The organism is Providencia sp. (assembly GCF_052096715.1).
Classification (GTDB): domain Bacteria; phylum Pseudomonadota; class Gammaproteobacteria; order Enterobacterales; family Enterobacteriaceae; genus Providencia.
In genome coordinates this window covers 1-57,671 of sequence record NZ_JBQDNB010000025.1, presented here as the reverse complement: position 1 = coordinate 57,671, position 57,671 = coordinate 1, and the positions used below count along the sequence as shown (strand labels likewise).

The 57,671-nt window shown below is 37.7% G+C and carries 52 protein-coding genes and 2 tRNA genes (1 of these 54 running past the window's edge); 30 read left to right on the top strand and 24 right to left on the bottom strand.

Annotated features, from left to right (window positions below; translation table 11 throughout):
- Nucleotides 1-805 carry the final stretch of a phosphoenolpyruvate synthase gene (ppsA, locus tag ACTH6U_RS16695; RefSeq protein ID WP_441832678.1) on the top strand. It extends 1,574 nt beyond the left edge of the window, so 805 of the gene's 2,379 nt are visible here — the last part of the coding sequence; its start codon lies off the left edge, out of view; the stop codon is at nucleotides 803-805.
- 718 nt (nucleotides 806-1,523) lie between these two features.
- Here ppsA and ydiK read toward each other — a convergent pair.
- Complete coding sequence (ydiK, locus tag ACTH6U_RS16690) at nucleotides 1,524-2,639, bottom strand: AI-2E family transporter YdiK (protein ID WP_294107384.1); 1,116 nt, start codon at nucleotides 2,637-2,639, stop codon at nucleotides 1,524-1,526.
- 305 nt (nucleotides 2,640-2,944) lie between these two features.
- Between ydiK and ydiJ the strand changes: the two genes are divergently transcribed.
- The 9 genes from ydiJ (at nucleotide 2,945) to ACTH6U_RS16645 (ending at nucleotide 13,805) form a co-directional block, all read left to right on the top strand.
- Nucleotides 2,945-6,019 carry a D-2-hydroxyglutarate dehydrogenase YdiJ gene (gene ydiJ / locus ACTH6U_RS16685; RefSeq protein ID WP_441832677.1) on the top strand — a complete coding sequence of 1,025 codons (3,075 nt, stop codon included), beginning with the start codon at nucleotides 2,945-2,947 and terminating at the stop codon, nucleotides 6,017-6,019.
- A complete protein-coding gene (locus ACTH6U_RS16680; protein WP_294107380.1) occupies nucleotides 5,997-6,413 on the top strand; it encodes a hotdog fold thioesterase in 417 nt (138 codons plus the stop codon). Before ydiJ ends, ACTH6U_RS16680 begins: the two co-directional genes overlap by 23 nt.
- Before the next feature lie 391 nt (nucleotides 6,414-6,804).
- Nucleotides 6,805-7,173, top strand: a complete 369-nt coding sequence (gene sufA / locus ACTH6U_RS16675; protein ID WP_441832676.1) for a Fe-S cluster assembly scaffold SufA — start codon at nucleotides 6,805-6,807, stop codon at nucleotides 7,171-7,173.
- 15 nt (nucleotides 7,174-7,188) lie between these two features.
- The gene (gene sufB, locus ACTH6U_RS16670; protein WP_336430818.1) at nucleotides 7,189-8,688 is read left to right on the top strand and encodes a Fe-S cluster assembly protein SufB; all 1,500 of its coding nucleotides are present in this window, start codon (nucleotides 7,189-7,191) and stop codon (nucleotides 8,686-8,688) included.
- Between the two features lie 45 nt (nucleotides 8,689-8,733).
- Complete coding sequence (sufC, locus tag ACTH6U_RS16665) at nucleotides 8,734-9,480, top strand: Fe-S cluster assembly ATPase SufC (protein WP_336430817.1); 747 nt, start codon at nucleotides 8,734-8,736, stop codon at nucleotides 9,478-9,480.
- Nucleotides 9,455-10,762, top strand: a complete 1,308-nt coding sequence (gene sufD, locus ACTH6U_RS16660) for a Fe-S cluster assembly protein SufD (protein WP_441832675.1) — start codon at nucleotides 9,455-9,457, stop codon at nucleotides 10,760-10,762. Before sufC ends, sufD begins: the two co-directional genes overlap by 26 nt.
- Nucleotides 10,763-10,769: 7 nt before the next feature.
- A complete protein-coding gene (sufS, locus tag ACTH6U_RS16655) occupies nucleotides 10,770-12,011 on the top strand; it encodes a cysteine desulfurase SufS (RefSeq protein ID WP_441832674.1) in 1,242 nt (413 codons plus the stop codon).
- A gap of 38 nt (nucleotides 12,012-12,049) precedes the next feature.
- A complete protein-coding gene (gene sufE, locus ACTH6U_RS16650; protein WP_441832673.1) occupies nucleotides 12,050-12,466 on the top strand; it encodes a cysteine desulfuration protein SufE in 417 nt (138 codons plus the stop codon).
- A gap of 277 nt (nucleotides 12,467-12,743) precedes the next feature.
- Nucleotides 12,744-13,805 carry a L,D-transpeptidase family protein gene (locus ACTH6U_RS16645; protein WP_441832672.1) on the top strand — a complete coding sequence of 354 codons (1,062 nt, stop codon included), beginning with the start codon at nucleotides 12,744-12,746 and terminating at the stop codon, nucleotides 13,803-13,805.
- 107 nt (nucleotides 13,806-13,912) lie between these two features.
- Here the strand turns inward: ACTH6U_RS16645 and ACTH6U_RS16640 are convergent, their stop codons facing one another.
- The 5 genes from ACTH6U_RS16640 to ACTH6U_RS16620 form a co-directional block, all read right to left on the bottom strand.
- Complete coding sequence (locus ACTH6U_RS16640) at nucleotides 13,913-14,149, bottom strand: major outer membrane lipoprotein (protein ID WP_294107364.1); 237 nt, start codon at nucleotides 14,147-14,149, stop codon at nucleotides 13,913-13,915.
- A 413-nt stretch (nucleotides 14,150-14,562) separates the two neighbouring features.
- Nucleotides 14,563-15,975 carry a pyruvate kinase PykF gene (gene pykF, locus ACTH6U_RS16635; protein WP_294107362.1) on the bottom strand — a complete coding sequence of 471 codons (1,413 nt, stop codon included), beginning with the start codon at nucleotides 15,973-15,975 and terminating at the stop codon, nucleotides 14,563-14,565.
- Nucleotides 15,976-16,371: 396 nt separating this feature from the next.
- Nucleotides 16,372-16,448: transfer RNA gene (locus tag ACTH6U_RS16630), tRNA-Val, on the bottom strand.
- 42 nt (nucleotides 16,449-16,490) lie between these two features.
- Nucleotides 16,491-16,567: transfer RNA gene (locus tag ACTH6U_RS16625), tRNA-Val, on the bottom strand.
- Between the two features lie 175 nt (nucleotides 16,568-16,742).
- On the bottom strand, nucleotides 16,743-18,116 hold the full coding sequence (locus ACTH6U_RS16620; protein WP_294110931.1) for an MATE family efflux transporter: 1,374 nt from the start codon (nucleotides 18,114-18,116) through the stop codon (nucleotides 16,743-16,745).
- 408 nt (nucleotides 18,117-18,524) lie between these two features.
- Between ACTH6U_RS16620 and ACTH6U_RS16615 the strand changes: the two genes are divergently transcribed.
- Entirely contained in the window at nucleotides 18,525-19,193 is a 669-nt protein-coding gene (locus tag ACTH6U_RS16615; RefSeq protein ID WP_294110929.1) for a riboflavin synthase subunit alpha, read from the top strand.
- Nucleotides 19,194-19,370: 177 nt separating this feature from the next.
- Here the strand turns inward: ACTH6U_RS16615 and ACTH6U_RS16610 are convergent, their stop codons facing one another.
- The 3 genes from ACTH6U_RS16610 to punC all read right to left on the bottom strand — a co-directional run bounded on the left by ACTH6U_RS16610 (nucleotide 19,371) and on the right by punC (nucleotide 22,028).
- A complete protein-coding gene (locus ACTH6U_RS16610; RefSeq protein ID WP_294110927.1) occupies nucleotides 19,371-19,646 on the bottom strand; it encodes a putative quinol monooxygenase in 276 nt (91 codons plus the stop codon).
- Nucleotides 19,647-19,670: 24 nt separating this feature from the next.
- Nucleotides 19,671-20,426, bottom strand: a complete 756-nt coding sequence (locus ACTH6U_RS16605) for a helix-turn-helix transcriptional regulator (RefSeq protein WP_294110925.1) — start codon at nucleotides 20,424-20,426, stop codon at nucleotides 19,671-19,673.
- 378 nt (nucleotides 20,427-20,804) lie between these two features.
- On the bottom strand, nucleotides 20,805-22,028 hold the full coding sequence (gene punC, locus ACTH6U_RS16600; RefSeq protein WP_441832671.1) for a purine nucleoside transporter PunC: 1,224 nt from the start codon (nucleotides 22,026-22,028) through the stop codon (nucleotides 20,805-20,807).
- Between the two features lie 123 nt (nucleotides 22,029-22,151).
- Between punC and punR the strand changes: the two genes are divergently transcribed.
- Nucleotides 22,152-23,057 carry a DNA-binding transcriptional activator PunR gene (punR, locus tag ACTH6U_RS16595; protein ID WP_294110921.1) on the top strand — a complete coding sequence of 302 codons (906 nt, stop codon included), beginning with the start codon at nucleotides 22,152-22,154 and terminating at the stop codon, nucleotides 23,055-23,057.
- Nucleotide 23,058: 1 nt separating this feature from the next.
- Here punR and purR read toward each other — a convergent pair whose 3' ends face one another.
- Nucleotides 23,059-24,084, bottom strand: coding sequence for an HTH-type transcriptional repressor PurR (gene purR, locus ACTH6U_RS16590; protein WP_434718826.1), 1,026 nt, complete (start codon nucleotides 24,082-24,084; stop codon nucleotides 23,059-23,061).
- 431 nt (nucleotides 24,085-24,515) lie between these two features.
- Nucleotides 24,516-25,094 (bottom strand): superoxide dismutase [Fe], encoded by a 579-nt coding sequence (gene sodB / locus ACTH6U_RS16585; protein ID WP_294110918.1) that lies wholly within the window; start codon nucleotides 25,092-25,094, stop codon nucleotides 24,516-24,518.
- Nucleotides 25,095-25,759: 665 nt separating this feature from the next.
- Between sodB and ACTH6U_RS16580 the strand changes: the two genes are divergently transcribed.
- The gene (locus tag ACTH6U_RS16580) at nucleotides 25,760-26,107 is read left to right on the top strand and encodes a Grx4 family monothiol glutaredoxin (protein ID WP_294110916.1); all 348 of its coding nucleotides are present in this window, start codon (nucleotides 25,760-25,762) and stop codon (nucleotides 26,105-26,107) included.
- Between the two features lie 77 nt (nucleotides 26,108-26,184).
- Here the strand turns inward: ACTH6U_RS16580 and rnt are convergent, their stop codons facing one another.
- Together rnt and gloA are read right to left on the bottom strand one after the other, a co-directional pair.
- Complete coding sequence (rnt, locus tag ACTH6U_RS16575; protein WP_294110914.1) at nucleotides 26,185-26,835, bottom strand: ribonuclease T; 651 nt, start codon at nucleotides 26,833-26,835, stop codon at nucleotides 26,185-26,187.
- 125 nt (nucleotides 26,836-26,960) lie between these two features.
- Nucleotides 26,961-27,368 carry a lactoylglutathione lyase gene (gloA, locus tag ACTH6U_RS16570; RefSeq protein ID WP_294110912.1) on the bottom strand — a complete coding sequence of 136 codons (408 nt, stop codon included), beginning with the start codon at nucleotides 27,366-27,368 and terminating at the stop codon, nucleotides 26,961-26,963.
- A 172-nt stretch (nucleotides 27,369-27,540) separates the two neighbouring features.
- On the opposite strand from gloA, the gene ACTH6U_RS16565 reads away from it, so the two are divergent.
- Both ACTH6U_RS16565 and slyA read left to right on the top strand, forming a co-directional pair.
- A complete protein-coding gene (locus tag ACTH6U_RS16565; protein ID WP_294110910.1) occupies nucleotides 27,541-27,780 on the top strand; it encodes a DUF1289 domain-containing protein in 240 nt (79 codons plus the stop codon).
- Between the two features lie 537 nt (nucleotides 27,781-28,317).
- Nucleotides 28,318-28,752, top strand: a complete 435-nt coding sequence (gene slyA, locus ACTH6U_RS16560; protein ID WP_294110908.1) for a transcriptional regulator SlyA — start codon at nucleotides 28,318-28,320, stop codon at nucleotides 28,750-28,752.
- 510 nt (nucleotides 28,753-29,262) lie between these two features.
- On the opposite strand, the gene ACTH6U_RS16555 is transcribed toward slyA, so the two are convergent.
- The gene (locus ACTH6U_RS16555; protein WP_294110904.1) at nucleotides 29,263-29,730 is read right to left on the bottom strand and encodes a glycine zipper 2TM domain-containing protein; all 468 of its coding nucleotides are present in this window, start codon (nucleotides 29,728-29,730) and stop codon (nucleotides 29,263-29,265) included.
- A 521-nt stretch (nucleotides 29,731-30,251) separates the two neighbouring features.
- On the opposite strand from ACTH6U_RS16555, the gene anmK reads away from it, so the two are divergent.
- From anmK to pdxY, 4 genes are all read left to right on the top strand, one after another.
- A complete protein-coding gene (gene anmK / locus ACTH6U_RS16550; RefSeq protein ID WP_294110902.1) occupies nucleotides 30,252-31,373 on the top strand; it encodes an anhydro-N-acetylmuramic acid kinase in 1,122 nt (373 codons plus the stop codon).
- A 34-nt stretch (nucleotides 31,374-31,407) separates the two neighbouring features.
- A complete protein-coding gene (pdxH, locus tag ACTH6U_RS16545; protein WP_441832670.1) occupies nucleotides 31,408-32,061 on the top strand; it encodes a pyridoxamine 5'-phosphate oxidase in 654 nt (217 codons plus the stop codon).
- A 155-nt stretch (nucleotides 32,062-32,216) separates the two neighbouring features.
- Entirely contained in the window at nucleotides 32,217-33,491 is a 1,275-nt protein-coding gene (gene tyrS / locus ACTH6U_RS16540; protein WP_434718827.1) for a tyrosine--tRNA ligase, read from the top strand.
- A 103-nt stretch (nucleotides 33,492-33,594) separates the two neighbouring features.
- Nucleotides 33,595-34,458 (top strand): pyridoxal kinase PdxY, encoded by an 864-nt coding sequence (gene pdxY, locus ACTH6U_RS16535; protein WP_441832669.1) that lies wholly within the window; start codon nucleotides 33,595-33,597, stop codon nucleotides 34,456-34,458.
- Nucleotides 34,459-34,533: 75 nt separating this feature from the next.
- On the opposite strand, the gene gstA is transcribed toward pdxY, so the two are convergent.
- On the bottom strand, nucleotides 34,534-35,139 hold the full coding sequence (gene gstA / locus ACTH6U_RS16530) for a glutathione transferase GstA (protein WP_441832682.1): 606 nt from the start codon (nucleotides 35,137-35,139) through the stop codon (nucleotides 34,534-34,536).
- Nucleotides 35,140-35,507: 368 nt separating this feature from the next.
- Between gstA and ACTH6U_RS16525 the strand changes: the two genes are divergently transcribed.
- Nucleotides 35,508-36,320 carry a DUF817 domain-containing protein gene (locus tag ACTH6U_RS16525; protein WP_434718829.1) on the top strand — a complete coding sequence of 271 codons (813 nt, stop codon included), beginning with the start codon at nucleotides 35,508-35,510 and terminating at the stop codon, nucleotides 36,318-36,320.
- A 35-nt stretch (nucleotides 36,321-36,355) separates the two neighbouring features.
- Here the strand turns inward: ACTH6U_RS16525 and sapF are convergent, their stop codons facing one another.
- The 6 genes from sapF to pspF form a co-directional block, all read right to left on the bottom strand.
- The gene (gene sapF / locus ACTH6U_RS16520) at nucleotides 36,356-37,162 is read right to left on the bottom strand and encodes a putrescine export ABC transporter ATP-binding protein SapF (RefSeq protein ID WP_294110890.1); all 807 of its coding nucleotides are present in this window, start codon (nucleotides 37,160-37,162) and stop codon (nucleotides 36,356-36,358) included.
- Complete coding sequence (sapD, locus tag ACTH6U_RS16515; protein ID WP_336431078.1) at nucleotides 37,159-38,154, bottom strand: putrescine export ABC transporter ATP-binding protein SapD; 996 nt, start codon at nucleotides 38,152-38,154, stop codon at nucleotides 37,159-37,161. Before sapD ends, sapF begins: the two co-directional genes overlap by 4 nt.
- The gene (sapC, locus tag ACTH6U_RS16510; protein ID WP_294110888.1) at nucleotides 38,154-39,044 is read right to left on the bottom strand and encodes a putrescine export ABC transporter permease SapC; all 891 of its coding nucleotides are present in this window, start codon (nucleotides 39,042-39,044) and stop codon (nucleotides 38,154-38,156) included. The genes sapD and sapC overlap by 1 nt, the downstream gene beginning before the upstream one ends.
- Nucleotides 39,031-39,996, bottom strand: a complete 966-nt coding sequence (gene sapB / locus ACTH6U_RS16505) for a putrescine export ABC transporter permease SapB (protein WP_294110886.1) — start codon at nucleotides 39,994-39,996, stop codon at nucleotides 39,031-39,033. Before sapB ends, sapC begins: the two co-directional genes overlap by 14 nt.
- Nucleotides 39,993-41,678 (bottom strand): ABC transporter substrate-binding protein SapA, encoded by a 1,686-nt coding sequence (gene sapA, locus ACTH6U_RS16500; protein ID WP_336431077.1) that lies wholly within the window; start codon nucleotides 41,676-41,678, stop codon nucleotides 39,993-39,995. The genes sapB and sapA overlap by 4 nt, the downstream gene beginning before the upstream one ends.
- A gap of 426 nt (nucleotides 41,679-42,104) precedes the next feature.
- Entirely contained in the window at nucleotides 42,105-43,100 is a 996-nt protein-coding gene (pspF, locus tag ACTH6U_RS16495; protein WP_294110883.1) for a phage shock protein operon transcriptional activator, read from the bottom strand.
- A 254-nt stretch (nucleotides 43,101-43,354) separates the two neighbouring features.
- Here pspF and pspA point away from each other — a divergent pair, with 254 nt between their 5' ends.
- The 8 genes from pspA (at nucleotide 43,355) to ACTH6U_RS16455 (ending at nucleotide 50,460) form a co-directional block, all read left to right on the top strand.
- The gene (gene pspA, locus ACTH6U_RS16490) at nucleotides 43,355-44,020 is read left to right on the top strand and encodes a phage shock protein PspA (protein ID WP_294110881.1); all 666 of its coding nucleotides are present in this window, start codon (nucleotides 43,355-43,357) and stop codon (nucleotides 44,018-44,020) included.
- Between the two features lie 86 nt (nucleotides 44,021-44,106).
- Nucleotides 44,107-44,337 (top strand): envelope stress response membrane protein PspB, encoded by a 231-nt coding sequence (pspB, locus tag ACTH6U_RS16485; protein ID WP_294110877.1) that lies wholly within the window; start codon nucleotides 44,107-44,109, stop codon nucleotides 44,335-44,337.
- Complete coding sequence (gene pspC / locus ACTH6U_RS16480; protein ID WP_294110876.1) at nucleotides 44,337-44,693, top strand: envelope stress response membrane protein PspC; 357 nt, start codon at nucleotides 44,337-44,339, stop codon at nucleotides 44,691-44,693. Before pspB ends, pspC begins: the two co-directional genes overlap by 1 nt.
- A gap of 413 nt (nucleotides 44,694-45,106) precedes the next feature.
- On the top strand, nucleotides 45,107-46,504 hold the full coding sequence (locus ACTH6U_RS16475) for a YcjX family protein (protein WP_441832668.1): 1,398 nt from the start codon (nucleotides 45,107-45,109) through the stop codon (nucleotides 46,502-46,504).
- On the top strand, nucleotides 46,501-47,556 hold the full coding sequence (locus ACTH6U_RS16470) for a YcjF family protein (protein WP_294110872.1): 1,056 nt from the start codon (nucleotides 46,501-46,503) through the stop codon (nucleotides 47,554-47,556). Before ACTH6U_RS16475 ends, ACTH6U_RS16470 begins: the two co-directional genes overlap by 4 nt.
- A 238-nt stretch (nucleotides 47,557-47,794) precedes the next feature.
- Entirely contained in the window at nucleotides 47,795-49,354 is a 1,560-nt protein-coding gene (gene tyrR / locus ACTH6U_RS16465; RefSeq protein WP_294110868.1) for a transcriptional regulator TyrR, read from the top strand.
- Nucleotides 49,355-49,458: 104 nt separating this feature from the next.
- Entirely contained in the window at nucleotides 49,459-49,791 is a 333-nt protein-coding gene (locus ACTH6U_RS16460; RefSeq protein ID WP_441832667.1) for a hypothetical protein, read from the top strand.
- A 294-nt stretch (nucleotides 49,792-50,085) separates the two neighbouring features.
- Nucleotides 50,086-50,460: an ATP-binding protein gene (locus ACTH6U_RS16455; protein WP_336431075.1), complete on the top strand. Its 375-nt coding sequence runs from the start codon at nucleotides 50,086-50,088 to the stop codon at nucleotides 50,458-50,460.
- 92 nt (nucleotides 50,461-50,552) lie between these two features.
- On the opposite strand, the gene tpx is transcribed toward ACTH6U_RS16455, so the two are convergent.
- A complete protein-coding gene (gene tpx / locus ACTH6U_RS16450) occupies nucleotides 50,553-51,056 on the bottom strand; it encodes a thiol peroxidase (RefSeq protein WP_434718833.1) in 504 nt (167 codons plus the stop codon).
- 771 nt (nucleotides 51,057-51,827) lie between these two features.
- On the opposite strand from tpx, the gene ACTH6U_RS16445 reads away from it, so the two are divergent.
- Together ACTH6U_RS16445 and zntB are read left to right on the top strand one after the other, a co-directional pair.
- Nucleotides 51,828-53,447 (top strand): peptide ABC transporter substrate-binding protein, encoded by a 1,620-nt coding sequence (locus tag ACTH6U_RS16445; protein ID WP_441832666.1) that lies wholly within the window; start codon nucleotides 51,828-51,830, stop codon nucleotides 53,445-53,447.
- A gap of 389 nt (nucleotides 53,448-53,836) precedes the next feature.
- Nucleotides 53,837-54,820 (top strand): zinc transporter ZntB, encoded by a 984-nt coding sequence (gene zntB / locus ACTH6U_RS16440; RefSeq protein WP_294110859.1) that lies wholly within the window; start codon nucleotides 53,837-53,839, stop codon nucleotides 54,818-54,820.
- Nucleotides 54,821-55,138: 318 nt separating this feature from the next.
- On the opposite strand, the gene ttcA is transcribed toward zntB, so the two are convergent.
- Together ttcA and catA are read right to left on the bottom strand one after the other, a co-directional pair.
- Complete coding sequence (ttcA, locus tag ACTH6U_RS16435; protein WP_441832665.1) at nucleotides 55,139-56,053, bottom strand: tRNA 2-thiocytidine(32) synthetase TtcA; 915 nt, start codon at nucleotides 56,051-56,053, stop codon at nucleotides 55,139-55,141.
- 631 nt (nucleotides 56,054-56,684) lie between these two features.
- Complete coding sequence (gene catA, locus ACTH6U_RS16430) at nucleotides 56,685-57,326, bottom strand: type A chloramphenicol O-acetyltransferase (protein ID WP_294349912.1); 642 nt, start codon at nucleotides 57,324-57,326, stop codon at nucleotides 56,685-56,687.
- Nucleotides 57,327-57,671 lie beyond the last annotated feature (345 nt).

The window sequence follows — 57,671 nt, the reverse complement described above, 5'->3', positions numbered from 1 at the left end:
AAGAGCACTTTTAGAGTTCGATTCACAAACTCCTGAAATACAAAATGAAATACGAGCTATGATGGCGGGGTATGATGATCCGATAGAGTTCTATATTGGAAAATTGACTGAAGGTATTTCAACATTAGCCGCTGCCTTCTGGCCTAAACGGGTTATTGTTCGTTTATCTGACTTTAAATCTAATGAATATGCCAATCTAGTGGGTGGCGCTATTTATGAGCCAGAAGAAGAAAATCCAATGTTAGGCTTCCGTGGTGCGGGTCGCTATGTTTCAGATAGTTTCCGTGCGTGTTTCGCGCTTGAGTGTGAAGCTGTTAAGCGTGTTCGCAATGATATGGGACTGACAAATGTTGAAATTATGGTTCCATTTGTTCGTACTGTAGCACAGGCCGAAGCAGTTGTAGCTGAGCTAGCGAAGCATGATTTAAAACGCGGTGAGAATGATTTAAAGCTCATAATGATGTGCGAGATACCGTCTAATGCATTACTTGCCGATCAATTCCTTGAGCACTTTGATGGCTTCTCGATTGGCTCTAATGACATGACCCAGCTAACTTTGGGATTGGATAGGGACTCTGGCGTTGTATCTGAGCTATTTGATGAACGAAATGACGCCGTTAAAGCACTGTTGTCCATGGCAATTAAAGCGGCTAAGGCACAGAACAAATATGTCGGCATCTGTGGTCAAGGTCCATCCGATCATCCTGATTTTGCTCAGTGGTTAGTAGATGAAGGTATTGATAGTTTATCATTGAATCCTGATACTGTAGTACAAACATGGCTAATGATTGCAGAAAACCAATAAGCTAGGTATTTAGTTAAGCGAAAATGGTCAACATAGAAATACTTTGTTGGCCATTTTTATTAATTAAAAATATCAATTGATGAAATAGGTATTAGCTATCAATTATTTTTAGACTCTAGTCTCAAATATTAATTAGGGACTATCTGGAGTTAATATAAATAGAGTTGTGTTTAGGTTAATACACAAATAGAGAGTTTTTTGAAATGAGAGCAATCAAATCCTGATTAATTAATTGTGGTTAGGTGGGGGATTTAATTAAGTGCAATTACTCGCATGTTGTGTAATAAGGTGAGAGGTTAATAAAAGTAGTTTGAATAGTTATTTATAATGAATATGAATATTATTCATATTAAATAGCAGATAAAAAAAAAGCCTATCATGGGCTGACAGGCAAAGACTACACACAGCAATTTTGTTGATACAGCCAAGCTTTATAAAGAAAGCATGACCCAGATATTCATTTAATTCAAAGTAAATTCAATAAGTTGATAATAATCTAATCATATTGCTTAATCACTAAGAACACTCTTAATATATATTACTCATTATACTTAACAGGAATTGCATCCAGTTGTTTAATGGTATCACACATTAAGATAAAAACTAATTTTAGAATGTTAAATATTGTTTCTAAATATTAATGAGAATTATATCATGAAAGTTATGTAATAAAAAAGCATGTTTAATATCAAACATGCTCTTATAGATTAATTAAAAACTATTTCTTAATCAAAAATTCTTGTTCAAGAAACTTTTCTGTTTCAGCTAAGTTTTCATTTGGAACTGCAACTTCATTCATCCATGCATTAAGTAAGCTATAGGATACAGCAAGTACGACGGGCCCAATAAATAAACCAATCATACCGAATGAGAGTATACCACCAATAACACCAACAAGAATGAGAACCATCGGTAAGTCGGCGCCCATTTTAATTAGCCATGGCCTTAATACACCATCCATTGTTGCCACAACAGCAGCCCAAACCGTGAGTATAATTCCCCATGTGTTATCGCCTGTCCAAAAGAGCCAAATAACGGATGGGATCATAATAAGAAGAGGGCCTAATTGAGCGACACAACAAATAAAGAGTAAAACCGTTAGGATGGCCGCAAAACTTATACCTGAAAGTGCTAATCCTATCCCGCCGACAATGGCTTGAACGAGTGCTGTCACGACGACACCAAGAGCAACTGCACGAATAGATTGCGCAGCTAATATCACTGCCGCATCACCACGAATACCAGCTAAACGAATAGCAAAATGGCGAATAGCTAACATGACGGCTTCACCTTTGAGATACAGCAAACCACTAAACAAAAGCATTAACATCAGGTGGAAAATAAAGCGACCCGCATTAATAGCCTGTATGGCAAACCATCCGGCAGCTTGTCCTAAATAAGGTTGTACTTTTGCTAATAGGGCATTTCCGCCACTAGCTACTAGGCTGTGCCACGCATAGTAGGCTTTTTTACCCACCATTGGGATTTCGTTTAACCATTCTAAATTAGGTAGCGTTAAACTTGCAGGTGACTTTGCGATATCAAGTAAAGGGGAACTATTTTGGATAATACTACCAATAAGAATACCCAGTGGGATGACAAATAATAGCAATATTAATGAAACCATTGTTAATGCTGCTAACCAACGTTTATGCCACAACCGCGCTTCAATTTTTAAGAGTAAAGGCCAAGTGGCTATGACCATCATACCCGCCCAAACAAAACCAAGAATAAAAGGGCTAAGAACCCAAAAACAGGCTGCTATCATTAAAATAATCGATAACAGGCCAAAGATTAGTTTGGGAAGATCCAAACGTTTTTGCGATTTTTCCATTAATGATTAATCCTTAACAAATGAAAATTCTGCAGGTGTATTGCTTTTTTAGGTGAAAATAACGTAATTATTTTTCACGGTTAAAAAAAAGAATATTGTGATATGGTTTATCACTGACAATGTCGTCGGCGGTTGTACTTTCTTTATGGGCTTTACGGGGCCACAAGGGTGTTTTTTATATACCTAGGCACCATTGTGCTACTTATAAAAAAGTTGTGCTAGTTAAAATAAAGTCTACTTAGAATTATTAAAGATAGTACATAACGAGTAATGCGAACACTAAACAAATAAGAGTCATCGTAATAATGATCCCGCGTATATCTGAAGCACCTCACCTAAGTAAATTAGTTATCGAATTTTTGCATCAATTGCAAGAGCAGGGTTTCACTGGCGATAGTGGTACAAGCTATGCTGAGCGTTTATCGATGGCGACAGATAATAGTATTTACCAGTTGTTACCACAAGCGGTTGTTTTTCCTCGTTCTAGTGCAGATGTACAGATTATCACCCGAGTAGCAGGGCAAGATAAATTCAGAGAGTTAAGTTTTACTCCTCGCGGTGGCGGGACAGGAACCAATGGACAATCCTTGACGGAAGGGATTGTGGTTGATATGTCGCGTTATATGAATAGAATCTTAGAGATAAACCCTGAACAGGGTTGGGTAAAAGTTGAGGCTGGGGTAATAAAAGACCAGTTGAATCAGTTTTTAAAGCCTTATGGTTATTTTTTCTCGCCAGAACTTTCGACCAGTAATCGTGCAACTTTGGGTGGGATGATTAATACGGATGCTTCAGGGCAAGGTTCTTTAGTTTACGGTAAAACGTCTGACCACGTACTTGATGTTAAAGCGATGATATTGGGAGGCGACTGCATTGATACACGGGCTATGCCAATTGCACTCGCCCAAACGATTGCGTCAGAGGATTCGGTTGTTGGCCGTATCTATAAAACAGTGTTAGAACGTTGTTTAGTACAACGGCCTCTGATTGAAGCAAAGTTTCCTAAGTTAAATCGTTTTCTAACGGGATACGATTTACGACATGTTTTTAATGATGCACTTACTGAATTTGATCTTACCCGTATTCTAACCGGCTCAGAAGGATCACTAGCTTTTATAACGGAAGCAACACTTGATATTACGCCAATACCAAAAGCCCGCCGATTAGTAAATGTTAAATATGATTCATTTGAATCAGCCCTGCGTAATGCGCCTTTTATGGTGAATGCTAAAGCGCTTTCTGTTGAAACTGTTGATTCTAAAGTGTTGAATTTAGCTCGTGAAGATATTGTATGGCATTCGGTTAATTCGTTGATTACCGATGTTCCTAACAAAGAAATGTTAGGTTTGAATATTGTTGAATTCAGTGGTGATGATGTCGTTGAAATTGATCAATTAACCGATAGCCTATGTTTACGCCTCGATGACCTAATGGCAAATAATGAAGCAGGGATCATTGGTTATCAGACTTGTCATGACCTCGACGATATTACGCGTATCTATAATATGCGTAAAAAAGCAGTTGGCCTCTTAGGTAATAGCAAAGGGGCGGCAAAACCGATTCCTTTTGTCGAGGATACTTGTGTCCCACCAGAGCATCTTGCTGATTATATTGTTGAATTTAGAGCATTATTAGATAGTCATCAGCTGAATTATGGTATGTTTGGGCATGTGGATGCAGGGGTGCTGCATGTACGTCCTGCGCTTGATATGTGCGACCCAAAACAAGAAGTTTTAATGAAACAAATTTCAGATGAAATTGTGGCATTAACGGCTAAATATGGTGGACTTTTATGGGGCGAACATGGCAAGGGTTTTAGAGCACAATATAGTCCTGAGTTTTTTGGTGAAGAATTGTATGGCGAGCTACGTAAAATAAAAGCTGCATTTGACCCAGACAATCGTTTAAATCCAGGTAAAATTTGCCCACCGGCTGGACTTGATGCACCAATGAAGCAAGTTGATGCAATTAAGCGCGGAACTTTTGATAGGCAGATTCCAATTCAAATGCGTCAAGAGTTTCGCGGTGCCATGGACTGTAATGGTAATGGATTGTGCTTTAATTTTGATGTTACAAGCCCAATGTGCCCATCAATGAAAATTAGCGGTGAGCGTATTCATTCACCAAAAGGGCGAGCAACATTAGTGCGAGAATGGCTTCGTTTATTGTCAGAGCAAGGTGTTACACCTGAAAATCTCGAAAAAGGCATTAAACAAAATAAACCTTCGTTACGTGGCTTAATCGATAAAACTCGCAATTCTTGGCGAGCAAAACAGGGAGATTATGATTTCTCTCATGAAGTTAAAGCCTCGATGGCGGGTTGTTTAGCCTGTAAAGCGTGCTCAACTCAGTGCCCAATTAAAATTGATGTGCCATCATTTAGAGCTAAATTTTTAGCGCTGTACCATGGGCGTTACTTAAGGCCAATACGCGATCACATTGTTGCGAATGTTGAAGCAAGCGCGCCATTATTGTCAAAAGCACCTGCTATTTTTAATTTCTTTTTGCGTCAATCCGTTATTCAAAAATTGAGTGAGCGTACGATTGGCATGGTCGATTTGCCGTTATTTTCGCAACCTACTTTAAAACAAGAATTATCAGGGCATTCAGCAACCGCAGTGACACTCGAACAGCTCGAGAAGATGACGCCATCACAAAGAGAGCCGTATGTTTTAGTGGTACAAGATCCTTTTACTAGTTATTACGATGCCAAAGTGGTGGCTGATTTTGTTAGACTAATTGAAAAAATTGGTTTGAAACCCGTGTTATTACCCTTTTCGCCAAATGGTAAAGCTCAACATATTAAAGGTTTTCTGGCAAAGTTTGCTAAAACAGCAGGTAAGACAGCCGATTTTCTTAATCGAGTCGCAAAGCTACAGCTTCCTATGGTGGGAGTCGATCCCGCATTGGTACTGTGTTATCGAGATGAATACCAAGAGATTTTAGGTAAAGAACAGTGTCAATTCACTGTTATGCTTGCGCACGAATGGTTAATAACTTTACCAGAACCCGAGAATACCAGTGAAATAGCTGGGCAACCTTGGTATTTTTTGGGGCATTGCACAGAGTCTACTGCATTGCCAAATAGTGCAAATCAGTGGGCTACATTATTTGCTCGTTATGGACAAAAACTAACTAATGTCAGTGTTGGATGTTGTGGAATGGCGGGTACTTATGGCCATGAAATCGCCAATATTGAAAATTCAAAAGGGATCTATAATTTATCATGGAAGCCTGCATTAGATAAACTTCCTAAAGAACGTTGTTTAAGTTCTGGATATTCATGCCGTAGCCAGGTAAAACGTATGGAAAATACTATTATAAAGCACCCAATTCAGGCGCTGTTGGAGATATTTAATGATTTGGAGACGTCAGTTTAACTTGCAACAAATGTCAGAAATGGCAAAAGGCTGTATGTTAGGCCATCTTGGCATAGAAATAACCGCATTTGGCGACGATTTTCTTGAAGGAACAATGCCTGTTGATGAGCGCACTAAGCAACCTTTTGGGCTGCTGCATGGTGGTGCTTCAGTGGTATTAGCCGAGTCTTTAGGGTCTATCGCGGGCTATTTATGCAGTGAAGGTGAACAGCAAGTTGTCGGACTTGAAATTAATGCAAATCATATTCGTTCTGCACGAGAAGGGGTTGTGAAAGGGATTTGTCGACCGATTCATTTAGGGCGACGTCAACAAGTGTGGAATATTGATATTTATAACGAAAAAGGACAACTTTGTTGTACTTCTCGTTTGACCACCGCTGTGATTTCTGAGTAATAATATCGCCCTCAAGTTTAAATAGCTTGAGGGCATTCTGTTTGTTTTATTCTAAGTCTCATTCTAAGTTAATCACATTTTAAATTTTTATTGCGTTAATTAAGTTGTATAATTAATGCACCTTTATTAATTTGTGTCATTTAAGTGTATTTCTTAGTACAAAATCGAAATAAAAAGTCAACTTTATTTATCCTTTAATTTTTAATTGGTTACCACTTTATTTAACTGTATTTGTTCAAAAAACGAGCTCATAATGTATAAAAAAAGAACCGTGATAGCTATAACCTCTTAAAACAAATGGTTGAAGTACTATCGGTAATCATTACCATAGGGTAGACAGAGTTAATCTCTTGATAACAGGCTGAAAAGCCATGATAAATGTGGGGTCAATATGACTGACGGTGTAGAGACATTTTCATTTGATGAAAACAATTGGCAGGGTGTTAACCTGACCGATAGCGCTGCAAAACAAATTAAAAAACTGATGGTGCAAAACCCAAATACAAAAGGGCTTTCACTCGGCGTTAAACAGTCTGGCTGTGCAGGTTTTGGTTATGTATTTGAAATGATCGAAAACCCAATAGATAAACACCTACTATTTGAACTCGATGGTGCGCATCTTTATGTGCCAAAAGAAGCAATGCCATTTATTGATGGCACAGTCGTTGATTATGTCCAAGAAGGGCTAAATCAAATTTTCAAATTTAATAACCCGAAAGCGCAACATGCCTGTGGGTGTGGTGAAAGCTTCGGCGTTTAACATGTGAAATCTATTATGTCACAGAGCAATGTAGAAATTGGCGATGATGTCCAAAGTTGGCTTGATGACCAGCGCTATAAAGAAGGCTTTTTTACACAAGTCGCGACAGATGAAATGGCAAAAGGACTCAATGAAGATGTGGTCCGTGCTATTTCAGCAAAACGCAACGAACCCGAGTGGATGCTAAAATTCCGCCTTGATGCTTTTAATCATTGGAAAGGAATGGAAGAGCCACATTGGTTAAAAGCCAATTATCCTAATTTAGATTATCAAGATTACAGTTACTATTCTGCACCTTCGTGTGGTTCTTGCGATGATACTTGTGGTTCACAATCTGGTGCAACTCAAGCAACGGGTGTAACTGAAACGAATAACTATTTGACTGCTGAAATTGAAGAAGCATTTAATCAACTTGGTGTACCTGTACGTGAAGGTAAAGCAGTCGCGGTAGACGCTATTTTTGATTCAGTATCGGTTTCTACGACTTATCGTGAAGACCTCGCCAAACACGGCATTATTTTTTGTTCTTTTGGTGAAGCCATTCATGAGTATCCAGAACTGGTGCAAAAGTATCTTGGTACGGTCGTGTCTAGTTATGACAACTTTTTTGCTGCACTCAATGCAGCGGTAGCTTCAGATGGCACTTTTGTTTATATCCCAAAAGGTGTGCATTGTCCGATGGAGCTATCAACTTATTTCCGAATTAATGCAGCCAAAACTGGCCAATTCGAACGCACAATTCTTATCGCTGATGAAGGTAGTTATGTCAGTTATATCGAAGGGTGTTCAGCACCGGTTCGTGATAGTTATCAGCTTCATGCTGCGGTAGTTGAAGTCATCATTCATAAAGATGCGGAAGTCAAATACTCAACCGTACAAAATTGGTTTTCTGGTGGTGATAGCGAAGCTGGGGGGATACTCAATTTTGTAACCAAGCGTGCACTCTGTGAAGGTGAAAACTCTAAAATGTCGTGGACACAGTCTGAAACAGGCTCTGCGATTACATGGAAATACCCAAGTGTTATCCTAAAAGGTGATAACTCTGTAGGTGAATTTTTCTCTGTTGCACTGACTAACGGTAATCAACAAGCAGATACTGGTACAAAAATGATCCACATCGGGAAAAACACCCGCTCAACGATTATTTCTAAAGGGATTTCTGCCGGTAAAAGCCAAAATACTTATCGTGGTTTAGTCAAAATACTACCTAGTGCTCATAATGCTCGTAATTTTACGCAATGTGACTCGATGTTGATTGGTACACAATGCGGCGCTCACACATTTCCTTATGTGGAAGTGAAAAATAATACTGCTCATCTCGAACATGAAGCAACGACTTCACGTATAGGGGAAGACCAGTTATTTTACTGCTTACAGCGTGGAATTAGTGAAGATAATGCTATTTCTATGATTGTTAATGGGTTCTGTAAAGATGTGTTCTCAGAACTGCCATTAGAATTTGCGGTCGAAGCACAAAAATTACTGGCTATCAGTTTAGAACATAGTGTGGGTTGATCAAAACCAAGTTTATATGCGCTAAAGCGCTAAAGGCATGTTGATATGTTAAGTGTTAAAAATTTGCACGTTAGTGTAGAAGGTAATGAAATATTAAAAGGACTATCCCTAGAAGTTAAGCCGGGTGAAGTTCATGCGATTATGGGACCTAATGGTTCAGGTAAAAGTACTTTATCGGCAACACTTGCGGGTCGTGAAGAGTATGAAATCGATAGCGGCGAAGTGACGTTCAAAGGTAAAAACCTATTTGAATTAGATCCTGAAGAACGTGCAGGTGAAGGTATCTTTTTAGCTTTTCAATATCCAGTAGAAATACCAGGTGTTAGTAATCAATTCTTTTTGCAAACTGCGGTCAATGCAGTGAGAGAATATCGTCAACAAGAAGCATTAGATCGTTTTGATTTTCAAGATTTTATTGAAGATAAAATTGAATTACTTGATATGCCACAAGATTTACTGACTCGTTCAGTCAACGTCGGCTTCTCTGGCGGTGAAAAGAAACGTAATGATATTTTGCAAATGGCGGCACTTGAGCCTCAATTATGCATATTAGATGAAACTGACTCAGGTCTCGATATCGATGCATTAAAAGTGGTTGCTAATGGTGTCAATTCACTGCGCACGCCTGAACGTTCATTTATTATTGTGACTCACTATCAGCGTATTTTAGATTATGTAAAACCTGATTTTGTTCACGTGCTTTATCAAGGAAAAATCATCAAGTCAGGTGATTTCAGTTTAGCGAAAAAACTGGAGGAGCAGGGTTATGGCTGGCTTATTGACCAACAGTGATAAAGCAGAAAAACGTGCTAAAGTTGTTGCTCTTAATGAGAAAGCAATGGCACGTTTTACCGCTTTGTTCGAACAACGCTTAGGTGCAAATTCTCAACATGCTAAAATCCATTGGGATATAGCACAAAAAATAGGTTTACCTGTTTTTCGTCATGAAGATTGGCACTACACGCCATTAGATAAGCTGTTAAAAACAGAATATTGTTTTAGTGAAACGAGTCTTATCGAGCAAGAGTGCGAAGCACTTGCATTACAGATTGATGCATATCGTATTGTATTAATTGATGGTCGATATAGCTCGGCGCTTAGCTCAATTGATGTCGGTCCATTCCAAGTTGCCTTATTGGATAATCAAGACTTGTTGCCGGATGCTATCAATAGCGAAATATTTTTGCATTTGACTGAAAGCTTAGCAATACAGCCACTCGTGATCCATCTTGCAGCAAATGAAATTGCTGAAAAACCACTTTATTTATTAAATATATCAAGTGGTAATAGTGATGAACAGGCCGTGAATACGAGTCAATACCGTTATCACATAACGGTAGGTGCAAATAGTAAAGCTCAGGTCATTGAACACTTTGTGAGCTTAAATGAAAACACTCACATGACAGGTGGGCGTCTTACGGTTGAAGTGGGTGATAATGCACAATTTGACCACTATAAGCTCAATATAGAGAATGGCCAGTCACAGCATTTTGCGCATAATGATATTATTGTGGGTCGTGACTGTCAGGTAAAAAGCACCAGCTTTTTACTGGGCTCACTGCTTTCTCGTAGTCATACAAGTGCTCGCCTTGATGGTGAAAATAGTGAACTTGAACTCAATAGCTTATTATTACCAAAGGGTAATGAGATAGCTGATACACGTACATATCTTGAACATAACAAAGATCACTGTAATAGCCGCCAATCTCATAAAGTCATTGCGATGGACAGCAGTAAAGCCGTCTTTAATGGCATGATTAAAGTTGCACCAGCTGCACTTAAAACAGATGGTCAAATGAGTAATAATACTTTGTTATTAGGCGAAAAAGCAGAGATCGATACTAAACCTCAACTTGAAATCTATGCGGACGATGTAAAATGTGGGCATGGGGCAACGGTCGGGCGTATTGATGATGAGCAGTTGTTTTATTTGCGTTCAAGAGGTATTGATGGAAAATCGGCTAAGCATATGATCATCATCGCATTTGCAGCAGAATTAACAGAATCCATTGCATCTGAAGAATTAAAGCAAGCGGTGATGAAGAACATTCGCCAACGCTTAGCGGAGGTTTAAGACCACTATGTCATTTAATGTAACCGCTGTAAGGCAGGATTTTCCTGCTTTATCTCAATCTGTGAACAATCACCCACTAGTCTATCTAGACAGTGCTGCAAGTGCACAAAAGCCATTGCAGGTAGTTGAAAGAGAAAGTGAATTTACTTTACATCAATATGCGGCGGTTCACCGTGGAATTCATACGTTAAGTGCTAATGCAACGACAATGATGGAAGAAGTTCGCCAGAAAGCGGCGAATTTCATTCATGCTGCTTCGAGTGAAGAAATTGTTTTTGTTAAAGGAACGACTGAAGCGATCAATTTAGTTGCTAATAGCTTTGGACGTCAGTATTTACATGAGGGGGATAATATTATTATCACCCAAATGGAGCATCATGCGAATATTGTTCCTTGGTTTATGTTATCTGAATCTATTGGTTTTGAAATTCGTGTTTTACCCGTTTCTGATTGTGGCAAACTTGAAACGGGGAAACTCAATGATTTAATTGATGAGCGTACCCGTTTATTGAGTTTCACTCATATTTCTAATGTATTAGGTACCGTTAATCCTGTACAAGATATTATCAAGCATGCACGTGCAATTGCAGTATCTAAAAAAAATACACAATTAAAGGTGTTAATTGATGGTGCGCAGGGTGCAATGCATCAACAGGTAAATGTACAAACGCTAGATTGTGATTTTTATGCTTTTTCTGGTCACAAGCTTTATGGTCCCACAGGAATCGGTATTTTATATGGTAAAAAAGCACTACTAGATGCCATGCCACCTTGGGAAGGCGGCGGTGCGATGATCCGACAAGTCAGTTTGACCAAAGGTATTACTTTTGCAGATGCCCCGTGGCGTTTTGAAGCAGGGACACCCAATGTTAGTGCAATTATTGGGTTAGGTGCTGCATTTGATTACTTAACTGCTTTGGGAGTGGAAGATGCGTTTGCTCATGAAGCTAATGTCATGGCTTATGCTTCTGAAAAACTTAAAGATGTACCATCAATAATATTATATGGTAATGACCAGCGTGAAGGTGTTCTTGCCTTCAATTTAGGTCAGCACCATGCTTATGATGTTGGTTCCTTTTTAGATCAATACGGTATTGCTATTCGTACTGGTCATCATTGCGCTTTGCCCCTCATGGAGCGCTATAATGTTCCGGCGATGTGTCGTGCTTCGGTGGGAATTTATACCACTAAAGAAGAAATAGATTCTTTATTCAATGCATTACAACGCGTAAAAAAATTGTTAGGCTAGACATTATGAATGTTTAGATTTTAGTGAAGGAAAGAAGTATGCCTGCGTTACCCGATGAACAAAAACTGTTACGTAATTTTGCACGCTGCCACAATTGGGAAGAGCGCTATCTGTATATGATTGAGCTGGGCGGGTCTTTGCTTGAGTTAACGGCAACACAAAGAAGCGATAGTAATCTTATTGCTGGTTGCCAAAGCCAGGTGTGGATTGATATGCAAAAGCAGTCCGATGAGACGATTTTATTTGCAGGTGATAGCGATGCAAGTATTGTTAAAGGGTTAGTCGCGATAGTGATTATTCTTTTTCAAAATAAAACGGCACAACAAATTCTAGACGTTGATGTGAAATCATTTTTTCATCAATTAGCACTTGAGCAACACTTAACACCATCACGTACTCAGGGGCTAAATGCCATGATCCGCACTATTTTGGCTCGCGCTAACGAACTCGTATAATATATTGTTGGGAAACAACTTTTGTTTCCCTCTTTGATTTTATTTTCAATTCCCTCTCAATCTTAATGTCTATCTTACCTACCTTTAGTTCATTGTCTTTGTTACTAAGAATTATCATTTTATTGCGTAAAAATACTATGTTGAATATTATTAGCTAACTAAAATATTTATTAAGTATTAAAGATAGGAAAAATAGTTGCTATTATGTTCAACTATCTTTGAGTTCAATGGTTACTAAATTAATGTAACAACACTATTTTCTTTGGAGTAGGTAGGTATGAAGACAGCTTTGACGGTGGCAAGTTTGCTTGTCATGAGTGCATTAATGGCTCCGGCACATGCAAAAGAATATCCATTACCAGATAGCAATACGCGCCTAATCGGGGAAAACTTATCTTATGTTGTACCAAACGATGGGCGTTCTTTAGAAGCAATAGCGACTGAGTATGAGATTGGTCTGCTGGGTATGTTAGAAGCCAACCCAGGAACTGATCCTTATTTACCTGAAGCAGGTAAAGAGCTGATTATTCCTGCACAGATGTTATTACCATCGACGCCGAGAACAGGTATCGTGATTAACTTAGCTGAGCTGAGATTATATTATTATCCGGAAAATAGTGAAGAAGTCATTGTTTATCCTATTGGGATCGGCCAATTAGGGCGTGATACACCAGAAATGGTTACGTCAGTTAGTCAATCAATTAAAGACCCAACATGGACACCGACTGCTAATATCCGCAAAAATTATGCCAAAGAGGGTATTACATTACCGGCGGTTGTTCCTGCTGGCCCTAAGAATCCAATGGGGCTTTATGCATTACGTCTTTCTTATGGCCGTGGTGAATATTTAATCCATGGAACTAATGCTGACTTTGGTATTGGAATGCGTGTAAGTTCAGGTTGTATTCGTTTAAGACCAGATGATATTGAAGCACTATTTAAGACTGTACCAAAAGGAACTCGAGTCCAAGTTATTGATCAGCCTGTGAAATATTCTAAAGAAGCAGATGGAAGTCTCTACATTGAGGTACATCAGCCACTTTCGAGAAAAGACAGTGATGATCCACAAACGATGCCAATCAAGATCTCTGCTGATTTCCAGCGTTTTTTAGAGAATGAAGGCATTGACAGGGGATTAGTAGAAAAAGAGCTTAAAAGGCGTTCTGGGATGCCTGTGAGAGTAAATAATGATCAAGGTACAACTGAGCCTACGAATGATGAGCTTAAAAACTATCCTGATTTAACACCGATCGAGCCATTTTCGATTTCACAGCCACAGCCTGTTTACGAAGAAAAAATCGGCGCGCTATTACCTTCAAAGTATAAATCATATCAATAGTTTTATATCGTTAGCTTAACTAGCACAAAAATTAAGGGCCTATTTAATATAGGCCCTCATAAATATTAGCTTTGAAGAAGCTTCTTTCTAGCTAAAACGAGTTCGACTTATTTTTTGTAAGTACGGACTTGGTTGTCTAGACGTTGGTTTGCACGTGCTGCTTCTTCTTGAGCTGTTTGAACGTCAGAACGTAGTGACTGAACATCGTTGCTTAGTTGATCAACTTTACCATTCAGAGTTTGTACGTCTGAAGAGAGCTTTTGCACGTCAGTGCTGTTAGAACAACCCGCTAGTAATGCTGAAGCTAATACGATAGAGCCCAGTACAATTTTAGTACGAATCATTATTTTACCCTCTAGATTGATTTATATTGAAAATATAAAAAGTAAGCTACCAACTAATAATTCTAAGCAAAAATCTTAAAACTATCAATATCCCTTTAAAACAACCTAATGAAAATTAGGGTATGGCACTCACTTAGTCTTATGCTAGTACGTAATTTAAATATTTGCTAGAAATACTTTATATTTAGCAGTAGGAAAAAGAGGAAAAACTTAAAATTAAATTAAGAAAGGTTATTATTTAACCAAGGTGAAATCATTTTGTGATATCAAACTTAAATAATCTATCACTATTTGTATCTGTTCTGTTGGGTAGTGGATAGTTAGTTTAAAGCAACATTTAATGTCAAATATAAATAAAGAAGCCCCGTGACTATTTTATTAATCACGGGGCTTTGATTATTTTATTGTGTTAATTATAGAACGTGAACAGATGAAGTATTCGTTGTACCACTTTGTACTAACGCACCTGAAACCATAACTACCGCATCACCAGCAACTGCAAGGCCACTTTCAAGTGCCGCACGTTTACCTTCGCGATAGAAATCATCAGTCGATGTGAAACCACCAACAATCATTGGGATAACACCTTTCACTAATAATAACTGGCGTGCAGTTTCTTCGTTTGTGGTTAAAGCCAAAATAGGCGCAGTTGGGAAATATTTACGAATAGATTTCGCTGATTTACCACCAAAGGTAGCAACAACAATTAGAGGTGCATCTAATTTCTCAGTGATTTCAACAGCACCACGACAAACCGCTTCCGTTACACGCAGGCGTTGGCTTGGTTTTTGGCTATCAATGCGAGTTGGCATTACACGGTCAGTACGTTCACAGATTGTTGCCATGATAGTCACAGCTTCAATTGGGTATTTACCTTTAGCACTTTCACCTGAAAGCATTACTGCGTCTGTACCATCTAAAATAGCATTAGCAACGTCACCAGCTTCAGCACGAGTAGGGCGTGGATTTTTGATCATAGAGTCAAGCATTTGTGTCGCAGTAATAACTACTTTACGTGCAGCAACACATTTTTCGATCATCATTTTTTGAGCGAAAATAACTTCTTCTACTGGAATTTCAACACCTAAATCACCACGTGCAACCATGATGCCATCTGAAGCTTCTAAGATTTCATCAAAATTGTTTAAACCTTCTTGGTTCTCAATTTTAGAGATAATTTGAATATTTTCGCCGCCATGTTTTTTAAGATGAGCGCGAATCTCTTCAACATCAGAACGTTTACGAATAAATGAAGCGGCTACAAAATCAACGCCTTGCTCACAACCAAAGACTAAGTCTTCTTTATCTTTTTCTGCAAGTGCAGGTAAACCAATTGAGACACCCGGTAAGTTAACACCTTTTTTCTCACCCAAATCACCATTGTTTAATACTTCACAAATGACATCAGTGGCGGTGACTTTGATAACTTTCATACCAATCAAGCCGTCATCGACTAAAACAGTATCACCCACTTTAAGGTCAGTGGTTAAGCCTGCATAAGTCACTGCAACTTTGTCTTTATTACCAATTACAGAGGTGTCCGTTGTGAAAGCAAAAGTTTGACCGGCAACAAGAGCAACATCATTTCCGCCTTCCAATTTCATGGTACGGATTTCTGGGCCTTTAGTATCGAGTAAGATAGCCGCTTGTTTACCTGTTTTTGCACAGACTGAGCGAAGATTTTTGATACGTTGACCATGTTCTTCAAAGTCACCGTGGGAGAAATTTAGGCGCATAACATTCATGCCTGCGTCTAAAAGTTGAGTCAATTTTTCTTCTGATTCGGTTTTTGGACCGATGGTACAAACAATTTTAGTTTTTTTCATGGCAGTCTATCTAAAGGTTATAAAGGAAATCGGTATTGCCGCCGACACTTAAAGCGCAAGATAGAACTTGTTGCGCAACTCATTTATAAGGATAGGCGACAGTCTGGTGTTTAATGCATATTTATTTCAAAAATGTCTCATTTAGATTCTAATTATAGTGTAGCAGACATTTTTATCAAAGCTAACATACTGATTTAATAATGATGAAACCATTCAGCAGCGATGAGTATTATAGACAACAAAAAACTGTGATACAAATCAAATTTTATGAAATTGATTAAAGATCTATTTCAGATCAAGTAACCGTGTGATTTTGCGGAAATAAATTTGTTGCGCAACAAAACAGGCTAAAAATATAAGCAGATAAAAAGGGTAATTTATAAGGGAAGAAACGAATGGTGCGTCCGAGTAGACTCGAACTACCGACCCCCACCATGTCAAGGTGGTGCTCTAACCAACTGAGCTACGGACGCACTGAGGAACAATGATTAGTTTCAATATTTATTATATTGAAATGGTGCGTCCGAGTAGACTCGAACTACCGACCCCCACCATGTCAAGGTGGTGCTCTAACCAACTGAGCTACGGACGCGCTTCAAACCCTATGGTTCATAACAATAATCTGGGTGACAACGGGGACGAATATTAACGTCACAGAGTCAATCTGGCAAGGGGAAAATGTATTTTCGTGATAGTTTGTTCGTATTTAAAACTATCTGGTGATAAATACACTTCCCTAGACAATAAAATGCTTAATTTACCGCCAATTAACGAGTTGACCTTAATAAAACCACGCTTTCAGATTGTTTATGTATCCATAGAATACGGATGAACATACCGATAGCTGCTGCACTTAATCCGATAATAAAGCCAATCCAAAAACCTTTAGGTCCCATTGCTGGTGTGACAAGATCTGTCAGCGCTAAAATATAACCAGAAGGTAATCCTAAAATCCAATATGCGGTAAAAGTGATGAAGAAGATTGAACGTGTATCTTTATAACCACGTAAAATTCCTGCTCCAATAACTTGCACAGAGTCCGACAATTGATAAATAGCAGCAAAGAGCATCAAACTAGATGCAAGTACCACAACCTCAGGATTTTTGTTATACATCATTGCAATAGGTTCGCGGAATGTAGCCGTTAAAATTGCAGTACAACAAGCCACCATTAAACCCACCACAAGGCCTGTATATGATGAAATTTTTGCGGCTTCAGTAGATTGTCGCCCAAGGTTATAGCCAACACGGATAGTCGCGGCGATACCCAAAGATAACGGGAACATAAACATGATCGAGCTAAAGTTCAATGCAACCTGATGACCGGCAACAGCGACAACCCCAAGAGGGGCAACCAATAAAGCAACAACCGCAAATAATGTAACTTCAAAAAACAACGCAAGTCCGATTGGTGTGCCAAGAACAATAATGCGTTTTAAAATTAGTGGATTTGGCGAAGCAAAGGATTTAGTTGGACGAATATCTCGTTGTGAAGGGGTGTGTTTTACATACCACCGCATCATCATGCACATTGCCCAATAGACTGAAGCTGTTGCGACACCACAACCTACACCACCTAGAGCCGGTGCACCAAAATGACCATAAATAAAGATATAGTTAATCGGTATATTAACCATCAAGCCAAGAAAACCAATTACCATACCGGGTTTGGTTTTAGAGAGACCTTCACATTGGCTACGATAAACTTGAAAAAATAAATAACCTGGAGCACCCCACATAATGGCATGCAGAAAACGCACCGATTTATCTGCCAATTCAGGATCGATATGAGGCATATTTCCGAGAATTAGCTGACTGTTATAAAGAAGAAGCATCACACCAAGTGATAAAAAGAAAGCTAACCATAAGCCTTGTTGTACTTGGTCACTAATTAAATGTCGGCGGCCTGACCCATTCATTTGTGCAATAATTGGGGTTAGTGCCATTAATAGCCCTTGACCAAAAAGAATAGCTGGCAGCCAGATTGAAAATCCGACCGCAACTGCTGACATTTCGGTTTCACTAACACTTCCTGCCATAATCGTATCAACAAACCCCATCGCAGTTTGAGAAAATTGGGCAAAGAAAATTGGAATACCGAGAGCCAACAAGCTACGCGCTTCTGTAAGATATTTCTGCACGCATACACCTTTACAATAAATTAAATAAGAATATACCCGCTATAATTCAAGATGTTTGGCACAATTGCTAATATGCCACCATTTAGAGTACATAGATTGCTATGTGCTCTAACGTTTAGCATAGGTATCGTGACTACCTGCAATCTCAAATTATTTTGCGTATAAGAATAATAGGGGAAATAAATGATTTACTATAAATCAATCAGTTAATTCAGTCTCTGTATTCTATCTCTTTTATTAATTTAATCCAATACAGATGTTTAGCAGAATATAGAATCATGTTTTTCTGAGAAGATATAATTTAAATTAATATATTGGAGCAATGTGCGTTTAACCGCTCAAATAAGATAGATCTCTGAAAATTCTTAGGTAAACTTAGTACATAAATTCACTACACTGAGATTTATTATGTTTACAGGCATTGTTCAAGGTACAGCCCCAATTATCGAGATCACTGAAAGAGCAAATTTTCGTACTCATGTAATGAAATTCACTCCCGAGTTACTTGTTGGTCTAGAAACGGGAGCATCAGTGGCACACAATGGTTGTTGCCTGACGGTGACAAAGATAGATGGTGAAAATGTTAGTTTTGATTTAATCAAAGAAACGTTACGACTGACTAACTTAGGTGCATTGCAACCCGGTGATGTTGTTAACATTGAAAGAGCTGCAAAATACGGCGATGAAATCGGTGGGCACGTTGTTTCTGGTCATATTGTTACGACTGCGGAAGTAAGTAAAATTTTCACATCTGAAGATAATCATCAAATATGGCTATCGATTTATGATAAATCATTGATGAAATATATTTTACATAAAGGCTTTGTTGCAATTGATGGGATCAGTTTGACTGTTGGTGATGTGATTAATAATCGTTTTTGTGTTCATTTAATTCCTGAAACATTAGCGAGAACAACCTTAGGTAAAAAACGTTTAGGGGATAAGATTAATATTGAGATAGACCCACAAACGCAAGCAATCGTTGATACTGTTGAACGTGTATTGCATCAAAAAGAACAAGAAATGATTTTACAGAAGGCGAGAGAAACAACGGAAAATGCAAATTTAGCAGAATAAAAACTTTAAGCATTTTGCTATAAAACAAGATATTTTGACTTAAAAAGGCTATAGCTTTTAATTATATCGCTATAGCCTAATTTGAATAATCAGTATTTAGTTTTTATTACGATTTATTTTATGGCAGTTTATTACCCGTGGGTACAACCCTAAATTAGGCAGTATATTATCGTTAAATTACAGCTTATCACTAAAGTTTAGTGAAAAACTGGCGTTATCAAGGGCAATGGCTTCGATTAAACGCTTGAAATTCTCACTATTCTTATGTAACTCTAATGCTTGGTTATTTTCCCATTCTTGAAGAACAATGTAGCCATTTTCTTTAGCCATTAAATCGTACTGGATGCATCCTTTCTCTCGACGACTTAGTTTAGCTAAATCGCGAATGATTTTTTTCGTTAAACACCCATCCGTTTTTTCAATTGTAATTTGGGCATACACTACAATACTCATTCCGTTCTCCTTATTTATTAAGAACTATCTTAAAGGGTACTTAGTTTTTGTATTGTAAAAAAACGAATAGTTTGACTTTAAAAATGCCGACGGCGTCATAGTATAGTATCTTTTAAAATCACGGTAAAAGTGCGATTGGTCATAATAGCCAGTTTCGAACCAACGATAGGTATCTTGTTCCTTCACCATATTTTTTAAAACATGCTCTAATCGGCAATTGATTTGGTAACGTTTTGGTGTGATCCCATATTCTTTTAGAAACTCTTTTTGTATAAAACGAGCGCTATAACCTAGTTCATCGGCAATATCTGTAATCTTCTTAGTTGGATTTCGGTAAAGAATATCCAAAATATTATCCGTAAAATGTATTTTTTTACTGGCTTTTGTAGCAATAAAACAATCACGTAACTCTTTAAATGAGCCGCTAGCGAGCGCTTCAAACCAATTATCACTCCAGATATTACAAAGTGCTGTTGGTGTGTCTGTATAGACTACTGTTCTTTGCGGAAGTAAAAATCGCAGAGCATCATGCCTGACACGTAAGACCATCACCTTTGCATTATTGGGAATTACTGTAAAAGTGTTAATTCTAGGAATGACTAATTGAAATGGATTGATGGTTGTATGGGCGTCAGTTGCTATATTAAGATTTTGTGATGAAATCCAGATTTCAGCGCCAGTACCAGGAAATATTTTAATTGGGGCAGTAAATTTCTTGATAATGAGAATTGAGCTTATAAAAGTGCTTAATTCTTCTGGTGGGTAATACTGTTTTAACATAGCGCTTATACACTCATTATTCAGAAATTTTAGTATAACGTGTTTCGATAAAAAAATTAACTAAAGAAAATATGAGTTGCAGCAGGTAAAAAAATAAAACTGTGACTTTTTAAGGGGATAACCTTTCAAAATCAGGTTCTGATATTGATGATACAATCTATAATATCAATAGAATTTAATAGGTTGAAATTATTAGGATGTAAATTAATAAAATTAACTATGTAGTAATACTTATCCACTGTAATTTATAAGTGTTAGAATTTATAAATACCCGATTTAGTCTATATGCTTGAGGTTAAAACTAAAAGGATAAGCCAATTATTATTAAATAATGACTTACCCTTTATGTGTATGGCAGTAATTAATGCGTTAGCTTATTTATTTTGCTTGGCATTCAGTTTGTTTCGGCGACTTTTGCGTATCTACAGCGAAATACTGCATGAAATAACCAATAATCATTGGAACAATCGTAGCTGCCATCACGCCTGTTGTTGCAAGTAATGGGTCAAAAGTTAGCATTGATACCAACAAGCTAGCGAGAAAACATAAACCAAGTTGCAAAGCATTTTGTAATGCGGCTGCTTTACCGCTCGCATTTGGAAAGGTATTTAATGCTTTAGAAACTGCAATTGGATATGACGCTCCGTTCATTGCTGCCATAAAGCAAAATGGGATTAGGATCATTGTTAAAGTTGGCGTCATATAAATTGCCATAATAAACAGGATAGACATGCTTATGGCATAACCAATCAGTAATAAAAGGAAAAGGGCCTCTGTGCGAACTTTGGTTAAGACAAAACGACATCCATAACCACCAATAATGAATGCAAGGGTTTGTGGGATATAACTTAAGCCAATATCTGCGGGATTGAAACCCATATTACGTAAAATAAAAGGTGAGCCTGTCAGCCATGCGAAGAAACCAGCGCTGCATGAAGCATAGATTAAAACATTACCACTGAAAATGCGTGAGCTAAGTATATTCAGGAAGGAAACTTTAGCTTGGGAACTATTTTCATCTATGGTTGCTTTGGGCGTGATTTTCTTTAATAGCAATGTTGGAATCAGTAATAAGATACCAACAATCATCAGTACGACAAAAATGAACTCCCATGACTGATGTTCGAGTACCCAAGCGCCTAATAATGGTGCGAGAGCTGGGGATAACGCAACTAAAGGCATGATAGATGCAAAAACTTTTTGTGTACTTGCTGCATCATAGCGGTCGATGACTAAAGCTTGCCAAAGCACAGCAGTGGAGCATACCCCTACTGCTTGTAAGAAACGTAATATCAATAATTGAGTAGCGTCTGTAACCCAGACCATACCTAAACAACTAATAATAAATAGTGATAGCCCAACAATTAAAATCGGCTTACGACCGAGTTTGTCAGATAGAGGACCCCAGAGAAGTTGAGCAAAAGCAAACCCAGCTAAAAATATGCTGAGTGAAGCGCTGATGGAGCCTTCGGTAGTATTTAACGAGGTTTGCATGGCACCAAATGCCGGTAGATACATATCGATAGCTAAAAAGCCCAACATGCTTAAACCCGCAAGGTAAATGATAAATCCAGGGGAATTTCTCGTTACAGTATTCGTCATAATTGTTTACTTATTCAAAATTTAAAAAAATGTTAACAGTTACCTTATTGTATAGGCTATTTTTTTACATTGTGAAACGGTAATATTTGGATCTTGTCATCAAAAAATTTGAAAGGAAATGATATGTGGTCAGCCCATGCACTCGAAGTCATTGATGCAGTCGCTCGTACAGGAAGCTTTAGCGGCGCCGCTGAGGAGCTTCACCGTGTACCTTCAGCGATTAGTTACACCGTAAAACAAGTTGAAGAATGGCTGGCTGTACCTTTATTTGAACGCCGACATCGTGACGTTGTATTGACGGAGGCCGGCGTCATTTTTATTAAACAAAGCCGATCTGTTATCAAAAAAATGATAGATACACGCCATCAGTGCCAACAAGTTGCAAATGGTTGGCGTGGTCAATTTAGTATTGCAGTGGATTGTATCGTAAAGCCACAGCGTACTGAGCAACTCATTCTTGATTTTTATCGACATTTTCCTGACATTGAACTTTATATTCATCCTGAAGTATTTAACGGTGTGTGGGATGCGCTTGCTGACGGTCGGGTTGATGTTGCTATTGGCGCTACAAGAGCATCACCTATTGGTGAACGTTATAGTTTTCGTGATATGGGATTCATGTCTTGGTTATGTGTAGCAGAGCCTAAACATCCACTTGCACAACTCAATAATAAATTAACGGATGATGAAATGCGGCCATATCCGAGTTTATGTTTAGAAGATACATCTCGTAATTTGCCAAAGCGTGATACGTGGGCACTGGATAACCAGCGTCGATTAGTTGTACCTAACTGGGAAAATGGTGTGGCTTGCGTACTTAATGGGTTATGTGTTGGGATGATGCCTGAGCACCGAGTGGCTCCACTGTGTGCGGATGATAAATTAGTCGAGTTAGCGTTGACTCAACCTTTTCCTCCTAGCCCATGTTGTTTGACTTGGGTGGAAAAGAATACATCTCCAGCGTTGAGTTGGTTGCTTGATTATCTTGGTGATAGTGAAACACTCAACGCTGAATGGTTAGCACCCTAATTTAGCGGCGGTAGTCGATAAATGGACCATCGGCAACAGAACGACGTTCAACAAGGCGAGGGTGGACTTCAATAGTTTGAGCATCTTCGCGCTTATTGACAATGCGATCGAGCAGCATAGAAAATGCCATTTGCCCTAAACGCTCTTTGGGCTGATGGATTGTGGTTAATGCAGGTGTAAAATAACGCGCATTACGAACATTATCGTAGCCGATAATTGAAATATCTTGAGGTACACGTAAACCCATTTCATCTGCGGCGCAGATAGCACCCATAGCCATAATATCACCACCACAAAATACAGCAGTTGGCTTCTGTTTATGGCTAAGAATTTGCATCATGGCTTTATAGCCAGACTCAGGTTCAAAATCGCCTTGAACGACCCATTCATCTTTGAGTGTTATTTTCGCTTCTTCCATTGCTTTTTGGAAACCAGTTAAACGACCAATACCTGTATTTCGTTCCAAAGAGCCAGGAATGATACCAATATCACGATGGCCTCTATCAATCAGATAACGACCAGCAAGATAACCACCATGGAAAGAGTTATCAATAATGCTATCAGTAAAGTCGCCACGAGAAGCACCCCAGTCCATCACAACCATAGGAATGTTTCTATAATCTTCCAAAGTGCTTAAAAGCGTATCTGGATACTCTGAGCACATCACTAATAGCCCATCCACTCGCTTTTGTGCCAACATCTGCAAATAAGCTGATTGTTTTCGATAATCATTATAGGAATTACATAGGATCAGTGTGTAGCCTTTTTCATAACAACAGTTTTCTACCGATTCAATGACTTCAGCAAAATAAGGTGTTTCACTTGATGTGGCTAACAACCCAATTGATTTTGTATGGTTAACCTTCAAACTACGGGCAACCGCGCTAGGTGAATAATTGAGTTCTTTTATAGCAGCCCATACTGCAGCTTTTGTATCTTCAGCTACAAAGCGCGTTTTATTAATAACATGGGATACGGTTGTGGTGGAGACGCCAGCGCGTTTCGCCACATCTTTAATCGTTGCCATGGGTGGGGAAAACTCCTGACCAACATTAGGTCTTGTTAAGAATTCTTGTTAAAAAATTACCTGCATATTGATGCATAGATCTATTGCTGGCAATAAATTAGCGGTTTGTTGTCGATTTTGTCTGATCTAGCTCAAAAACGAAAGAAATAATTGATGTTATAACATGTGACATAGACACTGGTTTTACAATTTTGGCAGTGTATACTTAATTAACCTTATCGTTATTATGGTTATTTTACTTGCTTAATTGCTTTAAGATGAGAGGAACTCATGGATACAGATTTTAAATTTGGATTATTTGCAGCATTAGGTTCGCTAGCCGTAATTATTGTGTTTGCGGTACATCTGTTCTGATTATATTCACATCCTCATTGGATGAAAAGATTAAGGGCGAGAAAATAACTCGCCCTTAATCATATTAACAATTTGAATTATGCTAAATTTTCTTCAACAAATTTCCAGTTTACTAAAGACCAGAAATTTTCTAAATATTTAGGGCGTGCATTACGATAGTCAATGTAATAAGCATGTTCCCAAATATCAACAGTCAGTATAGGCTTATCGTCACCAGATACCGGTGTTGCTGCATTGGAAGTATTGACGATAGCTAAACTACCATCTGCTTTTTTCACTAACCAAGTCCAACCTGCACCAAAGTTTTTAATTGCAGAGTCCGTGAATTGTTCTTTGAATTGAGCAAAAGATCCAAACGCTTTATTGATAGCATCGGCGACTTTACCTGTTGGTTCTCCACCTGCGTTAGGTGCAAGGCAGTGCCAATAAAAGGTATGATTCCAAACTTGAGCAGCATTGTTGAATATGCCTGCTTCAGATGTTTTAATTATATCTTCTAATGATTTACCTTCGAAGTTAGTGCCTTTAATCAGATTATTCAGATTAACAACATAGGTATTGTGATGCTTACCATAGTGGTACTCTAATGTTTCAGATGAGATATAAGGCTCTAAAGCATCTTTTTCATATGGTAGAGCGGGTAGTTCAAATGACATTGCTTACTCCTTAGTTACTTTGAATCAACTTGCTTGGGTGTTTGCTCACAATGCGAGCGGAAATCATCGACTATCTTCCATTTATAGCTGATAAATATGATTTTTATTTATTGCTATAGGATATGTAATATATTAATGATAGCACGATAAACCTTATAAAAAATAAGTGTTATTATTATGCTAATAAAATTAATAAAACTAAGTACTATTCACGGGTGTCTAATGCATGGCTACGTATTTTCTAGTGTGGCTAAAGAGTAAAGTAATATTTAAATAGTTTATTATTTAATCTATTGCTATAGGCTAGAGGTAAATTTGAGGGCATTATTTTTTGAGCGCGGCTCAATATAGTCTATTGGTGCGCTATCTTTTTGCATGTTATGGTAATGCCTCTATAAAACTGGCATATTATATGAAACAATATACCCGTGATACACCAACATGTTGGTCGTTATGTTATTGAAATACCGTAATTTTTTATGTCTATCGGTGATTTTCGTTTGCTACCTACATGTATCTCGAACTATTTTGTGTATAACGTTTTCGATATTCCGGTTATTATTACCGACTAATATATTATGTCAGCTAGGCAGGTTCATGTGGGATCTAGCATTGAACTGGCGATTGACTGCAAAACCAGCACCCTTGTTTTAAGGAAGTAAAAAATGACGACAATTGAAAGACTCGAGCGCCAAATTAAAGAAAACCCAATCTTATTATATATGAAAGGCTCTCCTAAACTTCCGAGCTGTGGTTTTTCTGCACAAGCAGTACAAGCACTGTCTTCTTGTGGTGAACGATTTGCTTATGTGGATATCCTGCAAAATCCAGATATTCGTGCAGAGTTGCCAAAATATGCAAACTGGCCAACTTTTCCTCAACTGTGGGTTGATGGCGAATTGGTCGGTGGTTGCGATATTATTATGGAAATGGCTCAACGTGGTGAGCTTCAAACGTTGATTAAAGAAACTGCAGATAAGTATCGTTCAGCTGATGAGGCGAACGCCGAGTAACGGATTGTTCTTTTTATCATAATGCTTATATGTAAAAGCCGGATTAGTATGTGTTCATGCTAATCCGGCTTTTTAATTTAGGGCTGTTGAGTTTCTTCGACTAAAGGCCATCCACCCATTTTTTTCCATTTATTCACGATTTCGCAAAATAATAAAGCAGTACGATTCGTATCATATAGTGCACCGTGAGCTTGTTTGCCATCAAAAGGAATACCGGCAGTGGAACAAGCTTTCGCGAGAATAGTTTGACCGAAAACCAATCCACTTAAAGCTGCTGTATCAAAAGTAGCGAACGGGTGAAAAGGGTTACGCTTTAAACTTGCCCGCTCAGCAGCGTTCATGACAAAGCTATGGTCAAAATTTGCATTATGAGCCACGATAATAGCGCGATTACAATCAGTATTTTTTATACCTTTACGCACAACTTTAAAAATAGCATGAAGCGCATCGTATTCACTTACTGCACCGCGTAGAGGGTTTGTTGGATCAATACCTGTAAAAGCGAGAGCAGCCGGTTCTAAATTTGCACCTTCAAATGGGTCAACATGAAAATGTAGAGTTTCATCAATTGCTAGCCAACCGTCTTTATCCATTTTTAATGTAATGGCGGCAATCTCTAACAATCCATCTGTTTTTGCGTTAAATCCACCTGTTTCTACATCGATTACAACAGGGTAGTAGCCCCTGAAACGGCTAACCAGGGTATTCATATTTTTTTTTTCAGACATTAGGACTTTCATTTTAGAGTTTCTGGTTGGCTTATATTATGCCAAAACCAGTAAAATTTTGCAGGTAAACTCAGCAGAAAATTTAGGTAGTTAAATTCACTACCTAAATTTAAAAGATAGGAGCCTTAGTGGCCTAATCCTTTGCTTGCACTTTTATTTTCAATGAGCTCGATTTTATAGTTATCAGGGTCTTCAACAAAGGCGATGATTGTTGTACCGCCTTTTACTGGGCCCGCTTCGCGTGTGACATTACCGCCAGCTTTACGGATGTTGTCGCAAGTTTGCGCTACATCATCAACACCTAAAGCAATATGGCCATAAGCGTTGCCCATATCATAACTGTCAACACCCCAATTATACGTGAGTTCTATGACCGCACCTTCGCTTTCATCACTATAGCCAACGAAAGCTAAAGAATATTTATATTCTTCATTTTCACTGGTTCTTAGAAGACGCATCCCAAGTACTTTAGTATAAAAATCAAGAGAACGTTGCATGTTAGTTACGCGTAGCATGGTATGAAGTAAGCGCATAAAAAAACTCCTTAAAATTCATTTCATAAACCTGAATCGATTTACCTACTAATAATATAACGTGCAGATAGGGTTAAATCCAACGATTGCAGTTTATTTTTTAGGCAAACAGTGTATATATTGATTTTAAAGAGTATATCATACATTTACAATTCTCATTGGGGGCATAAAGATGGCAGAACAACTCGAGTTTTTTGAAATACCTAGCCCATGCCGTGGTATTTGCCAAACTAATGAGCAGGGCTATTGCCGAGGCTGTTATCGTACTCGTGATGAGCGCTTTGGCTGGTTAAAATTTGCCGATGCAGAAAAGCGGAACATTATACGTCTATGCCGCCAACGTTATCTAAGGGCAGCAAGTAAAAAAGTAACGCAAGACGATGAGGTTACTCCACAACAACAACTATTTTAAAGTATTGCGCAAAGTAATGAGTTATTTTTTTTGTAGTTAATATCAATTGTACATTGAAATTAATTAATAACTGATCATTTAATATAAATTAATTACTTTAGTAATCTTTCAATGAAATTTTATTTATTCAAAATGGTTATGGGATTAATTAAAGCTAACTGTAAATAACATAATTTTAAGAGCAACTATATTCTTTTGTTTTATAAGGATTTATTGGCTATTGCTTTTTTTATTGTTAGATGTAATTACTATAAGGGTTAAAATAGATAGATTCGAAAGAAGAGTAAGGCTATTCTTATTAATAAGATAATTGATAGGTTATCTTTTTCAGTATGGTTGGATTTGTTATGAAAATAAAACAACCATAATTAGATGCAAGTCACTTAGAAAGTGATTAATAGTAACTATATATAGGTATTTACTAGGTATAACATCAATAAAATGTTGTAAGTATAAAGGGAAATTAATATATAATTTAAAAAATAATATGAGTTGGGTATATTTTTTATACATTATAATTATATAAAGGAGGGTAAATTGGAATCACAAATCGGATCTGAACTATCACGTGTAGTTCGTATGTGGAGAGCTTTGATAGATCATCGTTTAAAGCCTCTTAAGTTAACACAAACTCACTGGGTTACATTACATAACATTAGTCAGTTACCACCAGAGCAATCGCAGATTCAGTTAGCGAAGGCGATTGGAATAGAACAACCATCACTTGTAAGAACGCTCGATCAACTAGAAGAGAAAAAATTAATATCACGTCACACATGCGCTAATGATAGACGAGCAAAAAGGATTAAATTAACCGATGAATCCGAGCCATTTATTAAAACAGTGGATCAAGTTATTAATAATACAAGAGTTGAAATTCTGAATAACATTACGCCAGATGAATTGAGTCAATTATCTGTGTTACTTTTACGGTTAGAGAAAAATATAACAAATTTACAGAATAATTCTTAACTATTTTGTATGTAAATAATGTTTTGTTATTTATAAATGGAATAATTAAAAATGCGACAATGGTCACTTTTATAATTATAATTATTTTCATATGTTATAATTCATATTGACTACTATTAGGCTGATTATAATTGACAGTGTTTTGTATTTTTAGGAATTTATTGTTCTAAGCTGTATATGTTAAATGAAAAATTAGGATTGAGATACTAATCTACAGCGTAGTAGTAAGAATAAACGTTTTAATATAGATAAACAATTTAAGGAGAAAAGTAATAATAGTATTATTTGAATACCAAGTATCTACTTTTTTATATGCGAAATTTGTGCAATTATTTCTACTTGATTGAGAAAGTATCATTATTATAAGAGGGAAATAACATGAAAAAAGAGCAGATACTTAATAAATATCGCTAGTTAAATAATAATGACTAACGTTACTAATAAGCCATGTTCACCGACATTAGTGTCGGTGAACATACTTAATTATAATATGGCTTTGGCGTTCATTAATTAGCGAGGAGATACTGTTACAGTATTACCGCTATTTGCAATCATCACACGCTGACCGTTACGAAAAGCGGTTGGATCTTGTTTTTGAACGACAACAATATTTTTACCGCTGTCTAAGCGGATTTCCAACTGAACACCCTGGCTTTTATTTAAAGCACCTTGTGCTTGCTGGCCAGCCATACCACCTGCGATTGCACCTGCAGCAGTTGCAAGTGTATTACCAGTACCGCCGCCGATGGTATTACCTAATAAGCCACCAAGAACAGCACCACCAATTGCACCAATGATATTACCATCTTCACCTGCTTGGATGGTGACAGGGCGCGCATTCAGAATCGTACCATAAGTAACAGTCTGTACTTGTTTCGCATCCTGAGCCGAAATAGTATCACCAGAAAGCGTACTAGTATTGACACAGCCTGATAATGCAGCAACTGCAGCAACACCTACAAAAACTTTCTTAAGCATAATAACTCCTATGAGATTTGCTATCTGTGGCACTAACATAGCATCGTATATTTATTTTCGCTATAAACACAACAACGTATATTAAAAAACGTATTAAGAATCGATATTGAGATTACTTATGTTCATTTAAATAAAAGATAAACACTAGGTAAACTATCTCAAAATTGAAGATATTTCACTGACTAAGGCACGCATTGTTAAATATACTATAGTTAAATCATTATATGAATATCACTTCTCGTTAATTATAGGATCTAATGTTTCCTTCGCATCGATTCAAGTCACTTCTCATTAATGTTATCAATGTATCTCAGATTATAAATGATAAATCGTAATGTATAAAAAAACGTCGTTTTGGGCTTATTTTATCCAAATATTTTATGTGTTTGACTAATTATAATCGAATCCTGCGAGTTAGCCCTAGAAATTGAATGGAATTGTTGACAAAACATACCAGCAAAGCACAATCTTTTATGGTTTAAATTCACGATGTTAATGTGCACTTTGAAGGAACAAGAATAATGATTAAGTCGGGTCGTTACATAGGGGTTATGTCAGGAACCAGTTTAGACGGTGTCGATGTTGTTCTTGCAGCGATTAGTGATAAGTTTGTGGCAGAACAATCAAGTCTGAGTGTTGCATTTCCAGTTGAATTGAAAAAGAGAATTTTAAATATTTGCCAAGGCCAAGAAGCCACATTATCTGAAATAGGAAAAATTGATCGAGAGCTTGGTACGCTGTATGCGGAGGCAATTAATCAACTATTAACAACAACGGGATTACCTGCGGAAGATGTTATCGCTATAGGTTGCCATGGACAAACAGTTTGGCATGAACCTGATAGTGAACAGCCTTTTACAATGCAACTTGGTGATAATAATCGTGTTGCTGCATTAACAGGGATCACTACTGTTGGCGATTTTCGTCGTAGAGATATGGCATATGGCGGGCAAGGGGCACCATTAGTGCCTGCATTCCATTTAGCGGTTCTCGGGCATCCAATAGAAAAGCGAATTGTTTTGAATATTGGCGGTATTGCGAATATTACAGCATTACTTCCAGGCGCCTATGTCAAGGGTTATGATACAGGACCTGGAAATATGTTAATGGATACATGGGTTTGGCGTCACAAACAGAAAGCTTATGATGAAGACGGGACATGGGCAAGTCATGGGCATATTAATGTTGCACTATTGAAAGCAATGCTCAATGACGTCTATTTTAGACGTTCTGCGCCAAAAAGTACTGGGCGCGAATATTTCAACATGCAATGGTTAGATCAACACTTATCAAATTTTCCGTTAGTATCTGCACAGGATGTTCAAACCACATTATGTGAATTAACCGCCGTATCAATTGCGGATCAAGTTCTATTATGTGGTGGGTGCGAGCGTTTAATTGTTTGCGGTGGTGGCGCTAGAAATAATTTTTTAATGCAAAGATTAGCAGCATTGTTACCTGGTATCGAAGTGGCTTCCAGTGATAAGTTTGGGCTTAGTGGTGATGATATGGAAGCATTAGCATTCGCTTGGCTTGCCGCACGGACAATTTCGGGATTATCGGGTAATCTTGCTTCTGTTACTGGTGCAAGCCAAGAAACGGTATTAGGTGCCATATATCCGATTAATATTGATACGAAATAATATTGATAAAATAACTGTAGCAAAGGAGACGAATATGAATCAAGTCGAGGAAATAGATCTTGCATCAGTGCGCCGTGAGTATACCAAAGGGGGATTAAGACGTAATGATTTACCTCTTGATCCTCTGACGTTGTTTGAATATTGGTTGAAACAAGCTTGTGAAGCACGTTTAAGCGATCCAACGGCAATGAGTGTTGCGACTGTTGATGAAACTGGGCAGCCTTATCAACGTATTGTGCTGTTGAAGCATTTTGATGAAAAAGGCTTAGTTTTTTATACTAATATGGGAAGCCGAAAAGCGCAGCATTTAGAAAAAAATAATAAAATTAGTCTGCATTTTCCTTGGTATCCGCTAGAGCGTCAGGTCAATTTTACTGGTGTTGCTGAGCGTTTAAATCCGATAGAAGTTGTTAAGTATTTTCATAGTCGACCAAAAGATAGTCAAATTGCTGCGTGGGCATCACAACAATCATCCAAAATTTCGGCTCGCGGTATTCTTGAAGGTAAGTTTCTAGAATTAAAGCAGAAATTTAAAAATGGCGAAGTACCATTACCGAGTTTTTGGGGTGGCTTTCGCGTGGTTTTTAATAGCGTTGAATTTTGGCAGGGTGGAGCACATCGGCTCCATGATCGCTTTTTGTACCAACGCGAAGCAGATGGCTGGAAAATTGACAGATTAGCCCCTTAATAAGTGGTTTTTTAGCTGGTACTTAATTGATATGCGCTTTATGCTATAGCTACGTTTAAAAAAACTGAAAAATCATACTGACAAGCTCATGACATAACTTCTGAACTTGTCAGTAACTTAAATAGATAGACAAAATTCAACCGATGGAGTCATTGATGTCTAGCAATAACCTGATAAAACAATTGCAAGAGCGGGGCCTCGTTGCCCAGGTAACAGATGAAAATGCGTTAGCAGAGAGACTGGCGCAGGGCCCTATCTCCCTCTATTGCGGTTTCGATCCTACCGCTGACAGCTTGCACTTGGGACATCTGGTTCCTTTGCTGTGTTTAAAACGTTTTCAACTAGCCGGGCATAAGCCTGTGGCGTTGGTCGGTGGCGCAACGGGCCTAATTGGCGATCCGAGTTTTAAAGCGACTGAGCGTAAATTAAATACTGCAGAAACCGTTCAAGAGTGGGTAGATAAAATCCGTAACCAAGTCTCGCCTTTTTTAAGTTTTGATTGTGGCGATAACAGTGCGAAGCTTGCTAATAACTATGATTGGTTTGGTAAGATGGACGTACTGACATTTTTACGTGATATCGGTAAGCATTTTTCTGTCAACCAAATGATCAACAGAGAATCAGTTAAACAACGACTGAATCGTGATGATGTTGGTATTTCTTTTACTGAATTCGCTTATAACTTACTTCAAGGTTATGACTTCGCAACCCTTAATAAAGAACATGGCGTAGAGCTGCAAATTGGCGGCTCAGATCAATGGGGAAATATCACCTCTGGTATTGATTTAACTCGACGCTTACACCAAAACCAAGTGTTTGGTATGACTGTTCCTTTGATAACTAAGTCAGACGGTACTAAATTTGGTAAGACCGAAGGCGGCGCTGTTTGGCTTGACCCTAAGAAAACAAGTCCATATAAATTTTATCAGTTCTGGATTAATACTGCGGACTCTGATGTTTATCGATTCTTGAAGTTCTTCACTTTCATGGAGTTGAGTGAAATAGATGCACTTGAAGAAGAAGATAAAAATAGTGGTAAGGCGCCACGCGCACAATATGTTCTTGCTGAAATGGTAACCAAGCTTGTTCATGGTGATGAAGGCTTAGCAGCAGCAAGACGTATTACTGATAGTTTGTTCTCAGGTGCAGTTTCAGATTTAACAGAAGCAGATGTTGAACAATTAGCACAAGATGGTATGCCTTCTATCACATTAGAAGACGGCGCAGATTTACAACAAGCGCTCGTTGATTCAGAGTTGGCGCCATCACGCGGACAAGCAAGAACGGCTATTAGCTCAAATGCAGTTGCCGTTAATGGTCAGAAGCAAATTGATCCAATGTATGTTTTTACTGATGCAGACCGTTTGTTTGGTCGCTATACATTAGTTCGTCGCGGTAAGAAAAACGACTGCTTAATTAATTGGAAATAGCTCTGACTAACCTTTGTCATATCAGCCCGGAGTTTTCCGGGCTATTAGCAATGGCTAATCACTGATTTCTCTTCATTCGATATAACAATTCTCTGGGTTCTCAATGAAAAGCGTATTATCAATACAATCCCACGTTGTTTTCGGTCGTGCAGGAAATAGTGCTGCTGTATTCCCAATGTGCCGTATGGGTGTAGATGTATGGCCTCTTAATACCGTGCAATTTTCAAATCATACACAATACCCACAATGGACAGGCAGTGTATTTCCTGCACAACATCTGACTGATATTGTTAATGGACTTGCTCAAATTCATAAATTAGAAATTTGTGATGCAGTATTAAGTGGTTATATTGGCTCGCCTGAGCAGGGAAATGACATTCTGGCGATTGTGCAAAAAGTTAAAACAGCGAATCCTCAGGCAATTTACTTTTGTGATCCTGTTATGGGTCATCCTGAAAAGGGTTGTATTGTCGCACCAGGTGTTGCTGAATTCTTTTGTAATCAAGCATTGAAAGCTAGTGATGTTATTGCGCCAAATTTATTGGAGTTAGAGACATTAGCTGGACAAGATATTAATTCCGTTGAGCAAGCCGTGATGGCAGCTCGTGAATTATGTCAAAAAGGCCCTAAAATAGTTTTAGTGAAGCACCTCAGCCGAGCAGGTTATCGTGCTGATCGTTTTGAAATGATTTTAGTGACTGAAAAACAAAGTTGGCATGTGAGTCGTCTACTTGTTGATTTTGGTGAAAAACAGCCAGTAGGTGTTGGTGATTTGACTAGTGGTCTTATGTTAGTAAATTTATTGAAAGGGGAACCTTTAGATAAAGCACTAGAACATGTAGCTGCTGCTGTATATGAAGTCATGATTAAAACAAAAGAAATGGGTGAGTACGAGCTACAGCTCGTCGCTGCACAAGACAAAATGGTTAATCCAGAGCATAAATTTTGTGCAACGCAATTAGATTAACTATTATTTTTTGATTTGATTATTTTAGTAACAGCGCCGAATATAGGCGCTGTATTTATTTTGGTGGCTTAAAATCTAAATCAAGCCTTCAGCTTCTAGTGCTTCTTGAACTTTCGGGCGTTTTGCGATTTTAGCAAGGTAACTTGTAAGGTGAGTTAGTTGGCTTAAGTCTACACCTACTATTTTCGCCCAATTAGAGACTGTAAATAAATAAGCATCAGCGACACTAAAGTTATCACCCGCAAAAAATGCCTGTTTTGCCAGTACGTCATCAACATATTTAAATTTCTTTAATAATGTTGTTTTAGCCATTTCTTTAGTTTCATCAGGGCTATTTGGTGAAAATAGCGCGCCATAATTTTTATGTAATTCAGTAGAAATAAAGTTTAATGCTTCTAATTGATGATAACGTTTCATTGAACCTGGAAGCGCTATCAGATTTCTATCTGGTTTTTGGTCCGCAATATACTGAACAATGACTGCGCCTTCAGTTAATTGGTCACCATTATCAAGTACTAAGGTAGGAACCTGACCTTTGGGATTGATTACTAAGAAATCTTCACCTTTCTCGGCCTTTTTTTCTTTAAGATTAACGCGTTCAATGCTGAAATCTAGCCCAGCTTCGCGCAAAATAATGTGAGGAGAAAGAGAGCAAGCTCCTGGAGCGTAATACAATTTCATCATAAAACTCCTACGTAATGTAATGGATACCAGATAATAAATAGCCTAATACTCTTTACAGTATATCACTACTTTGTGTTATGAGATTGTCATCGGGTGCGAGAGAAATTTATGGTATGAATAGATTATATATCACTTAAGTGTATTGCAATGGAATTACATTTGTTTTTTTCTGTATAAAGTGGGGAATATTCCATCTTTTAAGATAGTTACCTTACTTACAAATAAAAATTCTCTGCTAAAATTTGCAGCTTACTCTATATAGTAACCAAGATGTTATATAGCAGCCATGAAATAATAAGTGAGTGAGTTAAATGATAAGCCTGTGCCAAAAATTAAATTTTCTCAGCAAACTAGACCACATTTTAATGGCTCATAAGCCAAATAATAGCACCGGACTTAAACGTTTTATTTTAGAATTTTGGTTCTTTGGCATTATTAATGCGCGTTCATGCTTGTTCGCTGGATTTTTTTTCTTAACATTGTTCTTAGTACCCGCAAAAGGAATATTAGGGCTTCCGCGCTATGATGTGTTGCTAGCTTTCGCTGTTACATTCCAAGCTTTACTTGTTTGGTCAAAATTAGAGACGTGGGATGAACTTAAGGCTATTTGTGTTTTTCATTTAGTTGGTTTTATGATGGAATTATTTAAAACGTCAGCTTCTATTGCTTCGTGGCAATATCCAGATGAAGCCTATACTAAATTGTGGGGAGTGCCGTTATTTACGGGATTTATGTATGCAGCGGTCGGTAGTTACATTATACAATCTTGGCGCTTTTTTAAGGTTCGCATTGAGCACTATCCGCCATATTGGATGGCAACATTAGTTGCATTAGCAATTTATATTAATTTTTTTAGTCACCATTATTTAGATGATTATCGGTGGTACTTAGCAGCTTTTATTTTTGGTTTGTATGCACGTAGCATGGTGTTTTATACACCACTCGATAAAGAGCGTAGAATGCCACTATTATTAGCATTTATGCTGATAGGCTTCTTTATTTGGCTTGCGGAAAATTTCGGTACTTTCTTTGGTGTTTGGCAATACCCTAATCAGATAGGCGCTTGGTCGATGGTTCACGCAGGAAAATGGGGCGCATGGTCGTTACTTGTTATTGTCACATTCACCATTGTTGTACACCTGAAACATATCAAAGCGAATGTGACGATAGCGCGTTAAAGGCCTTAGGTGACAAAAATAAAGATGAGTAGGGATTAAATATCTTGTCGCCATGCATCAATGGAAAGGGGTTCTCCGAAGTGGCTTTCGATAAGTTTGCGGGTCACATCGTGCAAAGGAGCCGCTAAAACTTCCGCAGTATTACCACGCTCGACCACTTCACCTTTGTCCATGACTAGCATTTTATCACTAATATGCTTCATCATGCCTAGATGCTGTGTTACATAAATAAAAGCAATATCCTGTTTAGCTTGTAAATCTAACATTAAATTAATGATTTGTGAGCGCATTGACATATCTAATGAAGCGAGTGCTTCATCCGCAATGATTATCTCAGGTTGCAAAATAAGTGCGCGGGCAAGGGCTACACGCTGTTTTTGTCCAGAAGCTAACATATGTGGATAATATTCAGCGTGATCGGGTAGTAATCCAACTTGACGCAGTGTCTGTATGATACGCCTTTCTCGCTCAATGCCAGTTAAATCAGTATTGAGCTTTAAGGGGAGTTCTAACGTCTGACCAATGCGCTGACGTGGATTAAGAGATGTGCTCGGATCTTGAAATATCATGCGAATTCGTTGGCTACGATAGCCATAATCACCAAAACTTAAGCGATGTCCTTGGATTGATATTTCACCGCTGGTGGGCTCTGTTACACCAGATAGCATACGAGCTAATGTTGATTTTCCTGAGCCATTAGCACCAATAATAGCTAGCGTTTGACCTGCCTGTAGATTAAAACTTAATGGTTTAACAGCTTGTAGTGAATGACGATGAAATAATCCTTCTCGGAAACGGAAGGTTTTTGTCAAATTACGTACTTCAAGTAAGGTTTCCATCATGACGGCTCCTCTGTATTAAGTGGATAGTGGCATGCGACAAGATGGTTTTTAATATTACGCAGCGGTGGCGCAACAATACAAGTTCGCTGTGCGTAAGGACAGCGAGGGCCAAGGCGGCAACCAATAGGCAAATGCTCAAGGGATGGGATGGCGCCAGGTAACGTATTTAATCTCCCTTTATGAGGGATAGGGCTTTCAAAATCAGGGATAGAACGGATCAGGGCTTGTGTATAAGGATGGCGAGGGCGTTGAAGAATATCTTCAGGCGTTGCGCTTTCAACAGTTTGACCACAATAAAGCACATTGATGCGGTCAACAATTTTTGACATCATTTGCATATCATGACTGATAAGTAAGATAGTCATATTATTATTCTGATTCAGTTTATCTAATAAACGAAAAATTTGAGCTTGCGTAGTGGATTCCATGGCATTAGTGGGCTCATCAGCAATCAATAATCGTGGTTGATTAGCGATGGCAATAGCTATCATGACTTTTTGGCACTCGCCATCAGTAAGCTCATAGGGGTAACTCCGCATGATATCTTTATGATCTTTGATACCGACCCGATGTAACAGCTCAATAGCACGGCGTTTACGCCAATTAAATCGCTGCCACCACCGGCCTTTATATGTCCAACCTGGAATTGATTGAATTAATTGTTTTCCAATATCGGCAGCAGGATCGAGACAAGACTGCGGTTCTTGAAAGATCATGGAGATGTTGTGTCCAATCAACTTACGTCGCTTACGTGGACTCAGTTTTAATAAGTCTATATCTTGAAAACGGAAGCGATCTGCCGTTACGCGAATATTGTCTTTTGTTACATCGCAAATTGCTTTAGCGATAAGGCTTTTGCCCGAACCTGATTCGCCGACAAGACCACGGACTTCACCTTCGGATAAAGTCATCGATACACGGTCAACCGCTTTAACCGGCCCATTGGCTGTCATAAACTCAATAGTTAAATTACGAATATCTAGAAGTGGCATTATTCAACCCCTGCATTGATTGCACGATGTAAACCATCGCCAAGTAGGTTGACGAATAAAACACTTATCATAATGGCGACACCAGGTAAAATAACGGTCCAAGGTGCGACATAAATTAATTCTAGTGTGTCGCCTAGCATCGCTCCCCATTCAGAAGAAGGAAGCTGCGCACCTAAGTCTAGAAAGCCTAAAGCAGCAATATCTAGTATTGCAATTGACAGTGCGCGAGTTAGTTCGGTGACTAAAATGGGGGTGATATTAGGGAGTACGGTATACCACAAAATAAAGATATTTGACGCACCATCAAGGCGTGCAGCCACAATATATTCTTTATCGAGTTCATCATGTACTGCCACATAAATCGTTCTAACCATACGCGGGATTAATGCTAAACAAATAGCGAGCATGGCATTTTCTAAGCTTGCCCCCATAAATGCAACAACAATAATAGCAAGTAGCAGTGAGGGGATTGAAAGTAATGTATCAAGGACATGATTAAATATCGCGGATTTAAGTCCGCGAGTCATTCCGGCTAGACAACCGAGAACCAAGCCAATAATGGTTGCGATAAAAGTGACTAGTAGCGCAGAGCCAAAAGTTGATTTTGTTCCAATAAGTAAACGGCTTAAAATATCACGGCCGAGATCATCAGTCCCAAAGAAGAATGCGACATCACCATAGTGCGACCATGACGGTGGTGTGAGCTGATACCCTAAAAATTGTTGGTCAAGGGCGTAAGGTGCGAGGTAAACACCTACAAAGCATAATATTAATAAAAGTAATACACCAAAGAAACCGACCATTGAAAGGATATCGGATGAAAAAATATTCCAGACCACCCGAGTTGGGGATGGCATTTTTTGTTCACGATAATAATTATCTGAGGACATACCAATCCTTATGTTTCAAGGGGTCCATCATCGCACCTAAAATATCGGAAAGAACATTGACTGCAATGACTAACGCACCAATTAACATTACACCCGCAGAAATTGCAGAGTAATCTTCTTGGCGTACCGCAGTAACAAGCCAACGGCCAAGCCCAGGCCAGTTAAAGACTAATTCAGTAACCATCGTCAATGTTAGCATAGTCGAAAATTGTAAACCTAACTTAGGAATAATTGGTGGGATGGCATTATGGAAAATATGACGACGTATTATTTTCATTCGTGATAAGCCCCGTGTCGCGGCAGCTTTAATATAGTTAGCGCTGGCGGTTTCTTCGGTGCTGTTTCTGACTAATCGGATAACTTCCGTTGTTGGTGCTAATGCGAGAGTTAAAACGGGTAATATCATGTGTTCTAATACGTTAATAATCATCTCGTTACGATACGGTGAGTCTGAAATCCATGCGTCAATCAAGGCAAAGCCAGTCACGGATTTTAAGTTATATAGTAAATCAATTCTTCCTGATACGGGTAGCCAGCCAAGGTGCAATGAGAAAAATAACGTTAATATTAAAGCCAGAACAAATACGGGTATTGAAAAACCTAATAAAGCGAAGGTACTAATCGCTATATCAATCGGCTTATTACGCCAAAACGCAGCTATCATACCCAGTGGAATACCGACAGCTAAGGCGAAAATAAAAGCTAATATACACAGCTCCATTGTAGCAGGGAATGTGTCTTTTAATTGTTCAGATATTGGTTCACCATTAATACTCGATACGCCAAAATCAAAATGCAATAATCCATCAAAATAGAATAAATAAGCATCAAATAGCGATGCACCACTTAAAGGCGCATTTGGTGTGAAGTAGCTTAAACTAAAACTAACTAATGATAAAAAAAACATAGTGACAAGTAATAATAACAGACGCCGAAGAGAGTAAATAATCATGGCTGCGGCTCCTGTTTTTTGCGTTTTGGTGTGCTGATTTTTTCCATCTCACGATAAACACCCGCGAAAGAGGCATTTCCAAACGCACTGATCACAAGTCCTTTCATATCGTATCGATAAGCCTGCAAACGTAATGAGTAAGCTAAAGGTAAGATAGGTAATTCTTCACCAAGAATCTTTTGCGCTTGGTGATAATAGTCAATACGATCAGCAAGCTGTTGCGTTAGTAGGGCATTGTGCAGTACTGAATCAAAGTTTGGATCGCACCAATGACTCAAATTTGTTTGAGAACCAATCGCGGCACAGCTTAATAATGGGCGGAAAAAACTATCAGGGTCATTACTGTCCGTCGTCCAACCCGCAAGCGTCATATCGTGGGATCTATCCATTAATTGGTTTTCTTGGAAGCGCCCTTCAACTGAACGGATATTCATCACAATACCCACTTGTGCCAAATCAGCCTGAATAAGTTCGGCCATTTTCAATGGGCTAGGGTTGTATGATTGAGATGCAATCGGAACCCACAAGTCGAGTTTTAAATTCTCTAACCCCATGTCTTTGAGCATTTGTTTGGACAGCTCAGGATTATAGTCAGTAATTTTTGCTTGATTATCATAAGCCCAAGATGCGCGTGGTAGTATCGATGCCGCAGTTTCAGCAGTCCCATAATAGATAGATTGCATTAATCGCTCATTATTGATTGCATAAGCAATAGCTTGGCGAACCTTCAGCTGATCAAGCGGAGGTTTACTGGTATTGAAGGCGAGGTAAGCGATATTCATTCCTGAGCGCATTGAAATACGTAATCGAGGGTCATCACGCAATACTTTTAATTGGCTAGCGGCAGGATAAGCTAAGACATCACATTCACCGGTGAGTAATTTAGAGATTCGACCGGTACCGCCGGCACCCATATCGATGACGACCTCTTCCATTCGAGGTTCGCCTTTCCAATACTGACTATTTTTAAGCAAACGAACAAATTGACCTGCTTGATAATCATCCAAGTAAAATGGCCCGGTACCCACTGGACGCCAATCAATCATTTCTTGGCGATTAAGTCCTGATAGGTAATCAGCATATTCCGCAGAAAGAATAGGTGCATAGTGAGTTGCTAAATGCCATAAAAATGAGGCATCAGGTGAGTTTAAGCGAAATTCCACCGTGAAATTATTAATTTTACGAATACTTTGTACGCTATCTGCAAATTGCAGACTATCAAAATAGGGATAACGCCCCCCATTGATAAAATGGTAAGGATTATTAACTTCAAACATACGTGCAAAACTGAACACAACATCATCCGCATTCATATTGCGTGTTGGCGTAAACCAAGGCGTAGTTTGGAATTTAATGTCTTTTCTGAGATATACGCGATAGGTTGCGCCGTTATCAAGCACTTCCCAACGAGAAGCAAGCTCTGGCGTTAAACGATAAGTAAAAGGGTCAACATCAAGTAAGCGGTCATAAATTTGTGCAGCTAATGGATCGATAATTAATCCGCTGCTGACAAGTTGCGGATTGAAGGTCGTCACGACGCCATTTACACAGTAAATAAAGCCTTTTTGGCGAATGTCTGCCGGGACATCATTGGCAATAGTGTCCTTGTAGCTTATATCCGTATTGAGGGCATAAGCCGAGAGAGAAACTGTAAATAAAAACCAAAGAGTTAATAGGCGCATAACACTGATATTGTTAACCGGAATTGCTCTATTGTAGCGTAAAAATGCAGTGACAGGGTATAAGCAAAATTCATGCTTAATTATTATACTAATTTACTGAGGATAAATATCATAACGTTATGATTTTAAATGAAATTATTTAATTTTTAATAAATTTTGTCTTATAACAAGAAGATAGCATTAAAATATTTTGCAAACAGCACTGATAACGATTATCATTCGTTTTGTCTCTTAAGTGAAAGCTTTTGAAGACGGGGCATGATATCGCTCACATTGCTTACAGTGTTTTATTTATAGCCAGCATGGGTGCTGGCTTTTTTTTATCTTATTTTCAGTGGCATCTAAGCTTAATGTTTATTAATAATTATAATTAGCCAAGCCTAAAATTTTAATCAGCTATTCTGTTTTATTAATTATATCAATTCATTATAACTTAATTTGATGTTTCTTAATCAACCCTCTTAATTGATCGTAACTTAAGGACAGCAATTGAGCGGCCTTGCGTTGATTAAAATGACTTTGTGATAATGCATTTTGAATGAGTTGTTTTTCTGAATCTTGTTGCCATTGGCGTAGATCGCAAGGGAGTGAAGGATAAATAGTGTTAGTTATTTGATTTAAATCTAACGTCTCGGTGAGTGGTGCCAGTTTTTCACCAAATGGGTCAAAAATAATGGTATCGACAAGCGTATCAGCATTGTTATGGCGGTAAACTGAGCGCTCTACCACGTTTTTTAATTCCCTCACATTGCCGGGCCATTGGTATTGTTCGAGAGCTTGTTTAGCTTGGTATGAAAATCCACTAAAATGAGAGCGTTTTAGTTCCCCGCACATCAAAATAGCGAAATGTTCAGCCAATAAAAGAATATCTGGTAGTCGCTCTCGGAGTGGGGGAATACGGATAACTTCAAACGCTAATCTATCGAGTAGATCTGCACGAAAATGACCTTGCTTTGCGAGTTCTGGTAAATTGGCATTAGTTGCACAAATCAGTCTCACATCTACGCGTAATGATTGGCTACCGCCAACACGTTCTAATTCACCATATTCTATTACGCGCAATAATTTTTCTTGAACAGACATTGGAGCCGTCGCGAGCTCATCAAGAAATAAAGTTCCTTTATCTGCACGCTCAAAGCGACCCTGATGGCGTTTTTGTGCGCCAGTAAATGAACCCGCCTCATGACCAAATAATTCGGAATCCAGTAAGTTCTCATTGAGTCCGCTGCAATTAAGAGAGATAAAAGCTTCTTGCCAGCGTGGGGATAGATAATGAAGCCTATCTGCAATTAACTCTTTACCTGTACCTCGTTCGCCAATGACTAAAATGGGTTTATTTAGTTGTGCAAGCTCTGAAGTTCGCTCAAGGACATCAAGGAAGTTACTTGAAATACCAAGAATGGTATCGTTAGTGTTTTTCATGGTTTATTTCGCCAATTATTGGTATTTTTCACCTTGGTGTAAACTATAGTTCAGATTAAGTATAATCGGAAATTATATTTTTTTATATTTACAATCAAGATGTTGCTTTATTTTTTCAAAAGTTGGCACAGTGATTGCTATATAATTATTGTTAATCGTTAGAATGTAATTTATGGAGCATCGGGTATTGGTTGGAAACCAAAATCAGGTTGAGGCTCTACAGAATGATAAAATCCATCAAGAGGACATAAATAATGGGAATTTTTTCACGTTTTGCCGACATCATTAATGCAAATATCGCATCACTGCTAGATAAAGCAGAAGATCCGCAAAAAATGATCCGCCTGATGATTCAGGAAATGGAAGATATGCTAGTTGAAATACGTTCTACATCTGCACGTACTTTAGCAGAGAAAAAAGGTTTAGAACGCCGCATTGAAATGGGCGAAAAGCAAGTTGCTCAATGGCAAGAAAAAGCGGAGTTAGCTTTAGTTAAAGATAAAGAAGATTTAGCGCGTGCGGCTTTGATTGAAAAACAAAAAGTCAGCGCAATGGTTGATACGCTTAAACATGAGCTGATTATTGTTGATGAAACATTAACGCGCTTAAAAGGCGAGATATCTGAGTTAGAAAGTAAATTGCAAGAGACTCGAGCTAAACAACAGTCGATGACTGTACGTTTTGAAGCGGCGCAATCAAGCCGTAATGTTCGCCGTCAGTTAGATAGTGGTAAGCTAGATGAAGCAATGGCACGTTTCGAGCAGTTTGAGCGTCGCATTGACCATATGGAAGGGGAAGCACAAAGTTTTGGTATTGGTAAACAAAAATCACTGGATCAACAATTTGCAGAATTAAAAGCGGATGATGAAATTAGCGCGCAGTTAGCTGCACTTAAAGCTAAAATAAATAAAGACCAGTAATAATATCTTAACTTTGATTCACAAGGCGCAGTGTAAACATTGCGCCAGTGCAATGGATTAACTAACCATAAGTATAAGGAAATGTGATGGGCTATTTTTTTCTGTCTCTCGTATTAATCATATTTGTCATATTTATTCTGCCTATTTGGCTGTGGCTGCATTACAGCAAAAGAAATAGTGGGCAGGGGAGCCAGCTTACCGATCATGAAGTACAACGTTTGATGCAATTAGCTGAGCAGTCATCTCGTATGCAGCAACGTATCAAAACATTAGAAGATATTTTAGATGCGGAACATCCTAACTGGAGGCAAAGATAATGACTAATTTGCGCAACCGCAAACTGTATCGCTTAACAGATAGACGCGTTTTTGGCGGTGTTTGTTCAGGTATCGCAGAATATTTAGATGTACCAGTTGCTTTAGTTCGAGCGTTAGCGGTGTTAGCGCTTTTTATGAGTTTTGGCCTTACATTAATCGTGTACATCATTATGTGTTTTGTTGTGGAGACAGCCCCGAGCGGTTATCGCGCTGAACAAGATATTGGGCCAGAAGTGAGTAGTTTACTAAATCAAATAGATTCACAACTAAAATCAGGGGAAATGAAACTTCGACAAATCGAACGTTATGTCACCTCTGATACTTATACGGTAAATAGTAAATTCCGTAATCTGTAAAAATAGTATCACCATCACATTTATGGGAATAGGGTTTTATACCGTATTCCCTATGTTTTTATTGTCCAATTGGGACTGTGAATAATGCCAATAAATGCAAACAACAAGCTCAAGCAACATACGAAAAAAATAGTTATTAGCAAGAGTCTAAAATGGGTATTAACACTATTGATTACTTATGGACCAGGCGGGATTTTTGGAAAAATTTTAAAGATTATTGGTAGTAAATGGTTGTTAAATCGGCTGACTAAGCGAATGATAAGATAAAAGATATATTGCTAATTATTTTGTTTATAAAAGCCAATATTGAAAAATATTTGTAGCTACAAAATAAATTAATCTAATTTAAGTAATAGAAATAGTTCAGTAAGTCGCTATATTTAATGATAAAAGTATTGAAAAATGGGACGATCATGAAACGACTACAGAATGAATTGACTGATTTGGTGAATCGCGGTGTGGATCGCCATGTAAGACTTGCAGTAACAGGACTTAGTCGTAGCGGAAAAACGGCATTTATCACATCCCTTGTTAACCAACTGCTTAATGTAAACACAGGCGCTCGTTTGCCATTATTTTCAGCGGCAAGAGATAAACGAATATTAGGTGTAAAACGTATTCCTCATCGTGATTTATCGGTGCCTCGATTTGCTTATGATGAAGGTATTGCTTCACTTTATGGCACGCCGCCTCAATGGCCGACACCGACGCGTGGCGTTAGTGAAATTAGATTGAAGTTACATTACCGTTCAGATGATTCTTTTATTCGTCACTTTGTTGATAATTCAGCTTTATACGTAGAAATTGTGGATTATCCGGGCGAGTGGTTATTAGATTTACCGATGCTTGATTTAAGTTATTTGGCTTGGTCGAGTCAAATGAACGTTTTATTGAAGGGGAAAAGGGCACATTTAGCCAATGAGTGGCTACAGTTATGTAAAAAATGTGATCCATTAGCACCTGTAGATGAAAGCCTTTTAGCTGATACATCAAATGCATATACTGAATATTTGCAAGAGTGTAAATTACAAGGGCAACATTTTATTCAACCCGGTCGATTTGTTTTACCAGGTGAGCTCGCGGGTGCGCCAGCATTACAGTTTTTTCCTTGGCCAGATATCGAAAAGTACGGTGAAAAAAAACTGGCTCAGGCGGGTAAAAATACCAATATTGGTGCGCTACAACGTCGTTATCAATATTATTGTGAACATGTGGTTAAAGGTTTTTATAAAGATCATTTTCAACGTTTCGACCGTCAAATTGTTTTAGTAGATTGCTTACAGCCTTTAAATAGTGGCCCAGATGCGTTTAATGACATGAGAATGGCATTGACTCAGCTCATGCGTAGTTTTCATTACGGTAAACGAACTTTACTAAGACGTATGTTTTCGCCTTGTATTGATAAACTCTTGTTTGCCGCAAGCAAGTCAGACCATGTGACTTCGGATCAACATGCAAATTTAGTTTCTTTATTGCAACAGCTAGTCCAAGAAGCTTGGCAAAATGCCGCATTTGAAGGGATTAGTATGGATTGCGTAGGGTTGGCGTCAATACAAGCAACAGAAAGTGGTATTGTTGATTATAAAGGTGAAAAACTGCCGGCGCTAAAAGGTGAACGTTTAATTGATGGACAACCGATCACATTTTACCCAGGAGAAGTGCCTAAACGTTTACCCAATGCACATTTTTGGCAGCAGCAAGGTTTTCAGTTTGAAAACTTTAGGCCTCGTCGAATTTCACTTGATCAGCCATTACCACACATTCGTATGGATAGTGCCCTTGAGTTTTTATTGGGAGATAAATTGAAATGAGTGAGCCACTAAAACAGCGAATTGATTTTGCAGACCTTGATGAGGCAAAACAGCAAGATATACTCAAAAAAGCACAAATTTTTGATGAACAAACACTCGAAAAATTTATTCCGGTGGATATTGAGGCTGAACAAGATAATCAAGACGGCGAAGTTGAAAGCTTAATTAATGATGCATTAAAGCCTAAACGTAGCTTTTGGCGTAAATTAGTCACCACAGCAGCTGCAATTTTTGGGGTTAGCGTTGTTGCTCAATTAGGTATTTGGATCCATCAATCGTGGATAACGCAAGATTGGACTGCATTAGGTACCGCGGCTGCGGGTGGATTAATTATTGTGGCTGGCGTTGGTTCGATTGTAGGCGAGTGGCGACGATTATATCGATTAAGAGAACGAGCACAAGAGCGTGATTTTGCGCGTGAATTGCTTCATAGCCATGGCATGGGTCAAGGTAAAGCTTTTTGTGAAAAATTGGCTAAACAATCAGCACTTTCTGCGGAGCATCCCGCTATTCAACGTTGGCATACAACGGTACTTGATACCCATAATGACCGTGAAGTAGTTGAGTTATATAGTAAATTAGTTCAGCCTGTTCTTGATGAACATGCACGAAAAGAAATTAGTCGTTCAGCCGCTGAATCGGCACTAATGATTGCGGTTAGCCCATTAGCGATGGTTGATATGGCATTTATTGCTTGGCGTAATATTCGTTTAATTAATCGTATTGCCGCGATATATGGCATTGAATTAGGCTATTATAGCCGCATTCGATTATTTCGTATGGTCTTGATTAACATTGCTTTTGCAGGTGCTTCAGAGCTTATTCGCGAAGTGGGAATGGATTGGCTGTCTCAAGATATTACTGCGCGTTTATCAACTCGTGCAGCCCAAGGTATTGGTGCGGGTCTGCTAACAGCGCGCTTGGGTATTAAGGCGATGGAGCTTTGTCGTCCACTGCCGTGGATTGAAGATAAACCTCGATTAGCCGATTTTCGTCGCCAACTAATTGGACAGTTAAAAAATGCCATTCCAAGTAAAAAAGAAAAATCATAAGATGTAAAAGAGATTGGCAGGGTGAGTTGACAGTTTTTCTCATCCTGCTCTATTTCGTATAGATCCTGAATCTTATTTCAGCTCTAACTCGTGAAATCATCACAAGTTATCAGTTTAAGCATCTCGTTAGCTCCCGTAATACAAACTGTCAACAATATGTGACACAACTACTGTATTCCAACTCTATTTGGCGCTAAAATGCCTCCAATCAATATTCTTTCTTGAAAGGTTTATGCCCATGCGCCTCGAAGTTACTTGCCAAGACCGTATCGGTCTAACCCGTGAATTATTGGATCTTTTAGTGCTACAAAATATCGACCTAAAAGGCATCGAAATATCCGTCGAGCGCAAGATATACCTTAATTTTACCCCCGTTGACTTTGAAGTTTTTAGTACGTTAATGGCTGAAATCCGTCGGATCAATGGTGTAATTGATGTCCGACGTATTTTTTTCATGCCATCAGAGCGGGAACATAAAGCAGTATGGGCGTTACTTAATTCATTTCCAGAACCTGTTTTGTCTATTGATAATAAATTAAGCATTGAACTGGTTAATCCAATGACACTGCAATTATTTGGTTATGATGAAGCTAAAATAAGACAAAAAACATTTTCACAGCTGGTCACTAGCCATGGGTTACTGCGTTGGTTTGAACGTGAATCACCAGAACCATATACGGAAAAAATAGTGATAAAAGGTTTCGATTACTTAATGCAAGTTACACCGATTATTTTGGCTGATGAAAATGGTAAATCGCATTGTACTGGCGCTGTTCTATTATTGAAGTCAGCAGCTATTTTAGAAAAGCAGCGTAAACAAGTTGTTGAGGCTGATAATAATGGTTTTGAACAAATAGTGGCTGTTAGCCCCGTGATGGCTCAGGTTGTTGAACGAGCAAAGCGCGTGGCCTTGTTAGATGAGCCTTTATTGTTAGTCGGAGAAACAGGGACAGGTAAAGATATATTAGCTAAAGCATGCCATTTACATAGCTCACGCGGCAATGCGCCGTTCCTTGGCCTTAACTGCGCCTCAATGCCTGATGATGTCGTTGAGAGCGAGTTATTTGGTTATGCAGCCGGAGCATACCCGAATGCTGTTGAGGGAAAAAAAGGTTTTTTTGAGCAAGCAAATGGTGGAACCGTTTTACTTGATGAAATTGCTGAAATGTCATCCCAAATGCAAATAAAATTACTGCGTTTTCTTAATGATGGTACTTTTAGACGGGTAGGGGAAGAGCGTGAAGTTAAAGTTAATGTGCGGGTTATTTGTGCAACACAAAAAAACTTACCAGAGTTAGTTGCTGAGAAAAAATTTAGGGAAGATCTTTATTATCGCCTTAATGTATTAACATTAACAATTCCACCGTTACGCTCACGCAAAGAAGATATTCTTCCACTGACAAAAGTCTTTGTTTCAAGCTTTTCTAAAGAGTTAAATATATCAGAACCTAAACTTGCTTCATCACTCCTTGAATCTCTAAATCGTTACTATTGGCCCGGTAATGTTAGGCAATTACGTAATGTACTTTATCAAGGATTAAGTCAGTTAGAGGGAAATTTATTTGAGGCTGATGATATTCAATTACCGGATGTTGGTAATGTACCGAATGTTGCTCTTGACTCATTAAATGGTTCTTTAGATGAAATAACTAAGCGATATGAAGCTTCTGTTTTATCACGTTTATATCGAGATTATCCAAGTACTCGTAAACTTGCTAAGCGCCTTGATATATCCCATACCGCTATAGCAAATAAATTAAGAGAATATGGATTAAGTGCAAAAAAAGAGCAAGAGTAAATAAAATGAGAAAAAAAATTCAATTTGGCATTACTATTTTAGCTTTCAGTTTTAGTTTTTATTCTATGGCACAAAATAGTCAGCCCTCTCATTAGCTGGATAAAGTGTGTAAGAGCCAAAAACAAGAAATGGCGGATGTTTATGAAAATGGCGCACTGACAGAATGTTATTTTAAAAATGCATCACTGCTTCAAGCTTATGAAAAATACAGAAGTTTGCTAGGACAAGACGACCAATCTTTTCTTAGTAGTAAGCTAGTTTTAAATAAAAATTTAGAAACCAAATGCAGCAATGATAATTGCATCTCAGTTAATTATAATTGGGATGGCATTGAGAAATTAAATATAGAACAAGTATTTGCTGGTGGTGAAACACATCTAGAATTTAATCAAGATAAAAAAGGTACACGTCTAGAGATCAGATATTTCCCTGATTAATTTTGATATCGTTTAAATATATTTAATTTATTCAACAAGGCTATAGGTACTATGAAATATGAGAATGCCACTTAGCCTTTCTATCCTCTTTACGTATTAATTTCTTGTAGATAACCGACAAAACCCTAATAAGATTGTTGCTAATAGCCTATTTTTTCTGCTATAGCTATATAAGAAGAGGGAGAATGTATTTAATTGTCATTTAATAAAAAGCACGCAGATCATGAATGGTATATATTTCAATAAATTAAAATCAATATCGTAAAGTTGGCGATGAGCCCACAAGGAGTTGCAATGGATCAATTCACTATTAATTTTATTGTAAACCTGAAATTACGTGAATACATGAATCAGCGTCATTATAAAAGTGATATGTTTGAATCTGCGGCATCTGCTGCTGAACTTTATTTAATGAATAAAGCGGCTGTAAAATATTTAACTAAAAAAAATCGGTTTACTTGGGAAGCATTGGTTAAAAATGGCCGAAAACCAAGAGATTTAATCATTGATATATTGACTTCTTGTTGCCCTGTAACACAGGATCAAGCATTAAAAATATTAGGTACACTCTCTCATTCACTTATTAGTATGATGAGTGAAAATAAACTGTTTGCTAATGTAGTTAATGCAAAAAATCATCATCCATTATACTGGGCCCATATAGATTGATAATAAAAAAGTAGCAGACAATTATTGAACTGCTACTTTGTTTTATTTTAAATGTGAATGACTTTAAATATCGTCATACACTAAGTATTGTATTATTTCACACTATTGAGAGCTGCGTCATAATCAGGCTCTTCAGTAATTTCTGGAACTAGTTGGCTATAAATCACTTTGTTGTTTTCATCAAGTACTACAACAGAGCGAGCGGTTAAACCTTTCAATGGGCCACTTGAAATTGCGACACCGTAATCATCTGCAAACGATGGGCTGCGGAATGTAGATAAAGTGACTACGTTATCAAGACCTTCAGCGCCACAAAAACGTGCTTGAGCAAATGGTAAATCAGCAGAAATACATAGTACAACCGTATTGGTTAATTCACTTGCCAATTGATTGAATTTACGAACTGATGCAGCGCACACACCTGTATCGACACTTGGGAAAATATTTAAAATCTTACGTTTCCCTTGAAAGCTTTCAAGTGTTGCTTCAGAGAGATCTTTAGCGACTAAAGTAAATGATTTAGCTTGTGCGCTAGGCTGTAAAAAAACACCATTAACTGTAATGTCATTTCCTTTTAACTTAACTGTTTGTGACATGAATTTTTCTCCCGTTCTAAGTTGAGTAATTAACAACTTAACCCTTTGATTGAATAAAACCTTTGCGATTATAGGGATTTATCCAGATTAAGTAGTATTACTGCGTAGTTTACATTTATGATTGACCAAACTGAGTGCTTTTAATACGATTCTTACACTTAAAAATAATTCACATAGAGCGTTGTCACCTGACCCCTAATAAATCAGCAACTCAAGATGCTTAGGAAGAACAACGCTTACATCAATAATTTATATAACGTAAATCATGACAATGTGAATAGCTAATACATATTAACTATTACACCATTAGGTATTGTCTGGAGCCACAGTACCTAAGGATAATTAGTGTTTATGCTTATGTTGCTATTGTGTCGCACTCTAAGAGCTAGTGTAACAAAATGAGTCTTCCTATGTATTAGTTTCTTTGCATTCAATTCACTTAATCGAATAAGTACGTCAAAAAATGAGGATATGGATACAAGAGGTTATTATTTTTATCACATGTAATACATTGAATTCTATTTATTTAATTTTTTATTTATGTTTGTTTATGTGAGCCAAAAATTAGGCGGCGTATATGGATTTTTAATAAACGAAAGCATATGATGCTAAAGAGATAAATTATAGTTTGATCGCGAGGCTGGGTATTTGGTCAAATTTTGTCGCTAGATAATTATAATTTTATTATTTCTTACTTAGCTGATTTTCTTCATGTTTATGTGTCGAATATTTAGCTGACTCTTGACAACAAAAACAATATAGAAAAATAAAATGCATAAACACACTTTTACCTCATTAGCTGTATTATTGGCATCAATTATTGGTACTACACCTGCGATTGGCGCTATTGTCCCCGAAGGCACCCGATTGGCAGTTGTTCAGCAAGTCACTCGTCATATCAAAGATGAACCAGCGTCATTAGACCCTATTAAGTCAGTAGGCTTAACAGAAGCACAGGTGATGCGTGATTTATTTGAAGGTTTAGTTAATCAGGATAATCAAGGTAAACCGATTCCTGGTGCAGCATTGAGCTGGACTACAACAGATAATAAGGTATGGATCTTCAAATTACGCCCTGATGCCCGTTGGTCTAATGGTGAATTAGTTACAGCAGATGACTTTGTATATAGTTGGCGTCGGCTTGTTACACCAACGAACACGTCACCGTTTGCATGGTTTGCCGCACTTGCAGGTATCAATAATGCACAAGAAATTATTGATGGTAAGACACCTGCAGAAAATCTAGGTGTAGAAGCTATTGATAAATACACATTAAAAATTGTTTTAAATAAACCTGTGCCATATTTTCCTTCATTGACGGCAAACTTTAGTTTATTTCCAGTTCACCGTGAAACCATTGAGAAGTTTGGCGCTGACTGGATTAAGGTCGGTAATTTAGTTGGTAATGGCGCATTTGAACTTTCCGATCGTGTTGTAAACGAAAAAATTGTTTTAACGCCCAATCGTCAATATTGGGATCATAAGAATACAGTTATTACTAAGGTGATATTTGTTCCTATTAATCAAGAATCTCAAGCGACTAACCGTTATTTAGCTGGTGACTTAGATATTACGGAATCATTTCCGAAACAACGATATAAAAAATTATTGAAAGATATTCCTAACGAAGTGTTTACGCCGGATCAGTTAGGTACATATTATTATGCCTTTAATACTCAGCGTGCGCCGACTAATGATGTACGGGTACGTAAAGCATTGTCGATGACGATTGATCGTCAGTTAATTGCGGCTAAAGTTTTGGGTACGGGTGAAAAACCCGCTTATTATTTTACACCAGATGTAACTGATGGATTTAAACCTCAGCTAAAAGGCTCTCAGTTTTCACAGAAAGAATCAGATCAGCAAGCCAAAGCGTTATTAAAAGCGGCAGGCTATAGTGAACAGAATCCTTTAGAATTAACATTATTGTATAATAGTTCGGAGAACCATCAAAAAATTGCTATTGCAGTCGCATCTATGTGGAAAAAAAAGCTTGGTGTTCAGGTTAAACTCGTTAATCAAGAATGGAAAACGTATATAGATAGCCGCAATACGGGAAATTTTGATGTGATTCGTGCATCGTGGATTGGCGATTTTAATGAGCCTTCTACATTTCTATCATTATTGACATCTAAACATACTGGCAATATTCCTAAGTATAATAGCCAGCAATATGACCAAGTGATTTCTTCCGCAAATATTGAAACGAATGAAGGTCTACGTAATAGCTACTATAATCAAGCCGAATCTATTATTGCAAAAGATGCACCTATTGCACCTATTTACCAATATACAAATGCACGCTTAATTAAGCCATGGCTGAAAGGGTATCCGATTGGGAATCCAGAGGATGTTGCTTATAGTCATAGTTTTTATATTATTCAACATTAATGGTGCTACTCAGTCCATATTTGTATGGGCTGATTTTTATAATAAAGAATAAAAAGAAAGTAATATTTTGATAAATAAGGATATAAGGATAAAAAAGCTCCTCCCACTGGAGAGAAGGAAGGAGAATCTAAAAGGAATAAACACTACAATATGAATGATAAGGAAATTATTCTGAGTTTTATTGTTCGTTTGTGTCAAAAAATGTGATTATTTTTAGCAAAAATGGCGATTTTAACGATTTTGCTGTGTATTTATTAACTCAACAGCCAGTTAACGCTTATTTTTAGCACAAAAAAAAGACATTGATAAAAAACCTTTTGTTGAAAATATTGCAATCTTTCTTTTATTCTATTATTAATAACTTATTGTTAATAAAAAGGGATATTTGCATGGCGTTGGTTTATGGTTCTTTATTTCAAAACTCAAATCCTGTACATGCATTTCAGTTAAATGGTGACGGTGGATTACTTCCCATTGATGTGAATGCGAGCGCAACGCAGCAATCTCCATTTTGGTTACACTACGATTATAAAAACCAAGATAGTTTTCAATGGATACAACAATCAGATTTATTTAACGAACAGGTTAAATCTGCGCTTTCAGGTCATTCAGGTCGCTGGCGTATTATCCGTGTTGGTGATGGTGTGTTACTTACATTACAAACACTGAATACGAATATGGGGCAACGCCCTGAGCAATTAGTCGCCTTTCGCGTTTTTATCAATAGTCGTTTAATTGTATCTAGTCGACATCGAAAAGTTAATTCCTTAGATAGTGTTATTGGCGATTTAAAAGAAGGTATTGGTGCTCAGAGTACGGGTGATTGGTTAGTGGAGGTCACTGATGCAATTACAGATGAAATTAGTGATTTTACTGATTCATTGCACGAACGTTTAATCGAGATGGAAGATTACATATTACGTGGCGAAATTCCGGAAAGAGGGGAATTAGCGCTGTTGAGAAAACAGATTATCGTTGTGCGCCGTTATATGGCACCTCAAAGAGATATGTTGTCGCGATTAACGGCTGAAAAACTATTATGGCTTGATGATGATGACCGACGTCGACTACAAGAAATTTCAGATAGATTAGGTCGCTGTATTGAAGATTTAGATGGTTTTATTGCTAGAACGGCGATTATGTCCGATGAAATCACGAATATGATGACAGAAATGATGAATCGACGAATTTATACGATGTCATTAATGGCGATGATCTTTCTACCGACTACTTTTTTGACTGGATTATTTGGCGTGAATTTAGGCGGTATTCCTGGTGGTGAATTTAGATTTGCTTTTAGTGCTTTTTGTATTTTATTAGCCTGTCTTATTGGTACTGTATTTTGGTGGCTAAGAAAAAGTCGTTGGCTCTAAAAAAGACGAGTTATTTTTGGTAAACGGAACTAGTTTGAGATAAATCAATAAAACTAATAGAGTTTTAGTGCATTATTAGTTCCGCAGGTGAATGCAACGTTGAGCGATGAACGTTGTGCTCCATAATTGTAGTTTTTCTCATATTGAGTTTTTATACAGAATAATTGACCACTGTAATGCCGACAAAATTATGTCGGCTTTTTTTTGCCTGAAATTTGAGAATAATTATCAGCAATTAAAAGTGGTATTGTTGACTCATAATAGCTTCTAGATAAGAAGCTATTAGTGAGACCTAGAGTAGTGCGAATGGCTAGAAAGCTATTTTATTTCAACTACATTGAGACGTTCAGCATTAAAATTAGGCTTATCATCCTCATCGATTACGGCTTGCACTGGAAATTCTTCACGATCAAACGCAAGGTCGCCACCATTGATAATGTCATCACCATGTGAAATATTTTTAAAATCAAACAATTCAGTATCGCATAAATGTGATGGAACGATATTTTGAGTCGCACGGAACATAGTTTCAATGCGTCCAGGGTGACTTTTGTCCCAATCTCTCAGCATTTCCTTAATAACTTGGCGCTGTAAGTTAGGTTGTGAACCACATAGGTTGCAAGGAATAATTGGAAATTCTTTTGCTTCAGCAAAGCGTTCAATATCTTTTTCGCGGCAATAAGCAAGAGGGCGAATAACAATATGTTTTCCATCATCACTCATTAATTTAGGTGGCATTCCTTTTAGTTTGCCACCATAAAACATATTTAAAAAAATTGTTTGTAATATATCATCGCGATGGTGGCCAAGTGCAATTTTTGTGGCGCCGAGCTCACTTGCTGTACGATATAGAATACCACGGCGTAGACGTGAACATAAAGAACAGGTGGTTTTACCTTCAGGTATGATTTCTTTTACGATACTGTAGGTGTTTTCTTCAACAATTTTATATTCGACACCTTGTGTATTGAGATATTCAGGCAAAATATGCTCAGGAAATCCCGGTTGTTTTTGATCTAAATTAACGACAATTAAAGAGAATGAAATTGGCGCACTTTTTTGCAAACTTTGTAGAATTGAAAGTAACGTATAGCTATCTTTTCCGCCGGATAGGCAAACCATGATGCGGTCACCCTCTTCAATCATGTTAAAGTCAGCAATAGCCTGACCTACATCACGGCGTATTCTTTTTTGTAATTTATTAAAGCTATATTGTTCTTTTTGAGTATTCATTTTCTATTGTTCGGTAATGTCGTCAGTTATTGTTTAAGTTTCTGAAAATAATGTATTTTTAGGTTTTAATTGTTATCGGTAGTTGTACAGTAGTTCTCTTTAGCTCTATAGAACGCTGTAATTGGAAGTAGCGCTGTAATCGAACAATTCACAGATGAAAAACTAAAAATTATTTTCGGTGAAAATACCTGAAAAGGGGACATATAATAGCAGAAGCAGAGGGGGTTACGATACTAGTAAGTAAAAAGAAACAGAGCAGTGCTTAGCAAATAAACTTGATCGGTGAATAGTACGAGCATCACCAATAAAAATAGACAAAAATGCATTTTTATAGAGAATGTAATAAGTTAATAAACCTTCAAAGGACTTTGTTTATCTTATTGAATTTACTCATAATATATTTTATTTTTTTATAGAAAAAGGAAAGATAATGCCAATAATAAACACAGTTGATATATTCTCCCTGACGCTTGTCAGTACCATTAAAATGGTAATCACTCCGTTGGAGTATGTCATCCAAAATGAGATAGTGGGAGATATATTTTTTATGTCATGGGTTTTGTTTATGTAATTCATATTTCAAAAAAAGGGAGGGATAGGTTGACGTCTCCAGCCCTTTATAAGTTAAATATTAATCGGTTAATTCATTGCAGAATAGCTGTAGCTGATTAATAAATCGCGCTACATGGAAGCCATCACACACTGCATGGTGAACTTGGATCGCTAGCGGTAATAAATATTTTTCATTGTCTAAAAAAAATTTTCCCATCGTAAAAATCGGGGCATAATTTTTTGTAATATCCGCGATATTTAGATTGAAGCTATCGAAAGTTAACCATGGTAGAGATGATACGTAGAAAATATTATCGATCTGTTTTGGTTGTGGTGACAAGCTTAGGTCGTCACTATAAAGTGATATTTGTTGATTATAATTCATCATAAAAATATCAATATCATCAGAGTATTCGCACCATAAAGATGAAAAGGTCTCTGTATCTTGATGAAAAATAGTAAAGTTTGGACTAACAATATCCCATAAAATTAGCTCAGTATCTTTTTTTGCTAGCCGAAATTCAGCGTATCTATTTACGGTTTTAGATAGTAGATAAATGATAGTAGGATAAAATCCATAACCTTTAGATTGTATGAATTTTTTTAAGTGAGTTATATCTATCTTTGTGGTTAAGCTAAATCCACAGTTTAGTTGGTCTTCAAATAATTGAAAATGTTCTTTGCGTTGCCAAGTTTCAATATTAAATTTAATGTATTGCATTGTTTAATCCCTTCTAATTAATAAAAAAATAAATTTATTAGAAGGGTGCTCTTTCTGCTTTAGAAAATACCATTAGGACTCCTTATCATTTTTTAAGTGAAAATTTAGTGTACGTAAGGTCTTGAATTTTGTCTAGTAAAATAGAGGATAATAGCATGAAAACATTGAGGTTAATGATAAGTACCATAATGGTAATATGAAAATAGTCGATTTTAAAAAACTGTTGAGGTATTAAATAATAAAAAATAAATTACGGTTATAAAAAATTCATTATCAATTTGATGTATTTTAAAAAATCAGCAATAAAAACTAATCTTAATTAAGATTAAGTTAACTAAAAATAAA

Coding starts and splice junctions, on each gene's coding strand:
- tyrS (WP_434718827.1), top strand. CDS start 32,217: ATGTCTAGCAATAACCTGATAAAACAATTGCAAGAGCGGGGCCTCGTT.
- pspB (WP_294110877.1), top strand. CDS start 44,107: ATGGGCTATTTTTTTCTGTCTCTCGTATTAATCATATTTGTCATATTT.
- sodB (WP_294110918.1), bottom strand. CDS start 25,094: ATGTCATTTGAACTACCCGCTCTACCATATGAAAAAGATGCTTTAGAG.
- pspF (WP_294110883.1), bottom strand. CDS start 43,100: ATGAAAAACACTAACGATACCATTCTTGGTATTTCAAGTAACTTCCTT.
- ACTH6U_RS16455 (WP_336431075.1), top strand. CDS start 50,086: ATGGATCAATTCACTATTAATTTTATTGTAAACCTGAAATTACGTGAA.
- ydiJ (WP_441832677.1), top strand. CDS start 2,945: ATGATCCCGCGTATATCTGAAGCACCTCACCTAAGTAAATTAGTTATC.
- ACTH6U_RS16475 (WP_441832668.1), top strand. CDS start 45,107: ATGAAACGACTACAGAATGAATTGACTGATTTGGTGAATCGCGGTGTG.
- pdxY (WP_441832669.1), top strand. CDS start 33,595: ATGAAAAGCGTATTATCAATACAATCCCACGTTGTTTTCGGTCGTGCA.
- ydiK (WP_294107384.1), bottom strand. CDS start 2,639: ATGGAAAAATCGCAAAAACGTTTGGATCTTCCCAAACTAATCTTTGGC.
- sapF (WP_294110890.1), bottom strand. CDS start 37,162: ATGATGGAAACCTTACTTGAAGTACGTAATTTGACAAAAACCTTCCGT.
- pspC (WP_294110876.1), top strand. CDS start 44,337: ATGACTAATTTGCGCAACCGCAAACTGTATCGCTTAACAGATAGACGC.
- zntB (WP_294110859.1), top strand. CDS start 53,837: ATGGCGTTGGTTTATGGTTCTTTATTTCAAAACTCAAATCCTGTACAT.
- ACTH6U_RS16615 (WP_294110929.1), top strand. CDS start 18,525: ATGTTTACAGGCATTGTTCAAGGTACAGCCCCAATTATCGAGATCACT.
- sapA (WP_336431077.1), bottom strand. CDS start 41,678: ATGCGCCTATTAACTCTTTGGTTTTTATTTACAGTTTCTCTCTCGGCT.
- catA (WP_294349912.1), bottom strand. CDS start 57,326: ATGCAATACATTAAATTTAATATTGAAACTTGGCAACGCAAAGAACAT.
- ACTH6U_RS16645 (WP_441832672.1), top strand. CDS start 12,744: ATGAAGACAGCTTTGACGGTGGCAAGTTTGCTTGTCATGAGTGCATTA.
- punC (WP_441832671.1), bottom strand. CDS start 22,028: ATGACGAATACTGTAACGAGAAATTCCCCTGGATTTATCATTTACCTT.
- tpx (WP_434718833.1), bottom strand. CDS start 51,056: ATGTCACAAACAGTTAAGTTAAAAGGAAATGACATTACAGTTAATGGT.
- ttcA (WP_441832665.1), bottom strand. CDS start 56,053: ATGAATACTCAAAAAGAACAATATAGCTTTAATAAATTACAAAAAAGA.
- anmK (WP_294110902.1), top strand. CDS start 30,252: ATGATTAAGTCGGGTCGTTACATAGGGGTTATGTCAGGAACCAGTTTA.
- ACTH6U_RS16610 (WP_294110927.1), bottom strand. CDS start 19,646: ATGAGTATTGTAGTGTATGCCCAAATTACAATTGAAAAAACGGATGGG.
- sapC (WP_294110888.1), bottom strand. CDS start 39,044: ATGTCCTCAGATAATTATTATCGTGAACAAAAAATGCCATCCCCAACT.
- sufB (WP_336430818.1), top strand. CDS start 7,189: ATGTCACAGAGCAATGTAGAAATTGGCGATGATGTCCAAAGTTGGCTT.
- ACTH6U_RS16525 (WP_434718829.1), top strand. CDS start 35,508: ATGGCTCATAAGCCAAATAATAGCACCGGACTTAAACGTTTTATTTTA.
- sapD (WP_336431078.1), bottom strand. CDS start 38,154: ATGCCACTTCTAGATATTCGTAATTTAACTATTGAGTTTATGACAGCC.
- sapB (WP_294110886.1), bottom strand. CDS start 39,996: ATGATTATTTACTCTCTTCGGCGTCTGTTATTATTACTTGTCACTATG.
- sufS (WP_441832674.1), top strand. CDS start 10,770: ATGTCATTTAATGTAACCGCTGTAAGGCAGGATTTTCCTGCTTTATCT.
- punR (WP_294110921.1), top strand. CDS start 22,152: ATGTGGTCAGCCCATGCACTCGAAGTCATTGATGCAGTCGCTCGTACA.
- pykF (WP_294107362.1), bottom strand. CDS start 15,975: ATGAAAAAAACTAAAATTGTTTGTACCATCGGTCCAAAAACCGAATCA.
- pspA (WP_294110881.1), top strand. CDS start 43,355: ATGGGAATTTTTTCACGTTTTGCCGACATCATTAATGCAAATATCGCA.
- purR (WP_434718826.1), bottom strand. CDS start 24,084: ATGGCAACGATTAAAGATGTGGCGAAACGCGCTGGCGTCTCCACCACA.
- ACTH6U_RS16580 (WP_294110916.1), top strand. CDS start 25,760: ATGACGACAATTGAAAGACTCGAGCGCCAAATTAAAGAAAACCCAATC.
- sufD (WP_441832675.1), top strand. CDS start 9,455: ATGGCTGGCTTATTGACCAACAGTGATAAAGCAGAAAAACGTGCTAAA.
- ACTH6U_RS16680 (WP_294107380.1), top strand. CDS start 5,997: ATGATTTGGAGACGTCAGTTTAACTTGCAACAAATGTCAGAAATGGCA.
- pdxH (WP_441832670.1), top strand. CDS start 31,408: ATGAATCAAGTCGAGGAAATAGATCTTGCATCAGTGCGCCGTGAGTAT.
- ACTH6U_RS16605 (WP_294110925.1), bottom strand. CDS start 20,426: ATGTTAAAACAGTATTACCCACCAGAAGAATTAAGCACTTTTATAAGC.
- ACTH6U_RS16555 (WP_294110904.1), bottom strand. CDS start 29,730: ATGCTTAAGAAAGTTTTTGTAGGTGTTGCTGCAGTTGCTGCATTATCA.
- ACTH6U_RS16565 (WP_294110910.1), top strand. CDS start 27,541: ATGGCAGAACAACTCGAGTTTTTTGAAATACCTAGCCCATGCCGTGGT.
- tyrR (WP_294110868.1), top strand. CDS start 47,795: ATGCGCCTCGAAGTTACTTGCCAAGACCGTATCGGTCTAACCCGTGAA.
- ACTH6U_RS16470 (WP_294110872.1), top strand. CDS start 46,501: ATGAGTGAGCCACTAAAACAGCGAATTGATTTTGCAGACCTTGATGAG.
- ACTH6U_RS16640 (WP_294107364.1), bottom strand. CDS start 14,149: ATGATTCGTACTAAAATTGTACTGGGCTCTATCGTATTAGCTTCAGCA.
- ACTH6U_RS16445 (WP_441832666.1), top strand. CDS start 51,828: ATGCATAAACACACTTTTACCTCATTAGCTGTATTATTGGCATCAATT.
- rnt (WP_294110914.1), bottom strand. CDS start 26,835: ATGTCTGAAAAAAAAAATATGAATACCCTGGTTAGCCGTTTCAGGGGC.
- sufC (WP_336430817.1), top strand. CDS start 8,734: ATGTTAAGTGTTAAAAATTTGCACGTTAGTGTAGAAGGTAATGAAATA.
- gstA (WP_441832682.1), bottom strand. CDS start 35,139: ATGAAATTGTATTACGCTCCAGGAGCTTGCTCTCTTTCTCCTCACATT.
- sufE (WP_441832673.1), top strand. CDS start 12,050: ATGCCTGCGTTACCCGATGAACAAAAACTGTTACGTAATTTTGCACGC.
- sufA (WP_441832676.1), top strand. CDS start 6,805: ATGACTGACGGTGTAGAGACATTTTCATTTGATGAAAACAATTGGCAG.
- gloA (WP_294110912.1), bottom strand. CDS start 27,368: ATGCGCTTACTTCATACCATGCTACGCGTAACTAACATGCAACGTTCT.